This window comes from Legionella sp. W10-070 (assembly GCF_900640175.1).
Classification (GTDB): Bacteria; Pseudomonadota; Gammaproteobacteria; order Legionellales; family Legionellaceae; genus Tatlockia.
The window spans coordinates 1-57,671 of the sequence record NZ_CAAAJC010000003.1; the positions used below are offsets into that span (position 1 = coordinate 1).

The following is a 57,671-nucleotide window of genomic DNA, read 5'->3' on the forward strand; positions in this document are numbered from 1 at the left end:
TTTTAATAAATGGGTTACCTTAATTGTGATGCAACGAAGCACTGATTTTGGCTCTATTTAAATTATTTCGGGTTACCTATTTCCGTGATGCAACGGGCCGCATTAAATTCCGTTTGAATTGCTTTTGCTAATCCCGGCAACGATATTCTTTGAGTTACCAGGGCATCAGGGCAAGCCAACTAAATTAAATCGGACTGTCCTGCTTTCCAAAAGCAGATTCCATTGAATATGTTTAGCATCCTGCTAAACTTAGCACTCAACTAATACAGGAGGATTCAAATGGCCTTTACATTACCACCCTTACCTTATGCAATGGATGCTCTGGAACCCCATATTTCAAAAGAAACACTGGAATATCATTACGGTAAACACCATGCCGCTTACGTCACCAACCTCAACAAGTTAGTTGCCAACACAGAATATGAAAATCTTGAGCTGGAAGACATTATTAAAAAATCGTCCGGCCCCCTTTTCAATAATGCTGCGCAAACCTGGAATCATACCTTTTACTGGCACTGCCTCAGTCCCAATGGCGGCGGCGAGCCTGTGGGCAACATTGGCGATGCAATTGTAAAGACGTTTGGTTCTTTCGAGAAATTTAAAGAGGAATTTACCCAGGTTTCTATAGCTACCTTTGGCTCAGGCTGGGCATGGTTAGTGCAAAATCAGGATGGTTCAATCAAAATTACCAGTACCAGTAATGCAGGCACGCCAATGACTGAAGGGCTACAGGCGCTTTTGACTTGTGATGTGTGGGAGCATGCCTATTACATTGACTACCGCAATGCACGTCCTGAATACGTTAAGGCATTCTGGTCATTAGTAAACTGGGACTTTGTCAACAGTAATATGCGTTAATTTACTACGGCGCTTGATGTCTTAATCGTTAATAACAAGGAGTTTTTTCATGGCGCTAATCACCAGTTATAACCCCTTACCTGTTGCCTTTACTCATGGCGAGGGGATCTGGCTATATGATGAACAAGGTAAACCTTACCTGGATGGATTAAGCGGTATTGCGGTTTGTGGATTAGGTCATGCTCATCCGGATGTGACACGCACCATTCAACAACAGGCAGCAAAACTATTACATACCTCCAATGGTTATCACATCAAGGAACAGGAACAGCTGGCTGAACGATTAATTAATCTCTCCGGTATGGAACAGGCTTTTTTTGCCAACTCAGGCGCCGAAGCCAATGAAGCAGCTATTAAGCTGACACGTCTTTTTGGCCATAAGAAAGGCATTGAAACCCCTTCCGTTATTGTAATGGAGCGCGCCTTTCACGGACGTACCATGGCCACTTTAACCGCCTCCGGCAGCCGTAAGGTGCAAGCCGGATTTGAGCCTTTTGTGCCTGGCTTCATCCGTGCCCCTTTTAATGATATTGATGCCATCCATACCATTGCCGCAAATCGTGATGACGTTGTAGCAGTGATGCTCGAACCCATTCAGGGGGAAGGGGGAATCCATGTCGCTGAAGCGTCTTATTTGCGTGCCGTAGCCGAATTGTGTGAACAGCATGACTGGTTGTTGATCCTTGACGAAATCCAAACCGGCAATGGCCGCACAGGCAAATTTTTCTCCTTTATGCATAACGAGATCAAACCAGATATCGTCACTACGGCCAAGGGGCTGGGAAATGGTATCCCTATCAGCGTCTGCCTGATGGGTAAAAAAGCCTGCAACCTTTTCAAACCCGGTAACCATGGATCGACCTTTGGTGGCAATCCTCTTGCCTGTGCAACCGCCTTAACGGTTCTCGATGTTATTGAGCGCGATAAGCTCTGCGAGTTAGTTACTCACAATAGTAATCTACTAAAAGAGCAATTGCTGCAGGAGCTGGGTAATCATCCCCATGTTCGAGCCTTCCGCGGCAAAGGTTATATGCTGGGAATCGAACTGGACAGGCCCGCCAGTGATGCCCGAATGATTGGACTTGAAAATGGGGTATTATTCAATGTCACTGCAGAAACCGTCATCCGGCTGCTGCCTCCGCTTATCATCAGTAAGGAAGAAGTGGCAGAGTTAGCGTTGAGGGTTTCGAGGACGATTAAGCAATTTCTTGAAAAAACCTAACCCAAGCCAATAGGAAACATTGCTCGGGAACACCCCGTGCTAGTACCGTTTCCATTTGTTGACAGATTGTTTGTCATTCCCGCAAAGGCGGGAATCCATTTTTAAGGCGCTCCGTGCTATATCCTGCATGGATCCCCGCCTTCGCGGGGATGACAAGAAACAGAACAATTTGCACAAGACAACCTGTCAACACTAAATGGAAACGGTGCTAGTTTGCACGGGGGGTTCCCGTCTGCAACAATGCAGAGCCCCCTTTGATTAGCTTGCCATCGATACTTAATGGCATCATAGCTTATCTGTTGGAGGGGGCGTGCCCTCTAGCTTTTTATCGCTGTTATCTGCAGGCGTGTCAGCTGCGGGGAAGAATCTTAAACCAGCCTGATGTTTAACTATTTTCAGTTCATCAGCAATATCTTTCAATGCATTGACAATGTCTTGCCGAAAACATGGATCTGTTTCCATTGGGGATTTATAAAATGGTTTTAACTCTAAAGCATGTTTTGCAGCGATCGTCTGAGTGAGCTGGTCAATCTCAATATTAGGGGCTGATTTTACGGCTTCTTTAAGTATGGAATCCTTCTCTATCATGGCGGGTATCGAATTACCAACCAATATTTTGGGATCAAATTGATGAAATTGACTCTGAGAAAGGGAGGCGAGGTAATATTTCTGCCTGGTAAGCTCTTTTTTACATAACGGCTCGTCCTCCCTATCTGTGTCCGCTATCTGACTCCCGGGGATGAAGGGCCCGCCCAGTTTGTCGACAATATCCAGGTCGCAAAGAGGATAACTTTGCAAATCGTTGAGGTTCCAACCATAACGTAATTGGTTCATATAAAAAGCACTAATACCCGGATTGTCCTGACAGTACTGCCAGGTAAATTTAAGTAAGCCATTTAATAAGGCAAGCCTTAAGGTATCATTGGTGGCATATTTAGCATTCACTTCAAAAAAATTAGCAATTAAAACATTTTTTTCATCCCCGGTTTCTACCAGAAATAACCAAATCAGTGCCGCTGGCTGGCCGGTGATTTTATCTATGGCCACATGAAATAATAAGGCATCATCCATACGCCGCTGTACCATGGCCGGGAACTGGTTGTTTGTGGTAGCCAGGCAACAGCCTACCTCATCCCCTAAAAAGAAAGTCGACGGCTTCTCTTTAGGCCATTGTACAATGCTAAAATGGAATAAGGTCACTTTATTTACCGCACTGTTTTTACCTTGATTGTTCGTTATCAGCTTATTTTGCTCCTTAACATGCTGGGCAAACTCTTTAAATCCAGCAGAAGTATCAGCATTACTCTGCTCCAGTGCATCGATATTACGGATTATCTTCTGTACTAAAACCCGGGAATTTCCTCCTGAAAGTGCATTGGCAATTTGCATCCCTTCATCAGGAGCTTGCGTTTTTTTAACGATATTTTCAAGTTCATTAAGTAATGTTTTTATAGCGGTTATTCTGTTCTGGTTTTTTTCTGTATTAGGCTTTGACGAACTTATTATTTCTTTCTTCAAAGAAGTCAGGTAAGACCAAAGAATAATCAATAGGTTTCCCTGATTTAAATTTGCCTTGTCATCCGGCAATACACAAAAATCAAATGTTTTTTTATAACTTAAAGCTGTTTCAGGGGAGATGCCTTGCTTTGTAAGTTTTTTTCTTATGCTTTGATTATGTGTTGCCAGGCTGCGACCCAATTTATTTTCCTGCCCGATATCGTGGAGAAAATCATCAACACTGCCGCCTAATAAATCAAGGGTTAATAATTCTAAATACACCTGCTGGTATTTATCATCAGACATCCGTTTACTTGCCGCAGCCAATTGAACAAAGCGGATTGGTTCTATCCGTTCAAACAACCTGCCTATCTCCTGCTCACTTAATTGCCTGCTTCTGCCTGGTATGACTGACCTGAATAAACTCTCGACAAGGGTAAGTAAAAGGAGGTCGACGGGCATCTCTTTAGCCAATCTGAAATTACCGTCCTCCCTATACAAAATTTCTTTTGGGCTTTGATAAGACAGCAATGCGCTAAATGCAACCAGGCAGTTTTTAAACTCTTCAACCTGCTTAGGATTTTGTTTGAGGGAAATCCCGGATTGTTTATAATAATCGGTTAAAAACTGTTGCAATTCATCAGGCAAGATGGGAAGGCAATCCAGCATCCTTTCAAGATTCAGGACGCTTCCTGCCAGGTGGTTACGCATATAGCGAATGCCATCCGCCCCCATGATTTTTATCAGTTGTATAATGACGGCATGGTACTTGAAAAAGAAAAGGCTTATGTTTCTTTGCTGGTACCTTGGAGCAGACTGGTTAACCCTTAGGAAAATTGCAATCAATTGCTCAAACTCTTTATGGACCGCTACGTCTTGCTCAAAAATCGCCCCTTGTATAAGCTGCACTGACAGCGGTAGTTGGGAATCGGTATTTAATAACGTCTCAGGAAGAATAGTGGTGCTTCCCAGTATCTCAAAAACCTGATGCAGGTATGCCCTATTTGAAATTAATTTTCTCAGGACGGCGTTATATACCCATGAATCAATCTGGATTTGCTTTGACCCATAAAAAGACATGACCAGCTCATAATAGCGATGCGGTTCATGGTGTTCCTCTGCGTCGGGATCTTCCAGATGGAAATTGCTGTCTTCTAATAATTGATTAAGCTTGCTGGCTGATAATTGCTTGGCCATGAAGGGAAGAATTATGCGCACCCCTAAAAGCAAAATATTTTTTCCTGTTGAGGTCCTGGGAAAATTTTCATAAGAAGCCTTGTAAGCCATCAGGAAATTTTTAATCGCTTCCTCGGTCTTTTTTGTATCGCTTGTGCAGATTCCCTGAAGAAGTAATGTTAACCCTTTTTTATAAAATAATTGCTGGCCGTAGCTATCAATCAATTTTTTTATTAACTCAATTTGATTTCTTTCAGAACTGGTGTTGCCCGAGTGCAATAGCTCCTCAAATGTCTCTAGCAATTGCGCTCTATTCTCCCTGGCGGCATTTAACTCGTTCGCCCTTTGATCATAAGCCTGGAATTCTTTAAAAATTTGTACCATTTCCGCTTTGTCTATGCGTCCGGATTCCAGAAGTCCAATATGACTATCTAAATCATCTTCAGTAAATAGTTCCTCACCATGACTATTCATTAATGTTAAAGCCAGGGTAATTTGTTGCGCTGTAACAGGATTGGATTCCAGTGAGTCAAGCGCTGCTTTCAGTGCTTGCCGATCCTGCTCATCAAGAGCTATCAGCTCAAATTCGGTTGGCTCCTCTGTTTCATCCGAGTCCTCTATCTTATCCAGATAATCCTGTGCGTCAACGCTGGTTATATCACGTTTTGGATTAATATTAATGCTGGTATAAAAGGAGGAACTCAGTTCCTCGGCATCAGGAGTGGCAGAAATGAATTGCAGCAGTTTATTTTTTTTCTTAAGATAAATTGCAGTCGCGCTTGTTTCTGGTATTTTTATTTTTTCTAATATCGAATCGTCTATAGTATCGAGCGTCTTTAGCGCTTTTTCCAAGTAAATATCTTTTGAAGTTCTCTTGTGCAAAATAGTAGCAAAATCAATAAGATGACCCGCTAACTCAACCAAAATGGGGTTATCCCCAGAGAGTTTGTCAATAACCTCAATCAAAAGTTCAAACTCTGGTTCAGGAATGGTTTTTTCATGTTGTTTATAAAATGGGAGGCAGCCACTGATGTATAAAATAGCATAGTTTCTGTACGCTTCCTGTTCATCAAAGTGATAGTAATGCAATTGGATAATCCTGCCGGCAGCCAACAGGAATTGAGATAAGTTCATTTGCTTTCCTTTAATTAATGATTAATTTTAAGTCATGGTGAACAAAAAAAGCAAATAGAATCCCTGCCGTAGGTGCGGTTTTTCCTTGACTAAAGAAGGCGGCTTGCCAGTTGGATTAACAGCTGATCCGGAAGCACATGCTGCTTGGTTTCGTGACAAGTGAAAGAAGCTCTGGCTGAATTTCATTGGCATCAGTTCAAAAAGCATTGGGGCATGACCGATTAGAAACGACTGCTATTTATTTAAATTTTACCGATGCCCATGTGATAGAATTTAGTAATAAATGGTAGTAAGCAAATTTTAGTGGAGGAGAGTAATGGAAAATATGGCGGCAAATGATATTTTTATTGATGAAACAGATAACTCAGTAATTAATTCTGTCATAAAAAAGGGGATAATTGACTATAACGCCCCATTTTTTGGGGCTAACCCTTCGCAGCCTTTCACCATTTATATAAAGAACCTTAAGTCAGAGGTTATTGCAGGTCTAACAGGTTTTTACAAAGGGAAATATGTACGTGTTGATTTATTTTGGGTTCATAATGAATTTCGTCATCAAGGGTTAGGTAAAAAGTTGATTGTGAAACTGGAAGAATTGAGTAAAACAAAGGGATGCTGCTATATTCAATTGGATACCTTTGACTTCCAAGCGCGTCCTTTTTATGAAAAATTAGGGTTTGGATGTATCGGCACCATATCTAGATGGGTTGAAGATAGAGATTGTCACTTTATGAGAAAAACCATACCTTAATTGATATATACCCTGACCAGTGAGTTCATCTATATTAATAATGGCAAAATAATGTGGCTGATATCGACAATTTAATTTTGTTAGAAGCGGAATGGCGAAAAGAGATCAGGTTTTGGTGAACTAATTCATCCTTTTTCCTTCGCGATAGTCCTTTAATATAGCTCTCCAACTGCAATGCCCTGCTCTTTCCTTCTTTGATTTCCCATAATTGGACAATTTTAATGGGCTTAAAGCTACGGTTATATTTACTAATTTTTTAGATTTTTGCGTCAGGGCGCAAGTTCCGGAGAGTTAGGAGGCAAGTTAGATGAAAGCTCTATTGCTCCGCAGGAGCAATAGAGCTTTCAAAGAATTGTAGTGTTTAAGCCACTACATGTATGGAAAATGTAGTGGCAACAATGTTATTAAAGTGCTTGATTACAACGCCATTATACTCTGTGCTTCAAGGCCTTTCGACCCTTGTGCTACAACGAACTGCACTTTTTGACCTTCTGACAAGGTTTTAAAGCCAGAGCCTATAATTTCTTTAAAATGAGCAAATACATCTGGACCAGACTCTTGCTCGATGAAACCAAAACCTTTGGCTTCATTAAACCATTTGACAATCCCATTTACTGTTTTAGACATTTGAATATACCTTTAGTTTATTAATACCTGTAATAGGTGAATTTAGCCGGAAATCGGTCAGGAATTAAAAAACTACAGTACGAGGGATTAAATTAATAAAACGACGATTTGGAGAGTATAAAAATAGACATTTTCTAGCTACGACAATATTACTGCATTTCAGTTATATAAGTCCATCCTTATTTTTACTAGATTTTAATAGGTTACAAATGAATTTAACATTTTCATTCTGGCTCATAACGAAGCCTGGTTAAAGTGGTGGGATCCATACTATTAGTTTGGGCTGGATATGCGGGAAGCCCTACTGATAGAAATTTTTATAATCGATTTCCAAGATGATTTTCTGGCACCATACTCTGATGAAGAATAGCAATAATTATTATTGAGTCTGACATAGTCAGATAATAGATCGCATAACTCCCATATAAAAACCGATAAATATCTTTTCCTAAATCGTCAGAACAGCTTCTTCCCATCAATGGCATTTCTGAAAGCAACTGTACGGCTTTTTTTAACTCTTCCAGATAACTCATTGACTGTTTCGATCCCCAATGTTCTAAGGTAAAGCGTCGAATTTGAATAAGATCTTGTTGTGCTTGAGTTGTAAATTGATACCGGCTCATTATTAGTCAAATTTTCCATTTAATAAATCATTGAAAAACACATCCCCTTCAATAATTCGACCAGCGGCAACATCTTCTTTTGCCTGATCCACACGAGTTTTCAAATATTGCATTTTGAGAGACTCTAAATTTAGGTAGTCGTCAACAGACAACACAACAGCAACCGCTTTGCCATTTCGATTAATTTGCACGGGTTCACGTTGTACCTTAAGAAGCAAGTCGCCAAAATGGGTTTTTGCTTCATTGGCTGATAATGATTCCATAAAAACCTCAATTATTTCGTTCGATATAATCATTATAGACGAATTAATTGATAACTCCATTAGATCAAATCATTTTCTTTCGAATAATTCTTCTATAGTTTCCTGCATTTCATCCTGGCTTGGCATACCGAAAAATCTCCTTAATAGAACACTGCCGCTCAGCTCTTGTGCAAAATGAACCCCATGCTTATCCGTCACTTTCTTCAAGAAAGTATGTCCTAGTTTATGAGGCGCAAACTCAAATTGCTCATTCCCTGATGCAAGTGCCGATACTTGCTTCACCAAAAACCAAGAGCCTATTGGCATATCAGGTTATTTACGCATGAACCCAGGGCACGGCGTGATCGAGACAGGACATCTTCATTTTTCTGTATTGCTAAAACAACTTCCTGAAAACGAACGCTGGCGAATAACCTCATATAAGCTGACACCGGTGGCCACAGAAACATTCAGGCTCTCAACCTGCCCAAGCATAGGTAAGGCAAACAAACCGTCACAATGTTCCCGAGTCAGACGACGCATACCTTCTCCCTCTGCACCCATCACCAGGGCGATTGGCATACCGCAATCAATGTTATAAAGTCTGTCACTCGCCTCCCCCGCTGCCCCGTAAATCCATACCCCTTCCTGCTTCAGCATTTCCATAGCACGAACAAGATTGGTTACTCGTACCAAAGGAACGGATTCCGTTGCTCCACAGGCCACTTTACTGACAGTCGCGGTGATGCTTGCACTCTTATCTTTGGGAATAATGACAAAATCTACTCCTGTGGCATCAGCCGTCCTTAAGCAGGCGCCCAAATTATGCGGATCGGTAATTCCATCAAGAATCAAAATCAGGCAAGGCTTCTTCGATGCTGCCAATAAAAAAGGCAAATCCTTTTCGCCATAATCTGGTAAATTATCAGCACAGGCAACAATACCCTGATGAGCAAATTCCGAAAAGCGCTGATCCATTTTTTGTACAGACAATTTCTCTACTGGAACCTGCTTCTCTGCCGCCAAATTCAGCAGCTGCTGTATTCGCTTATCAACCCGCTCCTGATTAACATATAGTTTCCTGGTTTGAGCATGACAGCTGCCCAGCAAAGCCTGAACCGCATGCACGCCATATACATAACGTTCACTCATGACCTGTCTCATTGTGTATAGGTTGAAGTATCTTGGGTATATACTAGCCGGCATCAGCTTTCTATATCACCTTCAGCCGGTTCAAAATCTATTTTCCGCTCATCCAAATCAACTCGCGCAACCATAACGTTCATTTTATCACCCAAGCGATAAACTTGTCCGCTGCGCTCACCTGCCAGCCGATGTTTTACTGCATCAAAAATATAATAATCATTTCTAAGCGAGGTAATATGTACCAGTCCCTCGACATAAATTTCATCCAGCTCGACAAAGATACCAAACCCCGTAACCGCCGAAATAGTCCCCTGGAACACTTGGCCTAATTTATCTTGCATATATTCACACTTCAACCAGGAAACCACCTCACGTGTTGCCTCATCAGCACGTCTTTCAGTCGAAGAACAATGCTTGCCCATACGGCTCATATCCTCAGGCGTATAAGCAAATGCCTGAATATCGTTATTATCTATCAAATGGCCTATTGCTCGATGAATCAATAAATCAGGATAGCGGCGGATAGGAGAAGTGAAATGGGTGTAGGCCGGGTAAGCCAACCCGAAATGTCCATGGTTTTCTTCCAGATACTGGGCTTGCTTCAATGAGCGTAGCATAACCGTTTCAATTAAATGCCGCTCGCCCATATCGCCTATGTCAGCCATAGTCCTTTGGAAGTCTTTGGGATGAGGCTTTTTACCCCCGCCTAATTTTAAACCAAGCTCTCCCAGAAACAGCCGCAGGGCATTAATCTTATCTTCATCAGGCAAATTATGGACCCGATACAGGCTGGGGATACCAGCCTTCTCCAAAAAACGCGCAGTCGCGACATTGGCCGCTAACATGCATTCTTCAATCAAGCGATGAGCATCATTTCTTATGACTGGAAAGATTCGTTTAATTTTCCTGTTTTCATCAAACTCAATAGAAGTTTCCGTGGTATCAAAATCGATGGCTCCGCGATCTTTTCGTGCCTTCAGCAACGTCCCATAAAGGGCATGAAGCGCTTCCAATGCCGGTGATAATGCCTCGTATCCGGCATCGGTACATCCCTCAACCAGCCATTTCGCTACCTGAGTATAGGTAAGGCGTGCGTGAGAATGAAACACCGCGCGATAAAAGCGGGAACGGGTTATTTTTCCTTCTGCTGAAATTGCCATCTCGGCAACCATGCACAACCGATCGACATGGGGGTTAAGCGAGCAAATGCCATTAGACAACGCTTCTGGCAACATCGGAACAACCTGACCAGGGAAATAGACCGAATTACCTCGCTTTGCTGCCTCCTTATCCAGTGCGGAATCAGGCTTTACATAATGGCTCACATCGGCGATAGCCACATAAAGCTGGTATCCGCCTCGAGGTTTTTTATGGCAGTAGACGGCATCATCAAAATCTTTTGCATCTTCACCGTCAATTGTGACGAAAGGCAGGTGTCTTAAATCCGTTCGTCCGATTAAGTCATTTTCAGTCACCTGCTGAGGTATCCTGGCCACTTCAGCCAATACCTCTTCTGGCCACTCAGCAGGAATGCCATGGGCAAAGATTGCCACATCAATTTCCATCCCAGGTGCCATATGCTCACCCAGAATATGAATCACTTTGCCAATTGCCTGATTACGTTTAGTCGGGAAGGCGACTATCTCAGTCAAAACCATCTGTCCATTTTTAGCACCAGCTGCAAATTCAAGCGGGATGGAAATATCCTGAGTCAACCGCTTGCTATCGGGAATTACAAAGCCAACACCGAGTTCGGTAAAAAAGCGCCCCACCACCGTTTGATTGGCATGTTCAATAATCTCATGAACTTTGGCTTCAGGCCTCCCCCTTCTGTCAATTCCAGACTGATAAGCAAGCACAATATCGCCATGCATTACTGTTTGCATCTCTTTGGCAGAGAGCACCATGTCCTCTTCGCCAACGTCAGGAATAAAAAATCCAAACCCATCTGGGTGTCCCTGAATAGTACCCCGCTGTAAATTTATCCGGCCTAAAAGGCAAAAGCGGCCTCGACGATCTTGCATGAGCTGACCATCCCGCATCATCGCCTTTAAGCGAAAACCCAACGCTTCCTCTTCGCTGTTCTCAATCTCCAGCCTGGAGATAAGCTGATTACGCGACATGGGACGGCCATATTCTTCCAGCACCTGCATGATTAATTCACGGCTAGGTATGGGAACTGCGTATTTTTCTTTTTCCCTTTTAAAGAAAGGATCCTTTGATTTTTTTTTACTCACTTTCACCACATTGCTAAAATTGTTAATTTTCAGTCTATCACTTATTGTGACGTATCGGGTAACTCAAATCCACGACCACCTAAATGTTCAATCAAGGCTGGTAAACCCATATCCTCACCAGCCCAGAATGTCCCGGCAGTCTGAGCTGGCATGGTCACGGTCCAACGACAAACAGAAATAGCACCAGCACAAGGTATCTGTTGTTCATGACCAGGCTTGGATTCAATGCAACTCAATTCAAATGACGCCTTATCAAGGGCAAGTGCCGACCAATTACCCGCCTTCAGGCGACTGCTCCACCCGGCACTGGCACCAGGCTCAGAAACAGGATGGGTAATCCATAAATCACTCTTTGACAAATTATGAATCATGATCAAAAGCGGTTTTTCAGCACTTAAAACCACCGTTTCATTTTGAACCCTGACCGGTTTACAAGAAGCCGGAATAGTGGTCTCGGCATTGGCAACAGGAATCCAGAATATCGCTAATAAAATAAAAATTTTCATTCATCCTCCGATAAGTTAGGCATTTGCTATAACTCACTTGGCAACCTGCCTTAAGTAAAGTACTCTTTAATAAAAATTAAGGGATATTCCCAGTGAAATGGATATTTTTAATTACTATTTTTTTGTTTTCTAACATAGAAGCAAGGACAATCTCAATAGGAACCCTAATTTACAACCCTCCTTTTGAAGTATCAGCCGATCAAAAAGATCATTTTTTAGGCTTTGATATTGAGATAATGGCAGCGATCTGTCTGCGCATTCAATCAACCTGCCATTTCAAACCGTTAACCTTTGCAGAATTATTCGTTGAGCTTTTGGCTAAAAAAATTGATTTGGCTCTTGGCGCTATTAGTATTACCAAAGAGAGACAGGAAAGTTTTTTATTTAGCTTACCTTATCTTGCCAGTAACGGCCAGTTTATCACGACAATCGATTCGGATGTTAATACTATTGAAGATATCCGCAGGAAAAGAATTGGCTTGGTACAAGGCACACTATTTAAAGCACTGGTTTTTGAAAAATTTGGCTTTCAGGCAAACGTCATTGAATATCCAACGCTTTCAGGCGTTTTTCAAGCCATGGCGGAGGGAAAGGTAGATGTCCTGATTGCTGATACAGAAGCAGTAAAATACTGGGTAACCAACAATGCCATGTTTAAACTTGTAGGCGATTCGATTCCCATCGGGATTGGTTATGGTATTATGGCAAATAAAGATTCTTCGGACCTAATTAAGCAAATTAATGAAGCGCTGCTTGATATGGAAACCGATGGCAGTTATCTGAAAATTTATAAACGCTATTTTAGCCCAATGTAAAGAATATGAAACATTTCCTGATACAAAGTACGCTGCTTTTACTAAGTTCTTTCTCGCTCGCTGCTACTGCAACCCCTGCAAACACTACTCCGGGACTGGAAACATTTAATATGAAAACCTGCGTTGAGCAAAATATACAAGACTGTATTAAAGCAGCCTGCATCGAGTCAGCTCCGGCAAACTGCCAAGAACAGTGTCGCACGGATGCCCTGAATAAATGCAAGCAAATTTCAGAGCAACGCTTATAACTCAATTTAAACTGATTAACAGCACCTTCTAAGAATTTAAGCGTTTACCTTCCTTATATTAAACTGCTCAAATACAGGTTGGTCGGCAAATACCTTATGAAGCACAGCAAGCAGCGCAAAATAATTCATGTGGACATGGACTGCTTTTATGCCGCTATCGAGATTCGGGATAATCCTCGGTTAGCAGGCAAGCCTGTTGCCGTGGGAGGGATTTCTGAACGCAGTGTTCTTTGTACTTGCAACTACCTTGCACGCCAGTATGGCATCCGCTCAGCCATGCCAACAGTTATTGCCTATAGACGTTGTCCTGATCTTATCGTTTTACCAGTCGATATGCCCAGGTATCGCCAGGTTTCGCGATTAATAAATGCCATTTTCAAGGAGTTTACTGACCTGGTAGAGCCCTTATCACTTGATGAAGCATTCCTCGATGTCACCGAATGCGACCTCTATCAGGGAAGTGCCACCTGGATTGCCGAGGCTATTCGTAGAAAAATTTTCGCTAAAGAGCAATTAACCGCTTCCGCAGGTGTTGCGCCAAATAAATTTTTAGCAAAAATTGCCTCCTCCTGGAAAAAACCTGATGGCCTGTTTGTCATTCGTCCTCAACAAGTCGAGGAGTTTGTCAGCCAATTATCGGTCGATACCCTGCATGGGGTAGGAAAAGTAACATCCCAAAAGCTACATCATATGGATATCCATACAGGCGCCGACATACAAAAGCTTCCTTTACGAACTTTGGTTCATCACTTTGGCAAATTGGGTGAAAACCTCTACTATCAATGCCGCGGTATTGATGAACGACCGGTGCAAGCCAATCGATGGCGTAAATCCCTCAGTGTTGAAACCACTTTCGAGAAAGATCTTCAAGACGATAGACAAATCAGCCATGCGATTGAAAACTTGCATAAAAAATTACTCTTGCGCCTAAAAAGCACTCCCGCCAGCCTTCAGATTAAAAGCCAGTATTTAAAGATAAAATTCAATGATTTTAAACTGGCAACCGCAGAAGTAAGAAGCACCCAGCCTGAACTGGAGAAATTCTATGATTTATTCAATAAATTAAGAAGAAACAACTCAAAATCACTCCGTCTGCTAGGTTTAGGCGTTCATTTTTTAGATCAGGAAAAGTCTTTACCCTATATTCAACACTCTCTTTTTTAATAAGGCTTTGTTCGCTTATTGCAAGCCAGCGCACTGATGCGGCGGATAAAATGCGAGGTATTTGTCCTGCTCAGTTGATTGGGGCGATTAAAACTTCGGTTGGTGTTAATTAATGGCCTGGATGGAAAAACTGCACTTAAAATCGCACCCCAGTTGATTTAAATACAAGCATAAATCCATCAGCCATGCTAAGATGAGCCTTTTTTAAATACTTATTGAAAGATGAACCATTGCATTCAGGTTAGTGAAATCACCGCGTTACAACGCGATAGTATCATTCGTTGGAAAGCAGGAGAAGTTATATTAGAACACAAGGATTTTCTGGCTTTTGTTGAAGAAAATCATGCATTCAACTATCAGCTATGGCATGCCGAAGATAGAGCCAGACGAGATGATATGGGCTTTGAATTTGTTTATCAGGCCAAACGGGAAATTGATTACTGCAATCAACAACGTAATAACCGTATGGAAGCAATGGACGAATGGCTGTTTAATTTTCTGCAACCTGCAGAACCGGTAAACTGTCCTGTACATTCTGAAACACCTGGCATGATGATTGACCGACTGTCTATCCTTGCTCTCAAAGCCTACCATATGGCGCTGCAGATAAAGCGCGAAGAAGTGGGTGAAGCTCATCGACAAGCCTGCCAAAAAAAGTGGCAAGTTATTATCGCTCAATTAAACCAGCTATCAGACTGTCTGCAGCAGTTAATTAATGAAATCAGCAGCGGCACACGTACCTTCCGGGTTTACCATCAATTTAAGATGTATAATGATCCTGAGTTGAACCCTGAGTTATATACTCAAGATACTGCAAAATAATTTTTGATTAGTTTAATTCAGCAAGTGGATTAACCACATTTGAATTTAGTCATTTTAGCGCAGCTCTGGCATACTTACTGAGCGAGTCAGACTGGCAGCATCATTGCCAGATTTCGAGAAAAAAGCGTTTTTATTTAAAAAGTGCCTATTGCTTGAAGAGAAACTTGAACTTCGCCCTATGCGTGAATTCGGCTTTTCCTCTTCTTTTTTTAATGCGGGTGAAAAACCCTCTTTACTGTTGGCCTGGGATGAGAGTGGGGGGGGTGAGGATTCCGTATCAGGGCATTTGGAAGCGTTATCATTATCGGTTGTTTTGGCCGGCGGATTTTCTGGCGGAGGGGGGGGGGGTTTGGAAATCAGAGTCTTGCTTGCTAGCCTCATCTGATTCCCCGCCTGACGAGGTCAGTGCAGCCTCCTCCTTATCCTGATTTGCGGCACGCTTCTTGGTATCCGCTTTAGCCAACCCTTTTGCCAATGCTCTCAGGGTCAAAATAGCAGCATGAACTACAACGCTTATTGCCATAAATGGGAGCATCGTCGGCGAATCATGATAGTGCCCTTTCTCATCTTGCTCCTGCAGAGGGTTCAATGGCAAATCAATATCCTTGCTTTTCCCCATGGCTGAAAAGAAAGAGCGTACCACCTCAAACCATTCCTGGAAAAAGAACTGCGGCGAAGGGTCTACAACCATCCTGTCACCAATCGCCTTTTTGACCTCTTCCGGTTTTAAATTATTGATAATCTCATTCTTTACTTTAAGACTATCTCGGATAGAAGAGAGCCTGACGTCCCCTGTTAAATCATCGTCCTTCTCCTCCAGCAGCTTTTGCTGGCGAACATGATTCATTGAATGGGCAATAAACCCCGCTAAGAGAAACACGCCAATACTGATACAGCTAATTAACAATACCGGCGGGAAGGCGACTGAACATAAAACCAGGATAGTCGCCACAGCAAACATGGCACTTGCCAACGCACCATAGGCAGCCAACCCACTTCTTAATCCTGAAAAAAAGGCGGTCTTGTAAGAGTGGGTCGACAGGCTGCGCAGCTGTCTGCGCTTTTCCTCAAATTTCTCAAGTAAGTCCTTCATCTCCCGAGATAACCGCTGCTGCTCCTCAATTGCTTTATCGCTGCAATCTCCAGCGTTAGAGAGAGCATACAACTCGTTATACAGGCATTGGAGCTGCTTGCCACATAACGCCAACTCAACCTTGACCTCCGTTACAATTACCTCACGCTGGAAATTATATTCCTCATACATTCGGGTGGCGATACAGGCTAACAAGTAAATGGTGCAAAAAATGGCCATGAAGGCCAATACAGGAGGAGCTAAGGAACAGATACCCAAGACACCTATATAGAGGTAAAGGCCATCAACAATCCCTCCGTAGGCAGCAGAGAAAAACGCCATCTCCCTTAACGTCACCGACTCCCTTGCAATCTGATTTCGGTATTTCTCAATATCTTCCAGAGTTAATTTGTCACTCTTCTGAACGTTGGTCAGCAAATCCTCGTTCGCTTTTTTTATGACTTTCCGCTTATTTTGTACCATCGAGCGGTATAGCAAGCGATTAATAACTGACAGGCCGCCCAAGGCCAAGCCTATCGGGACAATGAGAAAATTTAAATTCTGGCCACCGAGCGAGTTGATTACCTGTAAAGTGCTTTTTACGCCTTTATAGGCGTTTTTTAAACCTTTTAAGGTATCGCGGCAATACGGCCAGGCAATAGCGATATATTTCTTGAATGCGTTGCTTTTGTCTTTACTATTATCATTGTCTTTGAAGAGGTTGGCAAACATGGAAAAGACAATCAGGGCAATCGAGCCGGTGGCAGCGCTGACCATACCCTCAGACGTCATCAGCCACTCATGCATCATATCGGAAGAAGAGCCCTGGCCACCAAGGAACACATCAAAGCAATATTTGATGGTGCTGTAGGATATGCTGAAGCCATCCAAGGCGCCATAAAGGCCGTAGATATAGCCTAGTTTATCCAGTTTTTTTGCCAACAAGTGCCCTTGATAGTGCATTTCTTCGGCACTCAGGTAACTATAACCCTTGTCTATTTTCTTTGCAGAATCACCAGAAATGTTGGTTACCATGCTAATAAAGAAGGTAGAAGCTAGGATGTGCAAATTGTACTGAATAAGAAGTAAAATGGCAACTGATTTTTCATCTTGAGCTAAATTAATCCAGAAAAAGACAGCCCATCAGCAATCATATCACAAAGGGAATTATAAAATACAGCCATTCGTTCACCTCTGATTTGGTAAAATTTAATCATTCCCTTCTTTTACTGTATACTGCTATAAGTGGTTTTCTCAGGGCTATGTCTGGGCGTAAGCATACAAATCTGCTAGGATAACCGGTCGTTTGCTCTCATGATTAATAGGGAATGTATTAATGAACCTGCAAATTTTTTTCATCCTTTTTTGCTTATTGTTTTCAGGAAATGGTATGGCATCTGATCAAAAAATAATCTACGGCTACGTTGAAAAAGCGACCCTGGTCGATAAAGGATTGGTTTTATCTGCCAAACTGGATACTGGTGCAAAATCTGCCTCACTGAGCGCTATTGATATTCATGAAATTGAAGAGAATGGCAAACCCTATCTGCGCTTTAAGGTTCCCAGTAAGGAAGGTGAAATTGAATTTACTTCCGAGTACCTGGGTAAAGTCAAGATCAAGGTTCGTGCTGGAGAGCATCTGTCGCCCCATCAGGCACCGGAGTCAATCAAACGTCCGGTGGTTATGATGCGCATTCAGATTGGTAAAAAAATAAGAACCATCCCGGTAAACCTTACCAATCGTAAACGATTCAATTATCCACTGCTTCTTGGCAGAGATGCCATCATTGCTTTTGATGGACTTGTTGATCCCCACCAGGCCTTTATAGTTAAAACTGAACGCTGAATAACAATGAAATCCAATAAACGTCATCTTTATGGTTTAATCATCACCCTGCTTATCACAGGGGCAGGGATATTTTTTTACCGTCACCTCGTACTTGATGTCCCCCTAACTGATACAGAGACAGTTAATAGCTGGATGGTGGAAGCAAATTTGCGTTTCGTTGCCGAGCGCAATATGCCGGTAAAGGCCAGTTTCATAATCCCTTACATGCCTCCCTATTATGCTATTCTTGATGAATATTTCGTATCTCATAATTATGGCGTCACAACGAATCTAAGCGGTTATAATCGTCAGGCAGTCTGGTCATTAAGACGCGGCAGCGGCACCCAGTCACTTTATTATCGCGCCATCTTTCGTGAAACAGACAATAACGAATCCTCCCTGGCAAAACCACCGGCTGTAAAGGCACAACCTCTCAGTGAAACTCAAAAATCAGCAGTTGATGCAATAACCAGCCAGGTCCGCCAGTCTTCAGCGGATATCCAGACCTTCGCCCAGGGCACGATTAAAGAACTTAACAAGCAGGATGGAAATGCCAGGCTACTCGTTGATAGTGACTTTAATGAAGAAAATATCGTCAAAGCCGCCACCATTATTTTAAGCCAGGCGAAGATCTACAGTATGCCGGCGAAAGGTATCTACTTAACTCAGCAAAATAAGGCAGAGTTGAAATTATTCCTGGCTGTTTATAACGGCAAACACTGGGTATATATCAACCCCAAGACAGGTAGTGCGGGGTACCCTAAAAATTTCCTGGTCTGGCAATACGGCTTTGAGCCGCTATATGAGGTGAGCGGCGGTAAGAAAGCTGGATTTAACCTCACTGTTTCACCGACCCCTATTAATGCGCTTTCTATTGCAAAAACCCGCGGATTACAGACTGATTCCCAACTCATGCGGTTTTCTCTGCTGCAATTGCCGGTTAGTGTTCAGGAGACTTATAAAATATTGCTTACAGTTCCTATTGGTGCCTTTATTATCCTCCTGCTACGCAATTTTGTCGGACTGAAAACCTTTGGCACCTTCATGCCGGTATTAATTGCACTCGCCTTTCGGGAAACACATGTTGTTTGGGGTATTCTGCTGTTTGTTACCATTGTATCATTTGGATTACTCGCTCGTTTTTACCTTGATCAGCTGCGCCTTCTTTTAGTACCCAGGCTTGCGGCCATCCTTACTGTCGTTATCCTTTTAATGATCTTTATCAGTGTATTAAGCCAGAATCTGGGACTTGATTCAGGTTTATCGGTTGCCTTATTCCCGATGGTAATTCTTACCATGACTATCGAGCGCATGTGCATTACCTGGGATGAAAGAGGCGCTGCAGATGCCATAAAATCGGGAGTAGGGAGCCTTATTGCCGCCGTCATTGCTTTTGCTGCCATGAACTATGAACCGATGCAATACCTGGTTTTTGCATTCCCAGAGCTCCTGCTGGTTTTACTGGCTATCATTTTATGGTTTGGTCAATACCGTGGTTACCGACTTTCCGAACTATTGCGCTTCAAGGTTCTCAGTGGAGAACAGCGCTAATGTGGAATTTGTATCGTCGTCTACAGGAGCGAGGCATCTTAAGTATTAATCAACGTAACAGTGATTATGTGCTTAAGTATAATCCACGCAAGCATTATCCTTTAGTAGATGATAAATTAAAAACCAAAAAGCTGGCTCTTGAGGCAGGAATTGCCGTCCCTCCCCTCTATGAGATTGTCGAAAGTGAATATCAGATCAAAAGTATTGATAAACTTTTGCAATCTTATGAAGATTTTGTAATCAAACCCGCCCATGGTGCGGGTGGTGATGGCATCATTGTGGTTTCAAGTCGCGTCTTAGGCCGTTATCGGCAAATCAACGGTAAATTACTAACCACCCAGGAACTAGGTTACCATTTATCCTGTTTACTTACAGGAGCCTATAGCCTTGGCGGCCATCCAGACTATGCGATTATTGAACACCGCGTGATTGTCGATCCGGTCTTTAAAGAAGTCAGCTATGAAGGTATTCCTGATATCCGTATCATTACTTTGCTGGGCTATCCGGCGATGGCCATGGCACGCCTGCCTACACGGCTATCTGGAGGTAAAGCTAACTTACACCAGGGGGCTATCGGTGTCGGTATTAATTTGGCAACAGGAAAAACATTCGGCGGTGTTTTCCACAACGATATGATTGACTATCATCCAGATACCCTTGCTCCCATTGTAGATATTAGCGTCCCCCATTGGGATAAAATCCTCGAGATTGCCGCTAGCTGCTATGAACTGACCGGTCTGGGTTATTTAGGGGTAGATATTGTTCTCGATCGGGAACATGGACCACTTATGCTGGAGCTCAATGCCCGTCCAGGCTTAAATATACAAATTGCCAACCGCGAGGGAGGACTTAAACGTTACCGTCAAATTGAAGCGCAGGCGGCAAAGGAAAAGGAATCTGTTGCAGCAAGAATTGCCTATAGCAAGCAACAATTTGCCTGATAGCCTCGCTTTCTTAAGTTATTTCCCAGCTTCTTTCTACTCCCACAACAAGATAAACTCCTCTAATTAATCGGAGGAGTTTATCGGTTTCAGAAAAAAGTTTAATCAATACCTAAGCTTGCACCATATTTTCCATACCGCGGATACGTTGCACTTCAAGAACCAATAATTTGAAGTAATCATAAGACATGTAAAAATTGCCTCGATCACCCACCTGATTTCCCCATGAATTGCGCAGAGTCAGCAATCCACGATGCTCGCGACCTTGATCATCGATGGCAACAGCATTGTCATCATAGCCTGTAATGATCATCTCATGGCCACCAAACTCTGGTCTTAAGTAAACGTCTCTGGCGATTTCCGGGGTTAATACCCAGGTATCAAAGGTACTCTTATTACTGCCGACAGCGCCCATAAAACCTAAGTCAAAATCCAGTAACAGGACCCCAAAAGTCAGGCGGTCACCAGAATTGAGAGCCGCTTTTATCTCATTAATAGTCTTATTGGTATCCACACGCTCAGAAAGTGCCTGATAGACATCTAAAACAGGCGACCATAAGACCTCTTCACCCATGTTTTCACTGAGCTGACGATACTCTTCAGGCGTCATTTGTGCATCTGGAGTCTCTCTTTCATCGGCTGGATAGTTGCTTATCCCCCCACAATTCTGTTCAGCCTGTTGTTCTTTATTAACAATACCAAAAAGCTCCATCTGATTTAAAACAGTTCGCCCCCAGCTACCATCCCAACCACTTGCAGCATAACCATTATTCTCAAGATAACGACCGAGTTCTAATTGGCAGAGCTGACTAATATAATCGCCCTTATTTAATGCGGCATCAATTGCTGCAGTGTTGGCAAAGGTCACGCAAGTACCATGCATCCCCTGATCCAGTACCGGCACATTATTCATTCCTAATTCAACTTTTGCAGGGTATTTTCTGGTTAACGCAGAAGCATCCAGGGCAAACTGTTTGGTATGAGCAAGCGCATTCTTGGCCTTATCAGCAAGAGCTTGTTTGGCTTTCGCAGGTAATTGAATATTTAAAAATTTTATTTGCTTAATAACATCAGCCGTTGACTGAGGTGCGTTTATCCTTGATACCTGTGCGGCAGGTATTTTGGCAGTTTTGCTAATTGTGCCAACTATTTTTACATCCTGTGCAGCCAAGCTCCCGCTAACTACCATCGAGAATAAGGCAAATTTCGCTAGCTTCATCTAGGTCTCCTTGGTTATTATATGTATGGCCAAACGAGTATACCATATGGATTAAAACCATTCATTAAGGATGAAAAAAATTCGAAAATGCTTAATTTAGCCCTTGGTTTTTCGATTAAACGGTGGAAATCAACAGTAACTAAGTCCCGGAACTGAAAAACGGCGCCTATCTTGCAGGCGAAGAGCAGTCAACGTTCCGCCCCATAAACAGCCAGTATCAATAGGATAAAGTTTAGGATCTGGCACTCGTCCTTCCAGAGCAGCCCAATGACCAAAAACAACATCCACATCAATGGGCTTACGTTGAGGCACAGCGTACCAGGGAAGATGATTCACAGGCGCCTCCTTGATAGTCCCTTTATAGCCTAAAAGTAAACAACCGTTCGCATCACAAAAGCGCATACGGGTAAAATAATTTGTGATAACACGCAGTCTTTCGATGCCCAGCAAATCATCCGACCAGCAATCCGGTTGATTACCATACATCTGCGTCAAGAAATGCTGATAATCGTTGCCGGCTAAAACCATTTCCAGCTCATGAGCCAGGTGCTTTGCCTGAGCCAGATCCCAGACAGGAGCAATGCCCGCATGACAGATCAGGATATTTAAAGCATCATCATGAATTAAAATAGCCTGTTTCCTTAGCCAATGTCCCAGTTCTTCCCGATCATCTGCCGCTAATATTAACTGCAAGCTATCATCCTGATTCTCTTTAGGATGAGCAGCAAAAAGTTTATTTAATAGATGTAAATCATGGTTTCCCAAGGTAATTCGCGGAGTAAGTGGCAAATTTTTAACAAACCGCAGCACCTCCAATGACTGGGGGCCACGATTTACCAAGTCACCAACAAACCATAACCGATCACGCTTCTCATCAAAATCAATATGCTCCAGCAACCGTTGTAACGGCTCATAACAACCCTGCACATCACCTATTGCATAATCAGACACTATTAATCATCCCTGGTTTTAAACTAGATTGTAATGTAGAGCTGGAGACTGCTTGCCATTGGCCTGAAGAATTTAAATGAGGCAACGCATCAGCAGAATGCTGCTGTTGTTGTGGTATAAAGTTATTATTGGATTGAGCTTGATAAATAAGTTCTGTAGTAGACATTGTGCTTATCTTACCAGTACCTAAATGATGTACTGAAACCTGTGCCGGCAAAGCGACTGGATAATTAGAAAAAACAATCCCGCTATGCATTTGCTGATTGCTTGCCTGCTCAAAACGTGCAGAAGGGTTACCATCCGCTGCAGTCCGATGCAATCCTAAAGATAAGAAACCATTTTGCACAGCTTGCCAATTTTTATATTCGGGATGTTCTCGGACAAACAGCCTGAACATCTCCACTGACATTAGTAAACCACCAGGTACCATGAATAAAGGTGCCTTATTAATCATAATACGCCCCTCATTCAATGATTTGCCAATCCACTGAATAAATTCTACACCGACCTGCTGTTCTATCTCGGCAACTGATTCAGGCACACCACCTGCAAATGTACTCACTCGGCCGTAGCGGCTACCACGCGAACCGTAACCCCTGACCATCATTTGATTAAAGTATCGTTGAATAGCAATCGCATCCGCGTGAATTAAAATTGCTCCAAGGGTTCCGGCAGCATAATTGTCTTCATTCAACAGAGCAAGCCAGACAGCCAATACTTGCGAGTTTGAAGCAATCCAGGCAAAACCACTCGTCGGCATTAGCAAACGAGCAAGAAGTAAATTCAGGCGATGGCGAAATCCTTCATCAGATTCCTTGAGAAACTCATAACGGTAATGACTGGCGTTTGATGCCAGATTTTCCAATAAAGGGTTCCATTTTTTTAAAAAATGACCGTGACTATCATACAGTTCAATGTCAAAATCCGTTTGTAACTTACCTATTCCCTGCAGAATTGCAGCAGAGAATAAAGCATATTGCCATAACTTCTGTTCTTCCGATATTTGATCCTGGTTCTCTCGCAGCAGATAACCTTTAAACAGAGCAAGAGCAGCCTCCGTACGATTTAGCGCATGATCTAAAAAACCACCTTGTTGGGAATAAAAACTATTTGATGTTTCAGGTAAACTTTGACAATGATTGACAAAATTATGAATAAGACTTATACATAGACTACCTAAGCGCCCCTCTTCCAAAGCACAAGAATCTTTAATCTGTTGTAATAAGGTAGCCCGCTTATCCTCTGCCAACAAATTAGAAGCTTGCACCACTCGTGTCAGAGCACTAAGCGCCTTAGCATTTGAAGCTTTTGTTTTTTTCCCATGACGATGAAACAAAACCCACCTCCAGAAACCAGACAATACATTGTTAATTTTACACTAATTGGCTATAAATTTCGCTATCCTCACATAGTCTTTTACAGCAATCTGCTCAGGTCGCGAACCAGGGTCAATACCTAAATCAGTAAGTTGTGCTGCACTGAGCAGGGGTTTTAAATTATTCGCCAATGTCTTGCGCCGCATAGAAAACGCTTGTGCCAGTAAGCGTTCCAACACGCCAACCTCCACTTCCGGATAAGGCGACACCTGGTAAGGGGTTAACCGCACAATTGCCGAATCAACCTGCGGCCTGGGATAAAAAGCCTCAGGCGGCACATCAAATAAATAATCCACCTCACAGAAATATTGGATCATCACGCTCAAGCGGCCGTAGGCCTTTGTGCCGGGTTGGGCATTAAGACGCAATACAACTTCTTTCTGCAGCATAAAATGCATGTCTTGAATAAAACCTGCATAGCCAAGCAGATGAAACAATAGCGGCGTGGAGATATTATATGGCAAATTACCAATTATCCGCAGATGCTTGCCCCATTGGCTGAAATCAATTGTTAACGCATCTGCGGCAACCAAATCCAATTTCTCCGATGCTGAAATGGCCTGCAAATGACGATGTAAGTCTTTATCAATTTCAATAGCGACAAGGCGTCTTAATCGCTTCAATAAAGGGATTGTCAAAGCCCCCAATCCCGGACCAATTTCAATCACCTTATCCTCTTCCCGGGGATTTAAAACCGTCAAAATCTTATCAATAAGATGTTCATCTTGTAAAAAATTCTGACCAAAACGTTTGCGGGGATGATGTTTCACTATGCTTACCAAAAAAAACAAAGAAAAATTATACCAAATTAACGCTTATTTGGGTTAGTCTGATGTTGCCATCTGCCATTTACTGTAGTATTTCAACATTAAATCGATAGCCATGCTGATTAATGATTTTTAGACAGGACATGGCTTACATCATCTGGGCATTTTATGGGAATAATTTTCAAATAAGTTAAAATGAGGGGCAAATAATGCTGGCTTATTTATTGGAATTTCGTCAACGCGCTTTGCATATATTCATTTGCTTTGCTCTTTTCTTCCTGCTGGCTTTCTTCTTCGCTAATGAATTGTTCCATGTGTTAGTAATCCCTTTGTTAAAGGCATTAAACCCTGAGGACTCACTGATTGCCACACAGATTACAGCACCTGTATTAACACCAGTTAAACTGGCAGCCAATGCAGCCATGCTTTGTACAGCCCCCTTTGCCCTTCTTCAATTATGGCGATTTATTGCACCAGGATTATATCACTATGAGCGCTATAATCTACGCATGGCAATCACGATCAGCATGCTGCTTTTTCTGTTGGGGATGCTCTTTTGTTTCTACCTTGTATTACCTTTTGCCTTTCATCTTTTTGTCAGGGCTACCCCATCAGGGGTCAGGCTGCTCCCCGATATCAGTTATGCATTAGATTTTATTACTCGCATGGTATTATTATTTGGTCTTTGCTTCCAGGTTCCCCTGGTCTGCTTTACACTGGTAAAGATAGGATGGGTAGAGGTGAGTGTATTAAAAAAAGTAAGGCCTTACGTCATTGTCGGAGCCTTTGTCATTGGCATGCTGCTAACGCCCCCTGATGTATTTTCTCAAATCATGCTGGCTATACCGCTTTGCCTGCTCTATGAAGCAGGGCTTATTTTAGCCATGATAAAAACAGCTAAACCAGCCACAAAGGGCTGTTAACAATCGCACGGCTCCTAAAAGTAATTCGATAACAAGATAACAAAAGGGTTAATGATCCTCCTTAGGAGTACAACCAAAATCAATATTGCTATAACGGCATAACGATTAACATAATAAAGTAAATTGACAGCGGGAGGAAAAAAAGGCTTTTGAGCAAGCATCCAGCGGCTGACAGCCAGGCAAACCGGCAGATACAACAGCACAATTATTTCAGTAAATATGCGTGACTCGGTAAAATTTCCAACCAACAGCAAGCCAAGGAAATAACTTAACACGACATAACGCAATGGCCGATACCTTACAGGAATATAATCATAAAAAACAAACCAGAATAACGGAAAGCCAGCGAAACAAAATAAGAACAAAAAAATATGCTGGCCATTCAGCAACCAGGATAAATTGGCTTCAAAGAAAGTTTGGGGAGAGGCGCGGAAATACCATTCGAGCGCCTGCCCTGAAAGTTGAAGATGATGGATAATTGCAAAGATTAACAGCCTTGTCAGAATATAAACTACCATGGAAAGAAGCATCGGCTTAACAGCCGCACGCAGGGTTTGCCAATGCAAAGCAGGGATCATTAAGACAAGCAGTACGCTGCTCTCACGGTTAAACGTTGCTGGAACCAGCCATAGAATAAAGTAAAGCCATTGCGAGCGTATGCAAAATAAAAGTCCAGCCGCCATAAAAAAAAGTGAAGCACTATCATAAGGGTAAAAAAAAGTGGCCTCACCATCGGTGGTAAAACGATAATTAATCACCGTTACTATTGGTAAAAGTAATATAAACAGCCAGCTTAAGAGTGTTGACTGACGTCTATTAAATTCTTCACCAAGCAATCGTGTTAAAGCAAAATAGAATAAACTGATAAACAGCACTTCGGTAACAAAAAATAACTCCTCAACCTCAAACGGTAAGACATAAGACAGCAGATGGGCTACACCAGAAGCCAGCATACGCTGTCCAAAGGGCATTCGTGCTGAAAAATTAATCAACTCCTTTAGATCAGTATCGATAAAGACACCAGTAAGCTTTGTGTGGATAAAAGCATAACTAAAAAGCAGGGCACAGGTTAGAAAATATGATTTATATCGAAACAGGTCTTCATTCATAACCATTAACTCTATTCAAGATTTGTCAAGGCTAACCGATATCAAAGGAAAAACGCAAACAACTGGCCAAAACCAGGAGAAAGTGATGAATAAAACAGCAAAATTCAATATCGGTGAACGCGTTATTCATACAAAGCAGGGTTATCGCGCGGTAATCATTGATGTAGATCCCTTTTTCCAAGCCTCTGGCCGCTACAACCCACAGGCCATTAAACGCGAATTCGCCAACCGAAACCCCTGGTATCGGCTGCTGGTTGATGAGAGCAGTCAAATGACTTATGTTGAAGAATGTTTACTAAAGAGGGACTGCAGCAGTCAAAATATCAACAACCCTCAAATTAAACATTATCTCCATGAGCGACAGGGCAAATACCAAACCAATACAAAGCATCATTAATAATTTATGGAAAACCTCAGGTATGACGCAACATAAACACCAGAAAGGCAATAAAGGCTATCAGGATTAATGCCAAAAACCCCATCGTGGAGAAACTCTTGCCAAGATTTTCTCGGCTAAATTGCTCTGGCCTGCCTTTAATGCTGCGATACAAAATCCAAACAATAAGCCCTGCGCCAATCAATCCAAGTACCTGATATAAGGTATCCATAGTTATCCCCCCTGTTGTTCAAAACTAAATGCATCGGAAAATAATTGCGCTGTCGGCAGGCTATGGGTAACCAGTATATCCCTTATGGCATAAACCATGTCAAAAGGCCCGGCAATAACAACCTGCCAATCTTTAAGATCATGCTGATGGTGATCAAGAATTATTGAGGCCAGCGTTTCCTTGCTGGCATTGGACAACAAGGAAAAATAACGAAAATGCTCAACATGAGCCTGCCATTGCCTTACTTTTTCATCCATATAGAGATCACTTTGTGAACGGGCGCCCCAGAATAGTTCAAAAGGACGTTTTTCACCATCAGCCAATAACTGTTCTATCATCGCTTTGACAGGCGCAAAACCAGTACCTCCGGCAATAAATAAAATCGGTTTATGCGCGCGAAGCCTGTCAAGGTGGCAGTCACCCAGAGGAACCCGGATTGTTATCTCGCCATGCTTTTTAATATCGGCAAGTAATCGCTGATTACTTCTGTTATCCTGACTATGGCGTATATGAAGTTCATAGGTCTGAGAACCCAGAGGGGCATTGGCAATAGAATAGCTTAACTCCGCATCTGAAGAAAGGAGCTGTAAATATTGGCCTGCTTGATAATCAACGTATTTTTCAGGCTTTAGCACAACCTGTAAAATGCTATCGGTAAGAGGGGAGACATGTTCTATCTTTGCCTTCATCGATTTAGTCATCATTCAATCCCAATTGCGACCAATACCCTTCCACACGATCTACTATTTCTTTATCCATTACAATCGCCTTTCCCCATTCGCGTTGCGTTTCACCTGGCCATTTACTGGTAGCATCCATTCCCATCTTTGAACCTAATCCTGCAACAGGTGAAGCAAAATCAAGATAATCTATCGGCGTATTATCAATCATCAGGGTATCACGAAGCGGATCCATGCGTGTAGTAATAGCCCAAATCACATCCTGCCAGTTACGGGCATCAATATCATCGTCACAGACAATAACAAATTTGGTATACATGAATTGCCGCAAGAAAGACCAGACTGCCATTAAGATGCGCTTGGCATGGCCAGGGTATTGTTTCTTGATAGTTACAACCGCCAAACGATAAGAGCAACCCTCAGGCGGCAAATAAAAGTCAACAATTTCCGGGAACTGCTTTTGTAACAAGGGTATGAAAACCTCATTTAAAGCGAGACCTAAAATGGCAGGCTCATCTGGAGGGCGCCCGGTATAGGTACTATGATAGATTGGCTTATCCCGATGGGTAAGCCGTTCAACCGTAAATACAGGGAATGACTGGACTTCATTATAATAGCCAGTATGATCGCCAAAAGGTCCTTCCGGCGCTTCAACTCCAGGCTCAAGATAACCTTCAAGGATAATTTCGGCGCTGGCAGGTACATGCAGATCACTACCCAGGCAAGCAACAAGGGGGGTTCTTTGTCCCCGAAGCAGTCCTGCAAAAGCGTACTCTGATAAACTATCGGGAACCGGGGTAACCGCTGCCAATAACGTGGCTGGGTCTGCACCCAAAGTGACTGCAATTGGAAATCGCTCGCCAGGATAAGCTTCTTGCCATGCCTGATAATCCAATGCCCCTCCCCGGTGGGAGAGCCAACGCATAATAAGCTTGTTCTTGCTCAGTAATTGCTGGCGATAAATCCCTATGTTTTCTCGCGTTTGATAAGGCCCTTTGGTAGTCACCAACCCCCAGGTAATCAGCGGGGCCGCATCATTTGGCCAACAAGTCTGGATTGGCAAGCGTGTTAAATCGACTTCGTCTTTTTCAAAAACATGGGTTTGGCAGGCTGCACTACTTACATACTTTGGCGCCATATTAAGCGCTTGTTTCAGAAGTGGCAATTTAGTCAATGCATCCTTAAAACCCTTAGGAGGTTCAGGCTCCTTTAAAGCGGCTAGCAGTTTACCTACCTCACGTAAGGCAGTGATTGTTTCCTCCCCCATGCCAAGGGCTACACGTTCGACTGTGCCAAATAAATTACTCAGTACAGGAATTTCCTTATCCTTGGGATTTGTAAACAGCAATGCAGGCCCGCCGGTTCTCAACACCTTATCACTGACTGCAGTCATCTCCAGGTAAGGCGAAACAGGATAAGTAATGCGCTTAAGTAATCCACGGGTTTCCAATTGGCTAATAAAATCGCGTAAGTCAGCATATTTCATAATAGATTTTCAAAAAAATAATCAGCTGATTATGACACAGGCGAAGCTTATCAGAAAATAAGCCTTTAAATTCAGAGGCGATTAAAATTGTGGTTGGCGGTAATTAATTATAGCTCGGACCTAAGGTGATGTCGTCAAGCAAATTTGCACACCCCAATTAAGCCACTTTTTTCATTAACCCCCAGTACCTCATAGTAATGTAATCCAAGATATCCTGTTTTGCCTCTCGTCTGGTTTGATAATTACGCCAATGAACTAATTCATCTTTCAAGCGACTAAAGCTATTGTCCCAGCAGTCGCCTTTTTGCTCATGCTGCCCACAAGGCCATGTTGATTGAGAGTGTCAGAATATTGTTTGCTGGCATATTGTGAGCCTCTATCGGGATGCACAATAAGGTCTGCTTGGGCTTTCTCTGCCAAAATGGCCATTGTCAATGCATCACAAACCATCAAATACGACGAGTCATCTTCTGAATTTTTCTACAGCTGATTTATTCTGAATTGAAGCTTCGACTTTCTCCTCAATCGTCTTACCAGAATCACCAAATGCCTGATTAAGATAATTATTAAGAGAATGATAGGTTGTACTTGACGCCTTGCAGGCTTTATTTAATTTTTCACTTAATTTCATTAAAAATTGCTCTTTTACTTCATTAGAATCATCATGCTGCGGCTTTTCTTTTTGGATAAACTCAAGTAATTCCTTAGTGCGGCTTATACCACTACTGCCATGATGGAAATGGCTAAACCTTGTTATACCTCGGACACCTCGACCTTCCGAACGCTTTTGTTCATGATAAGCGATATAAGCTTCTACAGCGCCTTGTATTGTATCTACATCAGAAAAGCCTTCTTTAGTGTTGCTTATGCCTTCTAAATCATCATGCTTAATGGGGATATTGTTATCTGGTTGTATTGAATGTTGGGTAGCGGAAGGTACATGTGTTTTAGGTTCCAATAATGGAACAGTAGCAGAAGGTGGCAAATGTATCACATGTTCACCTTTTTTTATGGTACTGGCTAAATGTTTCGCTGTTTTTTTAGTAGTTACCGCTTTTATATCCAGCTCCGTCAGTCCAAAATAATCTTTTAAAATGGGATCACCATGTAACTTTTCAAGCAGAGAATTATAAGTAGTATTATCTGAATAATTCTCCAGAAAATCTGCAAGCAACCTAAGCAATTCTCGCGTTTTAGCACTAATTAGGTTCTCATCAATTACCGATTCATTTTGTTCATAGGTTTTCTCAATCTTATTCCATAACGCAACCAGTTTTTTCTCATGCCTATTTAATCCATTATCACGCCCATAACGGTAAGGCATGTTTAACTGCCCTATCAGCAAATAAAGTTGATGTTGAACTGCTAGTTCTTCTAATTGGGGATGTGTTGCTTTATAAAAGCGTCTAATAGCAATGTACCTGATAAGAGGTCGATTAGAATCAGGTTTATAACTGCCGTAATTAGCTCCTCCGGTCGAATAGTTCCGATACCTTTTCTCAGACTCCATAATTTGTTGATAAACATTAGGTAAATAGTCCTCTAAATGTTTTTCCTGTCCCAACTGTTTATAGAGTAAACGTAATTGAGAAAATTCTTTGATGTTTTGGCTATCAACAAAACGATGTGTTTTGTAATTTGCCGCTTCACGATGACCTTTTGCAAATACAGCTAATTCGTTATCAGCAAATGCCAATAGGTGTTCTGCGATTAATTCTCTGTTGAAGGAAGTCTGGCTAACAAAACGTTGAGTTTGCTTTTCTGATGTATGTCTCTGAAGTACTTCATAAAATTTTTCGGGTGAGCTCAAACATTCATAAACATAATAAAGCTGTTCTAAATTGCTAAAAAGATCAGCCTCCTGTTTTACACCATAGCCTTCTTTGCGAACATTCTCATGTTCTCTTCCCCAGAGGATAGCATTGTTATCCTCTACACCCAAAACCTGATACATAAGCGTGAAAATTTCACCGCCTATTAGCCAACGACCATCCCTATCTTTTTCAACAAAAGAATTCCATCCATATGAAAAATTATTCGCTCCTAAATAGCGGGCATATAACCCTCTTAAACTTATAAAGGCTTGCTTTAGCTCTTCAGTTTTTTCACCTGACTTTAATCTATCTACTAAGTCGTAGAATTGATTTTTAAGTGATGTGACATACTCACTTTTAATATTGGTTACTTTATCTCCAGCATTAAAGAGACATAATCTATCGAGGATAGCATCTTGATCACCTTCTTTCTCTGCAAAAATAATTTTTCGATACTCTTCTACTAAGTCATTAATCGTATTTTGTTTCCATGCTTGATTAATAGCATCTATCTTTTCCTTATGTTCTTTAATTTCCTGGCAGAATGTTTTGGCATCTTTATTTTCTAGTTCCAACTCGTTTGCTAAACGTAAGAGATATCTTTCAGCTAACTTATCTTCACCTAGTGCCAGTAAAGCCTCCGCAATAGGCAAATAACCTGACCAATGTGTTTCAGGTTCTGACGCCAACCAAAGTAAAGCTTCTTTATTCAATAAAAAAGTAACTTGTGGATTTACTGTAATAAAGGTTTTCTTGATAAAATGTCGCGCTTGAACAGGGTTCTCATAACCATTCCAAAATTGAATTTGACTGTCTGAGGCTTTAACAATATCTTTTCTTCCGTCGCGCTGTTCGACTTCCATTTCGATTTCATCAATTAACCAGACAGGTAAATACTTTTTATTATCGCGAATAAATACTTTCAACTGCTCAAGGGTTTCGCGTGAAAAAAAAGGTAAAAAACTGGTATTCCCGAACAAAAGCTGTCTAATTGCTACATGCTTGATATCTTGTATTTCATGGAGTTCTTTAACCGATTCTTTCGTTTTGAAAAATGGCCATAAAAGCTGGTAATTTAAATAATAGATAGGCAGCTTTGCGGTGAGTTCTTTGTTGCTTAAAATATATTCACGTATCTCGGGACTAATCTTCGTTAATTCAGCCATCGCTGTGTCATATAAAGCACTTAGATTCTGGGGCTGAGCTAAAATAGCTTCACTAGCTCTTTTTGAGTCAAACTCATCTCCTTTAATCCATTTTTCTATTCGCCGACCATATAATATTTCCGGATAATGGTTGTAATAATAAATAAAGACATCCGTATCAGTAATGCCTATATTTAAGATTCCTTGCTTGGTTGCTTTAATAGCTAAGGCAATTACATCAGAGGAATCCATAAAACCAATAAATTCAGGTGTAGTTAACACTTTTTTAACCAACCATGTTTGGGCTGAATTAAATGGTTTATCGTCATAAGGGAAAATCATCCGAAAATGACCTTGATCAAAACGCCTTGGCAATGCGTTAGCCATAAAAAGATGGTAAAATGCCATGTAACCAGGCATTGGTTTTGCTTCCCGCTGATGTGGTTTAAAGACTTTTAACTGCGGTTTATAGAGTTGAACAGAGGTTTGGTTAGACGCATTAGTTGCCACCGTTAATCTTTCTGCAGCTTGTTCAAACTCCCAGTTTTGTATAACGAAATATACGGCCGAGGTTTCTGCCATACCTCTATAGAAATAAGGATCATCCACAAATCCATCTCTTAGTTCATACTGATACTGCGGTAAATAATTCTGTTGCTCGAGAATTTTCTTTTTATCCAGAACAGTTGGATTTTTAGCTATGTCTTCCAATATTTTAAACGCTATTTGCACATGCTCAAAAATACGCTGAGCTTTTTCTTTACTATCAGAAAAACGAGTCTCAGTTATTTTATCAGGATGATAAAGAAGTACTGCTTGCCGATATTTCGCCTTTATAATGGCTAACCATTCTCCTTCTGTTTTTTTCTCAGATAAATGTTTGAAATCAATTTTTAATAAATCACAGGCGGCTTGAAACTGCTTGTTGATTTCCTCAGATTGCAGTGCAGTATCAAAATAATTATAGTTAGCATTATAAAAACCTCTGATAAGGTTTTCTTTTTGCTTTTCTTTCTCTTCCTTTTCTGTTGCTGCACCATTCTTTTGATTAGCTTGTTTATATTGTTGGCAAGCCTTGCTTAGCGCTTGATATTCTGATGAGCGTTCACCTTCTTTTTTGAGTGCTTGTAAGTTATCTGAACCAGCGCCTGCAATTTTTATATATTCGCCATTCAGTTTCTCTTGGCGAAAAGTAATATGATCCGTTAAATCTAAATCAGCAACACTCAAATGCTCCCTGGTGCAAGCAGGAACATCACTTGTTACACTCTCTAACTGTTTGATTAAACTAGCAATGAGCTCAGAATCAAAACCTTCATAGAGATAAATAGTGAAAGGATTATTAAATAGTCTGGAGCGCGGGTCTTTATCAATAGTGATTTCTTTCCCACCAATGGCCTTTTCAAGCTCTGAACTGTCACCAATATTTAAAATTTTAAATCCTGGTATTAACCCATCTTCAACGGCTTTTTTTAGTAATTGATAAATACGCGCCTGATGCGTGTCAAAATTTGTGATGGGCAATGCAGCGTGCAGCTTATAATTAGAGTGTTCTGCTGCATGTTCATTATCGCAATATAACCAACTACTTTCTGTTATTTCTCTAAGTTTCATGAGTTAAATATTCCATTGCTGAAAAATAACTTAATTATAGATATTAAAGATTAATATTTAATTAACGCGACCGAGAATACTTGAAATCACCCTGTGAAATCCGCTTTGTGCCGGACAATTTTTTAAGAGATAGGTAATAGCTCACCCTCTGTCAACCGCTTACGCACATTTTCAATCGCCCTTACTTGGCACCCATAAGCTTCTGCAATTTTTTCATCGCTCCAGTTTGGACCATCTGCTTTTAATAAAATCTGTGCGCATTGATTTTTAAGACCCTCCCTTTAGCTTCTTTACTGCTTCTCCCAATAGTTGACGCTCTTCAGTAAATAACCGAACAATATATTTCTTCATAACATCCTGTCATCGCTTAAATCAAATAGGGCATGCACTGTTGAAGCCGACCATATAAAATTTATTTTAAATCAGCGAGTTATTTCTTTTATACTCGTTTTTTGTCCGGCAGAAAGGAGCCGCTATTCCAGGGAACTTCCGAGGTTAATGTCATGATCGGAGTTAATTCAAAAATCCTAACATTATCCAGGATCGGAGCTTGATAATAAACGCATGTCCCCGGATTTCGCTGGCGCTCCATCCGGGCTACCATGATTACTACCGGTTAATCGCAACCTTTAAACCGTTACTAATCGTCTATAACGAAGGTGTGCTGCTAATTTTACTCTTGGCGCTTCATCGCCTCAAAAAACTCAGCATTGGTCTTATGATTTTTCATCCGCTCAAGTAAAAACTCAATCGCATCGCATTCGTCCATCGATTGCAGGATTTTGCGTAAAATCCAGGTACGCTGCAGTTCTTCAGGAGTAAGCAGCAGATCTTCACGGCGAGTACCAGAGCGATTGATATTAATCGCTGGAAATACACGGCGTTCAGCAATATTGCGGCTTAAGTGGATTTCCATATTACCGGTTCCCTTGAATTCTTCATAGATTACCTCATCCATTTTAGAACCCGTATCAACCAACGCAGTTGCGATGATGGTCAAACTGCCACCTTCTTCAATATTCCTTGCCGCACCATAAAGGCGCTTGGGTCTTTGCAGTGCGTTAGCATCCACCCCTCCGGTCAGAACTTTTCCGGAGGAAGGGACCACTGTATTGTAGGCACGGGCAAGACGGGTAATAGAGTCGAGTAAAACGACAACATCACGCTTGTGCTCAACCAAACGTTTCGCCTTTTCGATGACCATTTCAGCAACCTGCACATGGCGGTTGGCAGGCTCATCAAAAGTACTGGCAACAACCTCGCCCTTTACTGAGCGCTGCATTTCCGTCACCTCTTCAGGGCGTTCGTCAATCAACAAAACTATCAGATAGCAATCCGGATAGTTCTTCTCAATGGAATGAGCAATATTTTGCAGCATTAATGTCTTACCTGCTTTGGGAGGTGAAACAATAAGACCGCGCTGTCCTCGACCAAACGGAGCGCACAAATCAACCACCCGGGCAGTCAAATCTTCTGTACTGCCATTGCCCTGCTCCATGATCAAACGTTCGGTAGCAAATAAAGGTGTCAGGTTTTCAAACAGGATTTTTCGCTTGGCACTGTCAGGAGAATCATAATTAATCTCATCTACCTTTAATAAAGCAAAATAACGCTCATTATCTTTAGGCGGTCTGATTTTTCCTGTTATGGTATCTCCGGTACGCAAGCCAAACCGTCTTATTTGGCTGGGAGAGACATAGATATCATCCGGGCCTGCCTGGTAAGAACCATCTTCTGAGCGTAAAAAGCCAAAACCGTCTGATAATACTTCTAAAACCCCGCCACCAAGGATATCTTCACCTTTATGGGAATGGGCTTTAAGGATGGCAAAAAGAATATCCTGTTTACGCATACGGGAGGTATTTTCAGCCCCCATTTCCTGTGCGATATTTACAAGATCGGCAATGGGTAATTGCTTAAGTTCACTAAGATTCATACTTCTCACTTGATGTGTTAGTTAAACGAATTGAAATTTTCCGGGATAAATTTAAATGGAAGGACAGCTTGGGAAGCTGCTGCCTAGAGGCAATTCCCTAAGTTTGCCAGTATCAATACTCAGTTTAGCATAACCCAAGGCGACTAGAGATAAAGCAATTTGAGTAGTTGAAGTGACAGCCTTTAAAGAAATGGCCACATTTGAATCTTGAGCTTAACATAGTCTTCTATAGAGATCCAGACTTATTGCCACTTTATTCAGGGCCTACGCATGAAAAAATTCTTGACTTCTACGTTCCACGGTTTATCCGCGGAATCCAGTGCTATTCGAAGATTTATGAATCCCGTGAACAAGTCACGGGATGTAGAAATATAGAGGAGTAGCTTGATAATAAACAAAAACGCTCCATCCAGGCTGATTCTTTCAAGGAAAAACTGCACTTTATAAATCACGCCCGATATTTAATTAGCTTTCCTTTTCAAGCAAAAGGGAATGCAGTACTGTTTTCCTTTCATTATCGAGTCCGGTAAGTGATAAGGTTGCAACTGCTGCAGCTCGATACAGTGTATTGATTGCAGGACTGTCAATGGCATCCAAATGTTTTTTAATTGTATCAATATCGCCTCGAGCCAATGGCCCGGTCAATGCCTTGCTTACTGTTGATGCCTGTTCAACATTGGCAAGGCTGCTTTTCATTAGTCGCACTGCCATTTGTTGCGCTACCCTCCCATCAATGCCTGCATTAAGCAATAACTCAACAGAAACAGAGGCCAATGTCACCAGGTAGTTGGAAGAAAATACCGCTGCCGCATGATAACCTGCTTTTTTTTCTGCCTTTATGGGAATAATCATGGCACCCAGAGGGTCAAAAATTGAAGAAAGCACCGCAATAGCCTCCTCATCCCCTTCAACAATACAATCGCAATTCTTAAAAGCCTGGTTATCGAGATAACCTTTTGCAAAGGCTTTTAGTGGGTGGAGGCTTGCAATCAAGCAACCTTGTCCTTTCAATGGCTGTAGTTCCTCAGAACTTAAAACCCCACTACAGTGAACAACAATACTGCCAGGCCGGATAGTTTTTCCTTCAGCCAACTGGCGGACAATTGGAGAAATCAAATCATCGGGAGGAGTAATAAACGTCAAATCAGTGGGTGGCAAGGCGTTTAATTGTGCAACAGCAGTGCCTGAGCCAATTGCAGAAACCGCATTTACGGCACTTGTAAGGCTCTTATTGCATATTGCAATTAAGTTAGCAAGCTGCCTGCCTGCAATAGCCAAGGCAAGGTTTTTACCTAAACGGCCTGCACCAATCACGTTAAATTGCATAAATCCAAACCTCAGGGGAGTAACCCGACAATAACACCGCTCGACAGTATCTATCACATTAATCATTAAAAAACAATTTTAAAAGGTAGGTTGTTTAAACAACAAAATTGATCACCGGTTCGACAATCTATTATTTGTCAAAGCAACATTGCTTTTAATAATACTATTGAACAAAGCGACAATTTCTGCTTAATATGAATATTCTGTAGCAACGGAAAATTAAGGATGAGCCATGCCAATGCCATTGAAGGCCTTACGTTATGGCCAATTAAAATTCATAACTGCCGGCGATGCGGTAGACAAATCAGGCCATGACGTTTTAAGGGTCGAATTTGAAGATACTGATGGCAAAACCAAGAGTGGCTTTTTTAAGCCTCTAGACCCCACTTACCCTCCCCTGTTAGCAAAATATGCCGTTGCCATCAGTGTTGCCATTCGTCTTTCATTGGGTGATCGCGCTGCTGAAGACAGACTGGTTTTTAATGACCGTGGGGAAATTAAAGGGACAGTTTCCGTTAGTCTAGCAAACTATAAACCGCTTGCCAGCTATTATCAATCACTACCCTCTGATGAAAAGATAAAAGAGGAGGTTTGCCCCTCGGTAGAAACCTTGCTTCTATATAATGTTGCAGAATTACTAGTCGCTGCCTGGCGTTATAAATGCGATGATCGGCACCCAGGCAACTTTAGCCTTTTTGGCTTAATCGATTGGGACATGGCCTTATATCATTACACCTGCATTATAAAAGGAGAACGTTTGGTAGATGGTATAACCAAACGGCTTCCTGAAAAAGACATGAAACTGACTTCCAAAGCATTGGATAATTTCCCTAACATCGAGGGAATAACCCACTTTCCTACCAAAAGTGTACCAGGAAATTTTAATGTTTTTAAAGCGTTCCAATCCTATAAAGCATTTCAAGACCTGGCTGCAAATCAGACACTGATAACCGATGAAGAAGAAATTTCCTTTCAGGAGCAATTTTTTTCCGCCTTGCTAAAAGAACTGCTTACCCATGATCCCAAAATGCTTTATCAGCGATTAAAAGACTATACCGGCGAGGAATTGCCTCTTGATTACCTCTCTCTGGAAGAAGAAAAGCATAAAAAATTAGCAGAAAAATACCCGCATTTATTTAATGAGCAAACCAACTCCGAACCCTTCATTAACCACATCATGGCAATTTTTGAACAAGAATATAGAGAGTTATACAATTCGGCAACCTATTATCCAGGGTGCAAAAAAAATGACTGGGGTATTTCTGTGGTTGGTTTTAGCCGCTTTTTACGTAACAAACCATCTGCCTACCGTAAAATAATTGACTGGGCAACCAATCAAAATAAAAGAATGGAAGAAAGCTGGTCTGCTTATCAATCCCAAGCGCTGATAGCCGACGAACATTCAACCAGAAGAGCACCCGATGCTTACGCAGTAGCCCCTGAAGGGCGCTACAAGTTAGAATACATGGAAAAAAGCTATCATAAAATATGGCGTGACTCCCATAAGCCTACAATTACCTTTATTATAGCGGAAATCAAGATATTGGCACGAGAACTGGCTAACGAATTGCGCTCCAATCCCTTGCCTCCCTTAGCTTTTAGAGAATCCCTGGATCTTGAAGAGAGTTCAAGTATCGATTCCTGGCAGATCTTGGGGGAGCAAAAACCGATTATTGAATCAGAACATGTGGATTGTGAAGAAGATAACAGGTTAAAACAAGCACTGATTGCCTTGGAGGAATTCATTTCCGAGCTCGAAAGCAGTGATAAAGCGTACTGGGAGGTCAAATTAGAGAATCTTAGCTCAGAACATAGCCAAGCTTTCTGCCACAAAATATCAGAATTAATCCGTAATGCCGAGGTTGATATCCTGGATTCTTTGAAGGGAACCAGTTGGGAAGAAAGCTTTAACACCTATATTACCAGATTACAAGAATTATACTTGGGTTTCCATTTTAGACGCCACCTAATATCAAAGGATGTCGTCTTAAGTAAAAACGCAGAACGAGAATATACTACCCTACTGGCTCGTAATCATACGGATATAGAAATTGTTAATGCCTGCCTGCAAGCTTTATTTGATTGGGCAAATACATTGGAATCTGGTGCGCTTAATGATCTTATCCTTGATACCATCAAAAACTGTTATGAACCAAGTTCATGGAATTTTACAGCCAAAAGATACCGTGCTGAAGTAATTGTAAGTTACTTAAAGAAAACGACTGATGATAACACCAACCGCCTGGCTGCCATTTTTAGTGAAGGCAATACAGAAAGCACCTCTTTGAATACTTTATTGATCAGCAAATTAATTCCCCTGATGCTGGATAGCACGAAGGCTCAAGAGAATCAAAATTTACTGAGCGTTTCCTATGCTGTGGAACGTAATTATTTTAATTGTGCTAACTATGCCAAGAAAGCCCAGGAGTTCGCACGCAATGAACTACAATTTAAGCATGTTCATTCCAAAACCAAACTGAATGAATTTAGCAACATACTGTTTCTTTGGGCAAGCAAACTGGAAAGAGAACCACTAAAAAAAATAATCCTTCAAGCATTAGCTCAGTATGAACCCTACGGCTTTAATTGGTTTATCCGCAAAACAAGAGGGCCTGAAATAAAAAAACTTCTGCAGGCATCTCCTGCTCATTCAAATGAGAAATTGCTGGCCCTGATTTTTTCCGATGGTGGAAACGAAGAAAATTCTTTAAACACTATTTTACTAACGCTGATTATTAATACCATGAAAAAAGAGATTAGTACTGATCGATGTGGCCTCTCTAAGATATCGGAGTGCCCCAATAAGGAAGTGCTGCAGGGTTACAAGCAATCCCAATACTTTCTGACAGATGCAGGATTTTTCTACTACAATAAATTGACTGGCCAATGCGCTCTGATAACCACTAACCGAGAACAGATGAAACAATTAAAGGAATATTTCCAGAAACCTAAAAGAATCGGGCAATTATCAGATGAAAATACAAGAATGATAACATCAATTACAGGCCACTCCCTTCCGGACGTTAGCATGATTTTGGAAATCAACGATCATCACATTAAGGAATATGGTGCCCGATTGAAAGAATACACCAAACCAATCACGCTGGCTACAAACGTAAAGGGTTATCAGTGGGCCTAGTGCTGCGGAACTTGCGCCCTGCTAATTTCTGAGTCAGCATATCTCTAAATAAGGTTTCAAGCTCAGAAAAAAGTGCTTCCATTGCCTTTGTATTGTATTGCCCGTTCTCAGCCGCTTTTTGCAATGCTTGCAGCTCTTCAGCAATAAAAGCAACGCTATCTTGCCAATATTTATCCTGCAAATCGTTTGCCTGGCTATTGGCAATACTAAGCAGATCGGCTACCTGAATTTGCAACGCCTCAAATTTTTTCTGATCATTATCATCCTTATCCTCCGTCGCTGTATCCGGTTTATGCCAGGCATCATATAAAAGCTTAAGTGCCAATATGGCCAACGGCAACATAATCACCAACCCTAACATCAGACCCCCATTGGCTGTAGCAGCCGAATCATCTACAGCATGCAACCTTGATGAAGAAGTATTGCAATGCCCGGAAGGCAAGGCGCTTGGCATTTCAGGCGCGCTGGTTAACGAAGAAGAAGACCAAAACTGCAGAGAGGGTGCCAGTTGACTAACAGGAGTAGCTCTCCGGGTAAAATCATCAACCTCCTCATGAAGATTTCTGCTCTCCTTAACAGGCTCATCAGAAATCTCCAAGAGTATCGGCTCTGGTATCGCTAATCCTTTAAACTGATGCTGGCGACCAATCCAGGCATGCATCGAGTCCATTAACTGCTGCACCAACTCCTGTGTGGCACTGACTAATGCCAGTTGTCTGGCCTCATTGACTTGTTGTGATAAATGAGTAGTCACCTGATTGATTTGTTGCAACAGCTCCTTACCAGCCAGATGCAAGTCTGCTGGCGTCGCCTTAAAACGAGCGAGGTTATCCTGATTAATGATAAAGTTGTCAATTTGCACTTGCTTGTTTGTAAGCAGCTTTTCCCACCAGCGTAAATCCTGTTTGTCCTGGATAGATTGATGATAACGCCGGGCATTGGCTTCTAATACTTCAATCACGTTTTGCTGTGAATGATGAATAAATCCTTCAATGCTTTTTAGCAATTGAAGCATTTGCTCACGGAATTGAATTAAAGTAAAAACCTCACCAGCCTGTTCAAACAACTGTACTAATTGCTCAAGAATTTCCTGAAAACTTAGTATTTCCTGTAAATCCACAAGACTATTGCTATAAGCAGTTCGTACCTCCTCAGGTAATTGATCGACAAATTTAAATTGCTCGCAGGTGGCTAAAATTTCAGCGGATAATTCAAGCGTTGCAAATTTACCGCTTTTAGCCTGCACCACATCACTCACACTTAGCCTGCCGCAGGCTTTGGCAGCCAAAGTAGGAAAATCTGACCTGGACTCTGATTGTTGCTCTGAGGCAAATTTTTCCCAATAGGGATGTGGGTTGACTAACTTGTCTGCCAAGGCAAAATGAAGAACCGTGTGCCTTAATTCAGCCACATGGTTTAATTGCTGCTTTACCCGTAGAATTCTTACTTTTAACTGTTGAGAATCAATTTTATGCTCTATTGCCTGTTGATGCTTTTCAATAGCCATTCTGCAATCTGCCAGGAAAAGACGGTCACTGCCAACCGTAGGGGGGGTGAATATCTCTACCGCTCTTAAGTAATTTTGCAATAATTGCAATTGTTTTCCCACATACTCTGCATTTTCAATCATGGAGAGATGCTTTACCATCCGAACCACATCAAGCAGGACATAATTTATCGGCTGATTCAGGTGAGATGCAGATAAATGACGGTTACGGAGAATTAAATAATCCCCAATCACCCGCGTTAGAGTACTTAGCTCCTGCCAGCTTAATCGTTCATTATTGATTAAATCAATATGGAAGTTATCTTCAGTTAGCTCTTGTTTAGGTTTATATTCTGGGTAAAAAATCCACGAGTTCTGGTTAACATTCTCCAAGGCAGCATCCAACTGCGGCAGAAACCAACTGTTAGCGGTTTCCAATAGCTCGGGATCCAGGCCTGAAACAGCCCTGGCGGATAATACCCTTATTCTGAATTGCAGTTCTTCTGCCGTATAACAGGCTTCATTGTGCAGTGGCCGAGAAAAAAAGCCAAAGCGCGATGTTGGCGGCATGGAACGGTAGTCAACGTGATGGTATATACTGCGCATAAACTCCCCTGTTAGTCCTTTTCAGTGTAAAGCTTATATGGCCAATATACTTCAAATAACAACAAGCTTGAAACCTCTATCCTCAATATACAGGCAATCCATTTATTTATCGGCTATAAATAGATAATCATACCATTGAAAATAGGGTCATTAGGGCCTGTTCGCGATTCTATTAAACAAAATATCATTTACCCCATTTTCAATGGTATGATTCCTGAAAAATTTTTATTGTAACGATTTGTATGCGTGATTATTTAAAAACTCTGCCTCAGTTTATCCTACCCAAAGGTCGATTAACTCATTTGGCTGGCATATTTGCCAATGTGCGTACGCCTGCCATTAAGAATTTCTTAATTCGCCATTTCATCAGACAATATGGCGTTAATATGCAGGAAGCCAGGGAAGAAACCCCTGAAAACTATGCTTGTTTTAACGATTTTTTTATCCGCCAGTTAAAGCCGGAATGCAGGCCCTTGGCCAACGCAGATATTATTTCGCCTGTGGACGGTTTTATCAGTGAATTCGGTGCAATAAAAGAAGGCCAGATAGTCCAGGCTAAAAAACATAATTATACTGTTGAAGAACTATTGGCTTGCAATAAGGCATTAAGTAAACAATTTATTGATGGCTGCTTTGCGACCCTTTACCTGTCTCCCAAAGATTACCACCGCATTCATATGCCGATTGCTGCGACTTTAAGAGAACTAATTTATGTGCCAGGCAAATTATTTTCTGTGCAACCTTCAACCGTTCGCGTCATTCCCATGCTGTTTGCACGCAATGAGCGATTAGTCGCCTTATTTGACACTGAAGCCGGTTTAATGGCGATGGTTCTGGTTGGCGCAACCATCGTCGGTGCCATTGGCACCCGCTGGCATGGCGACATCAAACGCTCAGCTAAAAAGCAAGCCTATTATATCGACCCCAAGGAGTCCGCAAATACTATTTTGCAAGGTGAGGAAATGGGTTATTTCAAGCTAGGCTCCACCGTGATCCTGTTGTTTGCTGAGGGTAATCAAATTCATTGGCATGATGACTTATACCCGGGCCAAAGTATCCGTTATGGTCAGGCACTGGCTGAACTTATAAAGTAGCTCGTTGATCGAGAACCTGATCTTCACCCATTGTAGATGTCACGACCACCTCTGCAACAACGGGTTTGATATCCGCTATCCTTTCTTCAAGAATACATTGGATAGTGTCCGATGATCTCAACGTCTCATCAGAGTATTCCATTAGTTTTTTAATATCAGGGCTAGTCATTTCCTTAATAGCATCCCCCAGTTTTTTCATAGCCTCCCTGTCTTCCACCAATAGATTTAACCGGGTAATTAGAGCCATTGCTTCCTGTTCAACTAAACTGTCTGTCGTTACCTCAGGTAATTCTTCTGCTTTTTTGTGGATTGCTTCCCATTTACCAGATACTTTCTCTCTAACAGTATCTTTGCTGGAAACAATCTCTTTTTCGATGCTGACTTTTGGCGCTTGTTCTCTTTGATAAGCCTGAGCAATTGCCATTTGGAATTTCTTATGATCTTCTGGAGGAATTACAATAATTTGCTCCTTATTAATGGCAGGAGTCACACCAAACAGCGCTGTTGCCAGTTTAACCTGCTCTTCGGTTTTGGCAACGATACGAAGAGCCAGGACATCATTGGATCGCCATGCGAAACCTAGTTCAGCCCGCGCCTCAGGACGTTTATCCTGATTGAATAAAGAAACAATATAAGGAAAGGTTTCGTATTGATAAGTTGGCTTAACAAGTAAGGATTCCCGCTTCTGATTGTATACTGACTCGGCAGTAACCATTAATTTTTGTAATTGTCCCTCACTTAATTTACAGCTTAAACCCTTCTCATTGGAAACAACATCAAGACCAAGTTTTCTTAATCCAGGAGCAACCGTCTTGTTGGTTGTCATCAAGGTGTAAGTACCGTCTTCATTTTTTTGCAGCTGGAAAGGTATCCTGCCCGTCGGTGGATCAAAGCGCATTGTGTTAAGGAAAGCTTTTCCGTCATGCGACATCACCGAGGTTGGCGAAAAAATTTTCTCTAACTTATCAAGTAAGTCAATTTCACTTTTATGCAACAGGGCGCGTTGTGCAAATACCCTTAAAATATTGGCATTACTTTTAGCAGCAGTGGCAGCCATATCATCAATAAACGCTATATATTGATTAAGTTCATCATTTGGCATGCCATGCTTTATTGCATCATTAATTAAATCAATTTTGACCTCGGTAAAATAGAGGTCAAATGGCTGTAATTTTCCCGTGCTAATTTGCATGATATAGGTGTCAATTAATGCTTCTTTCACTCCACCTTCTTGATAGGTTTCCCTAATCCTGCTTAAACGACCCAGTAAATCATCGGGAGACGGTGTATTTTTTTGAATATTATGCAATCCTTCACGTAACTCGGGAGGATAGCTCTTAATTAACTCTTCGCTGGGATTTTCACCGGTAATCATTTTTCTTAACAGATGTACACCAATCATCCGGTCAGACAGAGTGGTATCGTAGAATACGCTGTAATTTCGATACATGCCATGACGGGCTTGCCCCAAAAAGGAAGAACCTCTGAAAATAGCGGGCGCTTTAGCGTATTTGTCTTCAAATGAAAAATCATCCTGTAAAGAGGAGCTTACACCGCTTCCTTCATAGGGTTTGCCATAATCGAAACCATAGAATTGTCCATTGGCAAATCCTTTGTTCTGCGCCTCCTTGCCCATGCCATCTCTATCACCGACAGCGATACCAAAAATTAAATTTTTACCCAGGCCAGGAATGACTTTGGCCCGTTTAACCAGCGCATCCTTATCCTCAACAAGAATACCATTATAATCAGGCTCACCCCCCTCATGCAGGAATTCTTTTAATACATGCAAGCCATTTTGCCAGCCACAGGCTAACATGGAGTGAAGTCCTTTATCCCCCCGTACCCATACTAAATTTTGACGCTGATTATGAGGACTAAAAATCCTGGCCAGTCGGGTGCCGACATATTCCCTCATAGCCTCTTTATTCGCCTTCATTCGGTCTTTTTGGCCTTCCGCATAATCCAGTTTATATAGCCAGGAGCTTAGTTTTTCATTTTTTTCAATACCATTTTTGACCTCTTTGCAAAGCCACTTAATACGATTATCAAGCTCCTTTTCGCGATGAGAACCCTTTACATAAGCATTAACAAAAGTCGAAAAAATCTGTTGTTTTCTTTCTAATCCTTCAATTTTAAGCCCTTCTCTCAATTGTGTGAGGTTTCTTCTTTCTTCCCCAGACATTTTTTTGTTAAAAAGAGCCTCATCCAATTTTTCCTCGGATAAAATTTTCTCTAATTCTGTAAAAAAGGCCTCATTTAAGTCAACCGCTCTAAATCCTGGTTCCACGCCACTGCTTTTTTCCGCAAAACAAAATTGCCTCGCACCAAACATGGTGCCTACACGAGTTAATTCTTTTTGGCTGCGTAAATTGGTCAGATCCACCCGATCTGTTGCTTCCTTTCCTATTGAGTTAACCGAAGGACTTACAGTCAATTGGACTATTTTCTTACTCCCTACTACGGGGGTACTTTGTGATGTTTTAGTCGACTCAACCCTGGTTTTCCTGACTGGAGGCAACAAAGTTTCCTCACTCTTTTTAGTGCTTACGCCTAACCTGTCATTGAGCATCCGCATCAATAAGCCATCTTTTTTTAAATGGTATCGTTGCTCATTATCGAGTTCTATCCCAAACTGCTCTTCGCAAAACTTCTTGATGAATTTTCCCAGGCCACTATTTGAACCGCCCAGGGTTTTTAAAATTGCGGCGTATTCAGCTGCAAACGCATCTACAAGCGCAAGGATTTTCGCATCTGAAGATAAATCATTATCGTTAATTACTGCCCTTATATTTTTACCTAGATTCTCAAGGCTCTCGGTGCGTGCTGTTTTTGGTTCAGCAGCAGTCCATGCTTTAATTACCCTATTGTAGTCTTCCTTGAAATTATTGCTGGTGATCACTGACTTTGTTTTATTACCGCCCTTTAGTAATCCCATATAATCTTTCATGTAGTCATCACTTAGTTCGTACTTTTTCCCTTCCGAGAGCTTCACCATATCAGGCTTAATTTTCATTGCCTCGAAATAGTCTCGGTCAATTACCAAATCACTCAGTAATAAGTCGTAAGTAGCGTCTCTTAAATCCTCTGATCTTGTTGGCGTTCCGGTAAAGCGAGTCCAGTTTGCATTGGCTATTACCCCCCCATTTGGAAATCCAGGGGCTGTTAATAAGCCTTTAAGCGCACGATAACCACAACTCCAACCATCCCTTTGCAAATTATCCGAGTTCACATTAACCGTCTTTGTCGTAGCAGCAGGGAAGGCACTATAATGACCGTCTGTGTAATTAATCGCATTCCTTAAAATGTTTTGCTCATCCCCTGAAAGCGGCATGGAGTCCTGATAATTTATGGTAACTGAATTGCTTGTTGGATCAACGTTCACCATCGCATAAGTCCAGTGAGAGCCTTGACTGCGCAATGAACCCGTGCTGCCTTTATTGATGATTAACGGAATTGAGTAAGGCGCGGTCTCGTCAGCGTGCTTTACTCTCTCAAAATGCAATATCATCCCGATATCTTTCTCAGTTAACCGGGTAATATGTGTTCTATCCTTAACCCCCAGCTTAATAAGCAAACGCTCTATATCGACTTCGCCAAGCCATTCGCTTGGACCTAACTTATTACCCAACAATTTTTCTGCGATACCTAAATTGCTGCTTTGGGCATGCAAGTCACGTAAAGAGCGCGATCCAAGCTGCTGACTAAGAACCAGGCCCTCTAGAATTGCGCCTTTTTCATTAAATGAGGTAGCGATTGGTGGGTTATCACCGGTAAGCACGACTAATTTATCTAACAAGCCCTCTAAGGTTTTAAATTGCCCAGCATAATCTCTGCGGGTTTCCTGATTACTACTGCCAATTGCATCGAGGTTTAAACCGTCATGGCCTAATTTATGGAAAAAGTTAATAGCCGTAGTTAAATTGGCATAATTGCCCATGTTATTTAGCCAAACTGGGTCAAAGCGTCCTTTAAATTTTTCACTTAGATAAAGTTCAATAATGCGCTTTATTTTATCTTCAGCTAACGCTTTAGTAACTTCACTTACAGGTACCATGTCATCTTCCTTATTTATTGATAATCAGGATGTAAAGCGAAAAATGGAGGCTTAACATCCCCCTAAATTTATAGGCTTATAACCCCACCTTATTCCCTTAAGGCTGATTATTTAAAGTATAGTATTTATAATTAAATACAGTGCAATTAGATTTTTTTTTGAATCAATTGTTTGTTTATAAATCCGAATTTTGATATAATGGTGCGTTCTTTTGGTTAAAATTAAAACGTCAGTTCGGATAAGAAACTCAGCCTGACATTACTCTAATGGGCTGACATCCAACGTTAAAAAGGTATCGTTTTATGGGAAATAAGGAAACTGACAACGAATCTTCATCTTATATCCTCTTTCCAGTCAAACAAAAGGATAGGCAACCGATTTACTATGTCAGTGACTATTCTGAGGCGTTGGCGGATTCTGTCTATAAAGGCTATCGATGCGAATTAAGAAATAATCAAACCATCCTCACCCCCAGCCAGGTTAAGAAAGAAGAGGTCCACATCGATTCAACAAAGCCGGTGGCAATAAAGTTTTATGAGAAAGGAAAGCACCCATCTCCCTACCAATTTTATGACTCTGAAATAGCCATCCTTAATCTGGCCGGTCAAAAGGTGCTCATCATGGATTTCATTGATGGTTTCCATATCCACCCGGATGCCAAAGATAATCCGCAATTGAGGCAGTTAACCTTTTCCCAGGCTGTAAACATCGCCTGGCAACTGATCATTGAGCTCAATCGCAGACATTATAACAATAGTAATGGCCCTGCTGTTGTTCATGGTGACATCAAGGGAACCAACCTTAAAATAAGAATGTCGCCAACTGGTGAAAAATGCAAAATCGACATCTTCTACCTTGACGGTGACTATGCTAAACCGATAACAAACCGGTCGCAATGCGCTCAAGGAACCCTTGAGCACCTCGCCATTGAACTCCTGGATGGTCATTACTCGGAAAGCAGCGATTTTTTCGCGTTAAGCCCTATCCTGCTCAGTCTCTTTGGCGCCCGCAATCCTTTGCAGGAAATTATTGCCTTCAGAAACGCCCATCCTGACATGGATAATGCGCAACTGGTCAAAAAATACCGTGACCTTGGTTTTTGCAGCGAGGGACTATTTGAGCATTTTGCCAAGAAACCCGAACCCTTCATTTGCAACCTAATCAAAGAATTTATTCTGCAAATGGGAGCAAAATACAAGGAAGACCGCCCTGCTCCAGCGGCGATATTGGAGTTTTTTACCGCACTCAGGCAGCTATCGTTAATTGATGAATCAGCGAAAGATAACGAATTTTATCTCTTGCGCTTACAGGTAGCTGTCCAAAATGAAAATTGGCTAACCGAACAAAAATATATCAATCTATTTCTCAGAGCAGACCTGGCTTTACAAGAGCGATTAATGGCTTTAATGCACCGCAATCAACGTTTGCATTTGTATACAATCGTGTTGGATAACCCGGCAGCGTCCTCTCTGGTTAACAGGCTCAGAAAAAGTATCGCAAGCGACCTCCGAGAATTAACAGATACGTTTCAACCACCCTCTTTATTGAGTTCACTTTTTTCTTCCCCCGTCACTAAAAAAGAACTTGAGTGGTTACTCAATTGCTATGAACAAAATAATAAGGAAGCGTTCTATTCTCCGACAAATGAAAAAATGAGATTAAAATTGATGAGTTGCAAGGAAAAAAATACAGCGCCTCTGATTTTGGCAGTCACAGCGGAGTTTACTCACTCAGCACAACTAGCTCATTATAAGCTCAAGCAAATAAGCTAAGCACTGGAGTTATTTTTTGGTCAGACTATCTACTAAGTACTTGTTAGTACCATCCCTATGATAGTGACGGTAGAATGTTTTTAATTTACTCTTATATTCAGATGCTGGATATACCTCATTAGACCAAGGATCGCATATCACTGCATTTGTTCCCCAAGAAGTTATATCATTCAAATTGCTCTTAAGATCCCTATCGATAACCCAAAATACATGGTCCCCCTTCTCGCCATCAATTTCAATAATTTCGGCATTTATTGAGCAAACCTGATTGGTTGTTAATAAATAATCCATTGCTTGAAATGCAAGCTCGTGGCAATTGCCCAGAGAATACTTACTACTAACGATTACCGTTTTTTCGTAATCATAAATATCATCTGGCAACAGTCTGTGAGGATCAGAAAAAGTTTGCGATATCAAAGCACGCATTTGCTTAAGTACGGCATTATTTAAGGCTTCAAAATATTCAACAGGAAGAGCATTGTTCTCAATCTGAGAGCAACCATGAACAATTTGAGTTCTAGCATAATCTTTTGCAAGATTACCTAGCTTTAGATTTGATTCTAGTATATTCATCTACTTATTATAGACAAACTTCAACACCTTTCCTTATATAAAATAAGGCTCAACTATTTCCCTAAATCAAAACAGAATGATAGATTGAGTTCTAATATCCGGGATAATATCCTGCTATGATGATTCAATGCAAAAGGAACTGCCATGCTAAGCCCAAGAGAGGTCAGAACAACCGAGGATGCAAAACGAATAGTCGAAGAACGCAACCTTAGCCATGTCAAGGTTGGGATTTTTGATATCGATGGCGTAATGCTCGGTAAGTATATGAGCCGTAATAAATTCTTCTCCGCTCTGGACGACGGCTTTGCCTTTTGTGATGTTATTTTGGGCTGGGACTCTAAAGACAAGCTCTATGATAATACCAAATACACCGGCTGGCATACTGGTTATCCTGACACGCCGGTGCGTATTCTGCCTCAAAGCTGTCGTGAACTAATTTTTGAAGATAATCAACTGTTGTTTATGGCTGAATTTGCCGGGGCTGCTGAGGCATTATGTCCTCGTGCCTTACTGCGTCGAATGATTGAAAAAGCAGCCCTAATGGGTTTTGAAGCCTATGCCGCCCTGGAATATGAATTCTTCCTATTTGATGAAACGCCAGACAGTGTGCGCGCCAAGGGTTTTCGCAACCTGAAGCCCATCACTCCCGATTTCTTTGGCTACTCAATCATCCGCAATACCGTACACGCTGATTTATATCATCAAATTCTCAATATGGCTGAAGCAATGGATTTTCCTATTGAAGGATTGCATGCGGAAACAGGGCCTGGTGTACTTGAGGCGGCCATTGCAGTGGATAAAGCCGAGGCAGCGGCAGATAAAGCGGCGCTGTTTAAAACCTTTATGAAGATCCTTGCCCAGCGGAATAATACCATGGCCACCTTTATGGCTAAATGGTCACCCCATTATCCTGGACAAAGCGGCCATATCCATCTTTCCTTACGCCATCTGAACGATGCAAGCTCGGCGTTCCATGATCCATCCATGACCCATAATATGAGTAAAATCCAGCGTCATTTCCTGGCTGGGCAACAAAAACTGATGCCCGAATTCTTAGCTATGGTTTCGCCAACGATAAACAGTTACACAAGGCTTATTCCCGGTTTCTGGGCACCCACAGACGCAACCTGGGGAGTTGAAAACCGTACAACAGCATTGCGGGTTATTCCCGGCAGCAATAAGTCTCAACGAATTGAATACCGCCTTGGTTCTGCAGATGCCAATCCTTATCTGGCTCTGGCCGCAGCCTTAGGCTCGGGTTTGTATGGTATTGAGCATGAATTGGAACCAGAGCCGGAAGTCAAAGGCAACGCCTATCAGCAGCAGCATCAACAATTGGCTCTGCCGCGCACCCTATGGGAAGCAGCACAACGTTTGAAAGCATCAAAGGCTGCATGCACTTTATTTGGTGATGAATTTGTTGAACATTTTACAGCCTCACGTGAATGGGAGGAGCGGGAATTTCGCCGTCACATTACCGATTGGGAACTTGATCGCTACTTTGAAATTATTTAACTGGGGCTAAAATGAATACTATGTTAAAAACTTACTCCCCCATTGACAACTCTCTCTACGTTGAGCGCCCCTTTGCCACTGCCGCAGAAATTCAATCGGCTCTCGATAAAGCCCATCATGCGCAAAAATCATGGCGACTCACAACCATTGCCAAGCGGGAGAAATTTTGTACCGCTGCTATTGAAATACTCGTTGCCAATAAGAAAGCCATTGCCGAAGAAATTTGCTGGCAGATAGGAAGACCCATTTCTCAAGCACCAAAGGAAATAGCGGGGCTGGAAGAGCGTGCCCGTTACATGATTGCTGCAGCCAGTAGCGCCCTGGCTACCATCGAGTTACCTGAGGAAACTGGTTTTTTACGTTATATCAAGCGAGAACCTCTAGGGGTCGCTTTGGTGATTGCACCCTGGAATTACCCCTACCTTACAGCGGTAAATGCCCTCATTCCTGCGATTATGGCCGGTAATGCGGTCATCCTTAAACACTCAACCCAAACCCCACTGGTGGCAGAACGTTTCGCCCAAGCCTTTGCCCAGGTGGGACTGCCAGAAGGGGTTTTCCAATATTTACATCTTACCCATGCGGACACAGAGACCATCATCCAATCACCCCAAATTAACTACGTCGCTTTTACCGGCTCTGTCGCCGGAGGCGAAATGATTGAGCAAACGGCAGCAGGACGTTTTATTAATGTCGGTCTGGAACTCGGCGGCAAGGATCCTGCCTATGTACGGGCTGATGCCAATCTTGAGCATGCGGTGGAAAGCACCATCGATGGTGCTTTCTTTAATTCCGGTCAATCTTGTTGTGGTATAGAGCGTATCTATGTTCATCAGGATGTCTATGAATCCTTTGTTAGCAAGGCTGTGGCTCTGGTTAAGCAATATAAACTTGGTCGACCTGACTCCCCTGAAACCACACTGGGGCCACTTGTTCGCGCATCTGCCGCAGAATTTGTTCGTTCGCAAATTAAAGAGGCGGTTGCACAGGGTGCTGTAGCGCATATTGACAGACAAGATTTTGCAATGGATGCCCCTGGCTCTCCTTACATGGCACCGCAAATTTTAACCCGGGTAAACCATCGAATGCGCGTGATGACAGAAGAATCCTTTGGCCCTGTTGTAGGCATCATGGCTGTCGCTGACGACAATGAAGCAGTAACGTTAATGAATGACAGCGTTTATGGATTAACTGCTGCTGTTTTTACCCGGGATATTGAGGCAGGAATAGCCATCGGTGAACAGTTGCACACGGGTACTTTTTTTATCAATCGTTGCGATTACCTTGATCCTGCATTAGCCTGGACAGGGGTAAAAAACTCCGGACGTGGCTGTAGCTTATCCTCACTGGGGTATCAAATGCTTACCAGACCCAAATCTTTCCATCTAAAAACGACGATTTAAAGGAATCCAGCACCATGAGCATGTCATCATTGAGGGCTAACTGGAATTATCCTACCTCCATACGAGTAGGAGCGGGGCGTGCCGGTGAACTTGCGGCGGCCTGTACAGAACTGGGTATTCAATCGCCTCTTTTGGTTACTGACCCCGCCTTGACCACTTTACCCATGGTCGAGACAGCCCGGCAATCTTGCCTCGACGCGGGTTTGTCTATTGCCTTATTCTGCCAAATCAAAGCAAATCCTACGGATAAAAACGTGGCAGACGGTGTCAGCGCCTACCGTTGCGGCAAACATGACGGGGTCATTGCTTTTGGAGGTGGTTCCGCTTTGGATGCTGCCAAAGCGATCGCCCTGATGGTTGGACAAGACCGTCCTTTATGGGATTTTGAAGATATTGGTGATAATTGGCAACGAGCCAATACTGCAGGTATCGCACCTATCGTTGCCTTGCCCACCACCGCAGGTACCGGCTCTGAGGTTGGGCGTGCGTCGGTCATTACTGATACAAAACAGCAGGTTAAAAAGATTATCTTTCATCCCAAGATGCTGCCCAACATTGTCATCCTAGACCCAGAACTCACACTTGGGCTGCCACCCCATATTACCGCTGCAACTGGCATGGATGCGCTGTCTCATAACCTGGAAGCCTATTGTGCCAGTAATTACCATCCGATGGCAGAGAGTATTGCCCTTGAAGGAATAAGGTTAATCAAGACCTATTTGCCTCATGCCGTGCATGAAGGAAAAGATCCGCTGGCCCGAACCCAGATGCTTGTCGCCTCTGCCATGGGAGCAACGGCATTTCAGCGTGGCCTAGGTGCCATGCACGCCCTGGCTCATCCTCTGGGAGCTCTCTATGACACCCATCACGGCCGCCTAAATGCCATTTTGATGCCTTACGTCCTGGAAGCCAATCGCCCGGCTATTGAAGACAAGATTGCAAGACTTGCTGATTATCTGCAAATTGATAACGGCTTTGATGGCTTTCTCAACTGGATTTTAAAGCTACGTTCTGACTTGGGCATCGAACACAGGTTAACAGAGATAGGTATTGACGAGCGCCAGGCAGAACGCATCGCCAAAATGGCCGTTGAAGATCCTTCCTCATCAGGGAATCCCATCCTGTTTGATGAGCTACAATATAAAAATATCCTAATCGCTTCACTAAATGGCAAAATGCAGCATCAGCCAGAAAGCCAATTACAAAAGCAATAGCGGATTGAGCAGGAAAAATCGCCATGAATATTGGAATTTTGCTTTGTGATCATCTGGGAGAGCAATTTAGTACAGAACATGGCCAGTATCCTGACATGTTTGCCAGCCTTCTCCATCAAGCCGATCCTGGCTTAACCTTTTCAGTTTATCATGCCCTGGAAAATAAATTGCCCAATCATATTGATGCCGCAGAAGCTTACCTGATTACCGGTAGCCGCCATGGCGTGAACGAGGGTTTCCCATGGATTAGCAACCTGGAAGCGTTCATTCTCGAATTGCATATGGCACAGAAAAAAATGCTCGGAATATGCTTTGGTCATCAGCTTATCGCCAAAGCACTTGGAGGCAAAGTCGTTATGGCGGCAAAGGGTTGGGGGGTTGGAATGTCAATCAATAAGATTACCGGGAAAAAACCATGGATGACTCCCGAACAGGAAGAGCTTAACCTGCTGGTTAGCCACCGGGAACAAGTAGTTGAATTGCCTTTGGGCGCTGAAGTTCTTGCCAGCAGCGACTTCTGTCCATTTTATATGATGCAGATTGGCAATCATTTTCTCACCATCCAGGGACATCCGGAATTTAGTAAGGCCTATTCTCAGGCACTCATCGAAGATCGAAGAAATATTCTTGGTAAAGAAGTTTCAGAACAGGGGTTAATGTCATTGGAACTTAAGGCAGATGATGGTTTATTTGCCAAGTGGATGGTCAATTTTTTGCGTAATCACAGAGCGACCATATAAAATAATGAAACAACCGTCCCTATTTAACAACCTTAATTTAAAGATTATTGTTAAGCACACAAATGATATATTTGAAAAATGTTATCTCTGTATCCGTAAGCCTGCTTCAATTAAAAAGCAGGCTTACGCTAAATTTTAGATAACTTTTGCAAGCCCTGGGACAGCTTTCTCTATATTTTCTATTACCCTTGTCGGAGCTTGGGTTTTGGCTTTTGAGCTCCATGAGAAACGATGCATATTCAGGGCGTCAATTAAACCACTTTCTTTCGCCAATTGTTTGTATGATGTTTGTTTTAGTTCCTCATCACCCATAAATATTGACATTGTCCGCACGTTAAGTAAGGCAGTCTCAAGCGCTTTGATTTTATCGCCTGCAAAAAAAGTAAAGGGGCTTTTTAGCCTTTTTAATTCAATGCTTGCAAGTTTAACAAGATTATTATAATTATCATTTTCAGAAATGGAATCCAGAGACGGATTGGCTGCCCTTACATTTTTTGCTTCTTCTGCTCTCTTTTTAATGTCACACATCAACGGAGCTGGATCATCGATTTTTTTGAAATGAACTGATTTTCCATTATCCAGCTCAATAGAACCTTCAGCAGGTAAACCAATCATCGGCAATTTTTGTTTATCTTCTGTCGTCGTTTTTTATATTTTACAAGAATGCCATCCTTCATAACTAGCGCATCAATATGAAGGTTTGTTAACTTTTCTTTTAATTCTTCAAAGCTATTAGATTGCTATTTTATAAACTTCATCAAACATAAATAATCACCAAAAATGCAATGTGGTTTAAATTTTATCATTAAACCGTCTGTAATGGAATCTTTATAAGACGAACCAGGGTCTGTCGACATTTATTTTAGCCAAAGTGCGGTGGCAATAAAGAAACGATAAAAAGAGTGAAACTTAAGATCTTTGTCATGCTCCCTGAGAGCCTTTCGATGAGATTTTGGCGGTATGATCGCAAAAGCATTCATGTTTATGGAGGCGTTGATAATGTAATCCACATCACAACTTTATTGCGAGTATAGCGGTAGTCGTTTTTCCTTCAAGCAATGTCAGTGCTTGTGTAAATCTGGAGTTTGTCCCGGCGGCGGTGAGGATGAATTTAAAGGGATACCTAGTGCGTCAGGCAATGGGTGTATTTTGGCCTTTTAAAAGCTCCATCAGCACAAACTGACAGAGCGTTTAAAATTACCAGCTTCTTACTTAGCAGCTTCAGCTTTCTTTTCTTTTACTTTGGCAATCACTGCTTCAGCTACATTGCTTGGACAAGGAGCATAGTGAGAAAACTCCATTGAGAATTGACCACGACCAGAGGTAAGGGTACGCAAGGTACTGATGTATCCAAACATCTCTGAAAGGGGAACATCGGCCTTAATGCGAACGCCAGCTGCACTGGGTTCCTGGCCAGAGATCATGCCGCGGCGACGGTTTAAGTCACCAATCACATTACCTACATCATCTTCCGTACTATAAACGTCAACCTTCATGATTGGTTCAAGCAATTGCGGACCAGCTTTTGGTATGGATTGACGAAAAGCGCCTTTTGCAGCAATTTCAAACGCAATCGCTGAGGAGTCAACGGCATGGTAAGCACCGTCGGTAAGGTTAACTACAACATCCAATACAGGGAAACCGGCTAAAGTACCTGTGCCCATCATTGAACGGAAACCTTTCTCAATCGCCGGAAAGAATTCTTTAGGGACATTTCCACCCACAACCGAGGTGATGAAGGTAAATCCCGAATTTGGCTCGCCCGGTTCAATAGTGTAGTCAATTTTTCCATATTGACCAGCACCACCCGATTGTTTCTTGTGTGTATAGCTGTCCTGAATCGATTTGGTTATGGTTTCACGGTAAGCAACCTGCGGTTGGCCTACTAATAATTCAACATCGTAAGTACGTTTCAGAATATCCACTTTAATGTCAAGATGTAATTCACCCATACCACGAAGAATAGTTTCACCTGAGTCTTCATCGGTTTCAACCCTGAACGTTGGATCTTCTGCAATCATCTTGCCAATAGCAATACTCATTTTTTCAGTAGAGCCCTTATCTTTGGGCGCGACCGCAATAGAGATGACTGGCTCAGGGAAAACCATCGCTTCAAGTGTACACTCGTGATCAGGATGGCAAAGCGTATGGCCGGTGCGAACGTTTTTCATACCTATGATAGCTATAATGTCGCCTGCTTGAGCGCTTTGCAATTCATTGCGCTCATTTGCCTGCATCTCAACCATGCGGCCGACACGCTCAGTTTTACCGGTAACGGAGTTAAGGATAGTATCACCTTTATTTAGTCTGCCTGAATATATACGTACGAAGGTTAAAGCACCAAAACGGTCATCCATGATTTTAAATGCCAAGGCGCGAAATGGCTCATCAGGAGAAACGATAGCGAATTCACCGTTTGGCTCACCTTCAGCAGTGGTCAACGGTTGTGGGTTAACCTCATGGGGAGCTGGCAAATAGTCAACCACCGCATCCAATAATAGCTGCATCCCTTTGTTTTTAAAGGCTGAACCGCAATAAGTTGGGAAGAAGGCCAATTCAAGGGTACCTTTACGGATACAACGCTTGATTTCTTCTATTGATGGCTCCTCGCCATCTAAATAAGCCATCAGCAAATCATCATCCATTTCAAGTGCCGTT

At 42.1% G+C, this 57,671-nt stretch carries 44 protein-coding genes and 1 pseudogene (1 of these 45 running past the window's edge); 19 read left to right on the forward strand and 26 right to left on the reverse strand.

Annotated features, from left to right (window positions below; genetic code table 11):
- Positions 1-279: 279 nt before the first annotated feature.
- Both E1O65_RS01790 and E1O65_RS01795 read left to right on the forward strand, forming a co-directional pair.
- Positions 280-858, forward strand: a complete 579-nt coding sequence (locus tag E1O65_RS01790) for a Fe-Mn family superoxide dismutase (protein WP_133131888.1) — start codon at positions 280-282, stop codon at positions 856-858.
- A gap of 49 nt (positions 859-907) precedes the next feature.
- A complete protein-coding gene (locus E1O65_RS01795) occupies positions 908-2,080 on the forward strand; it encodes an aspartate aminotransferase family protein (protein ID WP_133131889.1) in 1,173 nt (390 codons plus the stop codon).
- 285 nt (positions 2,081-2,365) lie between these two features.
- On the opposite strand, the gene E1O65_RS01800 is transcribed toward E1O65_RS01795, so the two are convergent.
- Positions 2,366-5,887: a hypothetical protein gene (locus E1O65_RS01800; protein WP_133131890.1), complete on the reverse strand. Its 3,522-nt coding sequence runs from the start codon at positions 5,885-5,887 to the stop codon at positions 2,366-2,368.
- A gap of 316 nt (positions 5,888-6,203) precedes the next feature.
- Here E1O65_RS01800 and E1O65_RS01805 point away from each other — a divergent pair, with 316 nt between their 5' ends.
- Positions 6,204-6,638 carry a GNAT family N-acetyltransferase gene (locus E1O65_RS01805; RefSeq protein ID WP_133131891.1) on the forward strand — a complete coding sequence of 145 codons (435 nt, stop codon included), beginning with the start codon at positions 6,204-6,206 and terminating at the stop codon, positions 6,636-6,638.
- Between the two features lie 417 nt (positions 6,639-7,055).
- Here E1O65_RS01805 and E1O65_RS01810 read toward each other — a convergent pair whose 3' ends face one another.
- The 7 genes from E1O65_RS01810 to E1O65_RS01840 all read right to left on the reverse strand — a co-directional run bounded on the left by E1O65_RS01810 (position 7,056) and on the right by E1O65_RS01840 (position 12,019).
- Positions 7,056-7,265, reverse strand: coding sequence for a cold-shock protein (locus E1O65_RS01810; protein ID WP_133131892.1), 210 nt, complete (start codon positions 7,263-7,265; stop codon positions 7,056-7,058).
- A gap of 317 nt (positions 7,266-7,582) precedes the next feature.
- Entirely contained in the window at positions 7,583-7,888 is a 306-nt protein-coding gene (locus E1O65_RS01815; RefSeq protein ID WP_133131893.1) for a type II toxin-antitoxin system RelE/ParE family toxin, read from the reverse strand.
- 2 nt (positions 7,889-7,890) lie between these two features.
- A complete protein-coding gene (locus tag E1O65_RS01820) occupies positions 7,891-8,151 on the reverse strand; it encodes a type II toxin-antitoxin system Phd/YefM family antitoxin (RefSeq protein WP_133131894.1) in 261 nt (86 codons plus the stop codon).
- A 69-nt stretch (positions 8,152-8,220) separates the two neighbouring features.
- Complete coding sequence (locus E1O65_RS01825) at positions 8,221-8,433, reverse strand: hypothetical protein (protein WP_242601514.1); 213 nt, start codon at positions 8,431-8,433, stop codon at positions 8,221-8,223.
- 78 nt (positions 8,434-8,511) lie between these two features.
- The gene (gene rlmB / locus E1O65_RS01830) at positions 8,512-9,282 is read right to left on the reverse strand and encodes a 23S rRNA (guanosine(2251)-2'-O)-methyltransferase RlmB (RefSeq protein WP_133131895.1); all 771 of its coding nucleotides are present in this window, start codon (positions 9,280-9,282) and stop codon (positions 8,512-8,514) included.
- A gap of 53 nt (positions 9,283-9,335) precedes the next feature.
- The gene (gene rnr / locus E1O65_RS01835) at positions 9,336-11,519 is read right to left on the reverse strand and encodes a ribonuclease R (RefSeq protein WP_207384214.1); all 2,184 of its coding nucleotides are present in this window, start codon (positions 11,517-11,519) and stop codon (positions 9,336-9,338) included.
- Between the two features lie 35 nt (positions 11,520-11,554).
- Positions 11,555-12,019 carry a hypothetical protein gene (locus tag E1O65_RS01840; RefSeq protein WP_133131897.1) on the reverse strand — a complete coding sequence of 155 codons (465 nt, stop codon included), beginning with the start codon at positions 12,017-12,019 and terminating at the stop codon, positions 11,555-11,557.
- A gap of 92 nt (positions 12,020-12,111) precedes the next feature.
- On the opposite strand from E1O65_RS01840, the gene E1O65_RS01845 reads away from it, so the two are divergent.
- The 4 genes from E1O65_RS01845 (at position 12,112) to E1O65_RS01860 (ending at position 15,068) form a co-directional block, all read left to right on the forward strand.
- Complete coding sequence (locus E1O65_RS01845) at positions 12,112-12,834, forward strand: transporter substrate-binding domain-containing protein (protein WP_165474874.1); 723 nt, start codon at positions 12,112-12,114, stop codon at positions 12,832-12,834.
- Between the two features lie 5 nt (positions 12,835-12,839).
- Positions 12,840-13,082 (forward strand): hypothetical protein, encoded by a 243-nt coding sequence (locus E1O65_RS01850; RefSeq protein WP_133131899.1) that lies wholly within the window; start codon positions 12,840-12,842, stop codon positions 13,080-13,082.
- A 96-nt stretch (positions 13,083-13,178) separates the two neighbouring features.
- Positions 13,179-14,246 (forward strand): DNA polymerase IV, encoded by a 1,068-nt coding sequence (dinB, locus tag E1O65_RS01855; RefSeq protein ID WP_133131900.1) that lies wholly within the window; start codon positions 13,179-13,181, stop codon positions 14,244-14,246.
- A gap of 222 nt (positions 14,247-14,468) precedes the next feature.
- Complete coding sequence (locus E1O65_RS01860) at positions 14,469-15,068, forward strand: DUF4254 domain-containing protein (protein ID WP_133131901.1); 600 nt, start codon at positions 14,469-14,471, stop codon at positions 15,066-15,068.
- Between the two features lie 301 nt (positions 15,069-15,369).
- Here the strand turns inward: E1O65_RS01860 and E1O65_RS01870 are convergent, their stop codons facing one another.
- On the reverse strand, positions 15,370-17,175 hold the full coding sequence (locus E1O65_RS01870; protein ID WP_133131903.1) for a hypothetical protein: 1,806 nt from the start codon (positions 17,173-17,175) through the stop codon (positions 15,370-15,372).
- Positions 17,176-17,530: 355 nt separating this feature from the next.
- Between E1O65_RS01870 and E1O65_RS01875 the strand changes: the two genes are divergently transcribed.
- Genes E1O65_RS01875 through E1O65_RS01885 form a run of 3 tightly spaced genes read left to right on the forward strand, consistent with a single transcriptional unit; the run spans position 17,531 to position 20,460 of the window.
- Positions 17,531-17,986 (forward strand): RimK/LysX family protein, encoded by a 456-nt coding sequence (locus E1O65_RS01875; RefSeq protein ID WP_133131904.1) that lies wholly within the window; start codon positions 17,531-17,533, stop codon positions 17,984-17,986.
- Between the two features lie 6 nt (positions 17,987-17,992).
- A complete protein-coding gene (locus E1O65_RS01880) occupies positions 17,993-19,519 on the forward strand; it encodes an inactive transglutaminase family protein (protein WP_133131905.1) in 1,527 nt (508 codons plus the stop codon).
- Complete coding sequence (locus E1O65_RS01885) at positions 19,519-20,460, forward strand: alpha-L-glutamate ligase-like protein (RefSeq protein WP_133131906.1); 942 nt, start codon at positions 19,519-19,521, stop codon at positions 20,458-20,460. The genes E1O65_RS01880 and E1O65_RS01885 overlap by 1 nt, the downstream gene beginning before the upstream one ends.
- A 112-nt stretch (positions 20,461-20,572) precedes the next feature.
- Here the strand turns inward: E1O65_RS01885 and E1O65_RS01890 are convergent, their stop codons facing one another.
- The 4 genes from E1O65_RS01890 to rsmA all read right to left on the reverse strand — a co-directional run bounded on the left by E1O65_RS01890 (position 20,573) and on the right by rsmA (position 24,776).
- Entirely contained in the window at positions 20,573-21,679 is a 1,107-nt protein-coding gene (locus E1O65_RS01890) for a C1 family peptidase (protein ID WP_133131907.1), read from the reverse strand.
- A 129-nt stretch (positions 21,680-21,808) separates the two neighbouring features.
- Positions 21,809-22,630, reverse strand: a complete 822-nt coding sequence (locus E1O65_RS01895; protein ID WP_133131908.1) for a symmetrical bis(5'-nucleosyl)-tetraphosphatase — start codon at positions 22,628-22,630, stop codon at positions 21,809-21,811.
- Positions 22,623-23,966: a TraI domain-containing protein gene (locus E1O65_RS01900; protein WP_133131909.1), complete on the reverse strand. Its 1,344-nt coding sequence runs from the start codon at positions 23,964-23,966 to the stop codon at positions 22,623-22,625. The genes E1O65_RS01895 and E1O65_RS01900 overlap by 8 nt, the downstream gene beginning before the upstream one ends.
- 42 nt (positions 23,967-24,008) lie before the next feature.
- Positions 24,009-24,776: a 16S rRNA (adenine(1518)-N(6)/adenine(1519)-N(6))-dimethyltransferase RsmA gene (rsmA, locus tag E1O65_RS01905; protein WP_133131910.1), complete on the reverse strand. Its 768-nt coding sequence runs from the start codon at positions 24,774-24,776 to the stop codon at positions 24,009-24,011.
- Between the two features lie 206 nt (positions 24,777-24,982).
- Here rsmA and tatC point away from each other — a divergent pair, with 206 nt between their 5' ends.
- Positions 24,983-25,696 (forward strand): twin-arginine translocase subunit TatC, encoded by a 714-nt coding sequence (gene tatC, locus E1O65_RS01910; protein ID WP_133131911.1) that lies wholly within the window; start codon positions 24,983-24,985, stop codon positions 25,694-25,696.
- A 14-nt stretch (positions 25,697-25,710) separates the two neighbouring features.
- Here the strand turns inward: tatC and E1O65_RS01915 are convergent, their stop codons facing one another.
- Positions 25,711-26,805 carry a hypothetical protein gene (locus E1O65_RS01915; protein WP_133131912.1) on the reverse strand — a complete coding sequence of 365 codons (1,095 nt, stop codon included), beginning with the start codon at positions 26,803-26,805 and terminating at the stop codon, positions 25,711-25,713.
- Positions 26,806-26,890: 85 nt separating this feature from the next.
- On the opposite strand from E1O65_RS01915, the gene hspQ reads away from it, so the two are divergent.
- Complete coding sequence (hspQ, locus tag E1O65_RS01920; protein ID WP_133131913.1) at positions 26,891-27,202, forward strand: heat shock protein HspQ; 312 nt, start codon at positions 26,891-26,893, stop codon at positions 27,200-27,202.
- 16 nt (positions 27,203-27,218) lie between these two features.
- On the opposite strand, the gene E1O65_RS01925 is transcribed toward hspQ, so the two are convergent.
- The 7 genes and pseudogenes from E1O65_RS01925 to E1O65_RS01960 all read right to left on the reverse strand — a co-directional run bounded on the left by E1O65_RS01925 (position 27,219) and on the right by E1O65_RS01960 (position 37,414).
- Positions 27,219-27,413, reverse strand: a complete 195-nt coding sequence (locus E1O65_RS01925) for a hypothetical protein (RefSeq protein ID WP_133131914.1) — start codon at positions 27,411-27,413, stop codon at positions 27,219-27,221.
- 2 nt (positions 27,414-27,415) lie between these two features.
- Positions 27,416-28,117, reverse strand: coding sequence for an NAD(P)H-flavin reductase (locus tag E1O65_RS01930; RefSeq protein ID WP_133131915.1), 702 nt, complete (start codon positions 28,115-28,117; stop codon positions 27,416-27,418).
- Positions 28,107-29,579 (reverse strand): 4-hydroxy-3-polyprenylbenzoate decarboxylase, encoded by a 1,473-nt coding sequence (ubiD, locus tag E1O65_RS01935; RefSeq protein WP_133131916.1) that lies wholly within the window; start codon positions 29,577-29,579, stop codon positions 28,107-28,109. The genes E1O65_RS01930 and ubiD overlap by 11 nt, the downstream gene beginning before the upstream one ends.
- 190 nt (positions 29,580-29,769) lie before the next feature.
- Positions 29,770-30,029 (reverse strand): annotated as a pseudogene (locus E1O65_RS01940) (IS3 family transposase); the annotation flags it as partial.
- Positions 30,030-30,042: 13 nt separating this feature from the next.
- Positions 30,043-34,152: a J domain-containing protein gene (locus E1O65_RS01945; protein WP_133131917.1), complete on the reverse strand. Its 4,110-nt coding sequence runs from the start codon at positions 34,150-34,152 to the stop codon at positions 30,043-30,045.
- Between the two features lie 673 nt (positions 34,153-34,825).
- Complete coding sequence (gene rho / locus E1O65_RS01955; protein WP_133131918.1) at positions 34,826-36,088, reverse strand: transcription termination factor Rho; 1,263 nt, start codon at positions 36,086-36,088, stop codon at positions 34,826-34,828.
- Between the two features lie 465 nt (positions 36,089-36,553).
- Complete coding sequence (locus tag E1O65_RS01960; RefSeq protein ID WP_133131919.1) at positions 36,554-37,414, reverse strand: Rossmann-like and DUF2520 domain-containing protein; 861 nt, start codon at positions 37,412-37,414, stop codon at positions 36,554-36,556.
- Between the two features lie 232 nt (positions 37,415-37,646).
- Between E1O65_RS01960 and E1O65_RS01965 the strand changes: the two genes are divergently transcribed.
- Entirely contained in the window at positions 37,647-40,553 is a 2,907-nt protein-coding gene (locus E1O65_RS01965; protein ID WP_133131920.1) for a hypothetical protein, read from the forward strand.
- Here E1O65_RS01965 and E1O65_RS01970 read toward each other — a convergent pair.
- Positions 40,522-42,645, reverse strand: coding sequence for a hypothetical protein (locus tag E1O65_RS01970; RefSeq protein ID WP_133131921.1), 2,124 nt, complete (start codon positions 42,643-42,645; stop codon positions 40,522-40,524). The genes E1O65_RS01965 and E1O65_RS01970 overlap by 32 nt on opposite strands.
- Before the next feature lie 242 nt (positions 42,646-42,887).
- On the opposite strand from E1O65_RS01970, the gene asd reads away from it, so the two are divergent.
- Complete coding sequence (gene asd / locus E1O65_RS01975; RefSeq protein WP_133131922.1) at positions 42,888-43,739, forward strand: archaetidylserine decarboxylase; 852 nt, start codon at positions 42,888-42,890, stop codon at positions 43,737-43,739.
- On the opposite strand, the gene E1O65_RS01980 is transcribed toward asd, so the two are convergent.
- Entirely contained in the window at positions 43,729-47,796 is a 4,068-nt protein-coding gene (locus E1O65_RS01980) for a hypothetical protein (RefSeq protein ID WP_133131923.1), read from the reverse strand. The genes asd and E1O65_RS01980 overlap by 11 nt on opposite strands.
- Before the next feature lie 302 nt (positions 47,797-48,098).
- Between E1O65_RS01980 and E1O65_RS01985 the strand changes: the two genes are divergently transcribed.
- Positions 48,099-49,568 carry a serine/threonine protein kinase gene (locus tag E1O65_RS01985; RefSeq protein ID WP_133131924.1) on the forward strand — a complete coding sequence of 490 codons (1,470 nt, stop codon included), beginning with the start codon at positions 48,099-48,101 and terminating at the stop codon, positions 49,566-49,568.
- Between the two features lie 9 nt (positions 49,569-49,577).
- Here E1O65_RS01985 and E1O65_RS01990 read toward each other — a convergent pair whose 3' ends face one another.
- On the reverse strand, positions 49,578-50,141 hold the full coding sequence (locus E1O65_RS01990; protein WP_133131925.1) for a hypothetical protein: 564 nt from the start codon (positions 50,139-50,141) through the stop codon (positions 49,578-49,580).
- A gap of 144 nt (positions 50,142-50,285) precedes the next feature.
- Between E1O65_RS01990 and E1O65_RS01995 the strand changes: the two genes are divergently transcribed.
- Genes E1O65_RS01995 through E1O65_RS02010 form a run of 4 tightly spaced genes read left to right on the forward strand, consistent with a single transcriptional unit; the run spans position 50,286 to position 55,013 of the window.
- Positions 50,286-51,656: a glutamine synthetase gene (locus tag E1O65_RS01995; RefSeq protein ID WP_133131926.1), complete on the forward strand. Its 1,371-nt coding sequence runs from the start codon at positions 50,286-50,288 to the stop codon at positions 51,654-51,656.
- A gap of 11 nt (positions 51,657-51,667) precedes the next feature.
- Complete coding sequence (locus tag E1O65_RS02000) at positions 51,668-53,059, forward strand: aldehyde dehydrogenase family protein (protein ID WP_133131927.1); 1,392 nt, start codon at positions 51,668-51,670, stop codon at positions 53,057-53,059.
- A gap of 14 nt (positions 53,060-53,073) precedes the next feature.
- Entirely contained in the window at positions 53,074-54,273 is a 1,200-nt protein-coding gene (locus E1O65_RS02005; protein WP_133131928.1) for an iron-containing alcohol dehydrogenase, read from the forward strand.
- A gap of 23 nt (positions 54,274-54,296) precedes the next feature.
- Positions 54,297-55,013 (forward strand): GMP synthase, encoded by a 717-nt coding sequence (locus E1O65_RS02010; RefSeq protein WP_133131929.1) that lies wholly within the window; start codon positions 54,297-54,299, stop codon positions 55,011-55,013.
- Between the two features lie 135 nt (positions 55,014-55,148).
- On the opposite strand, the gene E1O65_RS02015 is transcribed toward E1O65_RS02010, so the two are convergent.
- Both E1O65_RS02015 and fusA read right to left on the reverse strand, forming a co-directional pair.
- On the reverse strand, positions 55,149-55,628 hold the full coding sequence (locus E1O65_RS02015) for a hypothetical protein (RefSeq protein WP_133131930.1): 480 nt from the start codon (positions 55,626-55,628) through the stop codon (positions 55,149-55,151).
- A 593-nt stretch (positions 55,629-56,221) separates the two neighbouring features.
- A protein-coding gene (fusA, locus tag E1O65_RS02020; protein ID WP_133131931.1) for an elongation factor G crosses the window boundary here: on the reverse strand, positions 56,222-57,671 show its 3' portion. The gene runs 641 nt beyond the window's last position; only the last 1,450 of its 2,091 coding nucleotides appear in the window; its start codon lies off the right edge, out of view; it ends in the stop codon at positions 56,222-56,224.

Excerpts from the sequence above, each read along its gene's own strand:
- E1O65_RS01810 (WP_133131892.1), bottom strand. The coding sequence starts at position 7,265 with ATGTCTAAAACAGTAAATGGGATTGTCAAATGGTTTAATGAAGCCAAA.
- E1O65_RS02000 (WP_133131927.1), top strand. The coding sequence starts at position 51,668 with ATGAATACTATGTTAAAAACTTACTCCCCCATTGACAACTCTCTCTAC.
- E1O65_RS01970 (WP_133131921.1), bottom strand. The coding sequence starts at position 42,645 with ATGCGCAGTATATACCATCACGTTGACTACCGTTCCATGCCGCCAACA.
- E1O65_RS02010 (WP_133131929.1), top strand. The coding sequence starts at position 54,297 with ATGAATATTGGAATTTTGCTTTGTGATCATCTGGGAGAGCAATTTAGT.
- E1O65_RS01815 (WP_133131893.1), bottom strand. The coding sequence starts at position 7,888 with ATGAGCCGGTATCAATTTACAACTCAAGCACAACAAGATCTTATTCAA.
- E1O65_RS01885 (WP_133131906.1), top strand. The coding sequence starts at position 19,519 with ATGTGGAATTTGTATCGTCGTCTACAGGAGCGAGGCATCTTAAGTATT.
- E1O65_RS01800 (WP_133131890.1), bottom strand. The coding sequence starts at position 5,887 with ATGAACTTATCTCAATTCCTGTTGGCTGCCGGCAGGATTATCCAATTG.
- E1O65_RS01945 (WP_133131917.1), bottom strand. The coding sequence starts at position 34,152 with ATGAAACTTAGAGAAATAACAGAAAGTAGTTGGTTATATTGCGATAAT.
- E1O65_RS01995 (WP_133131926.1), top strand. The coding sequence starts at position 50,286 with ATGCTAAGCCCAAGAGAGGTCAGAACAACCGAGGATGCAAAACGAATA.
- E1O65_RS01875 (WP_133131904.1), top strand. The coding sequence starts at position 17,531 with ATGGCATCTGATCAAAAAATAATCTACGGCTACGTTGAAAAAGCGACC.
- asd (WP_133131922.1), top strand. The coding sequence starts at position 42,888 with ATGCGTGATTATTTAAAAACTCTGCCTCAGTTTATCCTACCCAAAGGT.
- hspQ (WP_133131913.1), top strand. The coding sequence starts at position 26,891 with ATGAATAAAACAGCAAAATTCAATATCGGTGAACGCGTTATTCATACA.
- rho (WP_133131918.1), bottom strand. The coding sequence starts at position 36,088 with ATGAATCTTAGTGAACTTAAGCAATTACCCATTGCCGATCTTGTAAAT.
- E1O65_RS01805 (WP_133131891.1), top strand. The coding sequence starts at position 6,204 with ATGGAAAATATGGCGGCAAATGATATTTTTATTGATGAAACAGATAAC.
- E1O65_RS01915 (WP_133131912.1), bottom strand. The coding sequence starts at position 26,805 with ATGAATGAAGACCTGTTTCGATATAAATCATATTTTCTAACCTGTGCC.
- dinB (WP_133131900.1), top strand. The coding sequence starts at position 13,179 with ATGAAGCACAGCAAGCAGCGCAAAATAATTCATGTGGACATGGACTGC.
- E1O65_RS01985 (WP_133131924.1), top strand. The coding sequence starts at position 48,099 with ATGGGAAATAAGGAAACTGACAACGAATCTTCATCTTATATCCTCTTT.
- rlmB (WP_133131895.1), bottom strand. The coding sequence starts at position 9,282 with ATGAGTGAACGTTATGTATATGGCGTGCATGCGGTTCAGGCTTTGCTG.
- E1O65_RS01965 (WP_133131920.1), top strand. The coding sequence starts at position 37,647 with ATGCCAATGCCATTGAAGGCCTTACGTTATGGCCAATTAAAATTCATA.
- E1O65_RS01840 (WP_133131897.1), bottom strand. The coding sequence starts at position 12,019 with ATGAAAATTTTTATTTTATTAGCGATATTCTGGATTCCTGTTGCCAAT.
- E1O65_RS01820 (WP_133131894.1), bottom strand. The coding sequence starts at position 8,151 with ATGGAATCATTATCAGCCAATGAAGCAAAAACCCATTTTGGCGACTTG.
- E1O65_RS01850 (WP_133131899.1), top strand. The coding sequence starts at position 12,840 with ATGAAACATTTCCTGATACAAAGTACGCTGCTTTTACTAAGTTCTTTC.
- E1O65_RS02015 (WP_133131930.1), bottom strand. The coding sequence starts at position 55,628 with ATGATTGGTTTACCTGCTGAAGGTTCTATTGAGCTGGATAATGGAAAA.
- E1O65_RS01925 (WP_133131914.1), bottom strand. The coding sequence starts at position 27,413 with ATGGATACCTTATATCAGGTACTTGGATTGATTGGCGCAGGGCTTATT.
- E1O65_RS01870 (WP_133131903.1), bottom strand. The coding sequence starts at position 17,175 with ATGGTAACCAACATTTCTGGTGATTCTGCAAAGAAAATAGACAAGGGT.
- E1O65_RS02005 (WP_133131928.1), top strand. The coding sequence starts at position 53,074 with ATGAGCATGTCATCATTGAGGGCTAACTGGAATTATCCTACCTCCATA.
- E1O65_RS01890 (WP_133131907.1), bottom strand. The coding sequence starts at position 21,679 with ATGAAGCTAGCGAAATTTGCCTTATTCTCGATGGTAGTTAGCGGGAGC.
- tatC (WP_133131911.1), top strand. The coding sequence starts at position 24,983 with ATGCTGGCTTATTTATTGGAATTTCGTCAACGCGCTTTGCATATATTC.
- E1O65_RS01980 (WP_133131923.1), bottom strand. The coding sequence starts at position 47,796 with ATGGTACCTGTAAGTGAAGTTACTAAAGCGTTAGCTGAAGATAAAATA.
- E1O65_RS01795 (WP_133131889.1), top strand. The coding sequence starts at position 908 with ATGGCGCTAATCACCAGTTATAACCCCTTACCTGTTGCCTTTACTCAT.
- E1O65_RS01790 (WP_133131888.1), top strand. The coding sequence starts at position 280 with ATGGCCTTTACATTACCACCCTTACCTTATGCAATGGATGCTCTGGAA.
- E1O65_RS01930 (WP_133131915.1), bottom strand. The coding sequence starts at position 28,117 with ATGATGACTAAATCGATGAAGGCAAAGATAGAACATGTCTCCCCTCTT.
- ubiD (WP_133131916.1), bottom strand. The coding sequence starts at position 29,579 with ATGAAATATGCTGACTTACGCGATTTTATTAGCCAATTGGAAACCCGT.
- E1O65_RS01880 (WP_133131905.1), top strand. The coding sequence starts at position 17,993 with ATGAAATCCAATAAACGTCATCTTTATGGTTTAATCATCACCCTGCTT.
- E1O65_RS01960 (WP_133131919.1), bottom strand. The coding sequence starts at position 37,414 with ATGCAATTTAACGTGATTGGTGCAGGCCGTTTAGGTAAAAACCTTGCC.
- E1O65_RS01990 (WP_133131925.1), bottom strand. The coding sequence starts at position 50,141 with ATGAATATACTAGAATCAAATCTAAAGCTAGGTAATCTTGCAAAAGAT.
- E1O65_RS01860 (WP_133131901.1), top strand. The coding sequence starts at position 14,469 with ATGAACCATTGCATTCAGGTTAGTGAAATCACCGCGTTACAACGCGAT.